The organism is Sphingomonas sp. DBB INV C78 (assembly GCF_042693015.1).
Classification (GTDB): Bacteria; Pseudomonadota; Alphaproteobacteria; order Sphingomonadales; family Sphingomonadaceae; genus Sphingomonas_E.
In genome coordinates this window covers 3,900,001-3,954,661 of record NZ_CP170544.1, presented here as the reverse complement: position 1 = coordinate 3,954,661, position 54,661 = coordinate 3,900,001, and the positions used below count along the sequence as shown (strand labels likewise).

The 54,661-nt window shown below is 65.2% G+C and carries 57 protein-coding genes (2 of these 57 running past the window's edge); 24 read left to right on the top strand and 33 right to left on the bottom strand.

Going from position 1 to position 54,661, the window contains the following annotated elements; all coding sequences use genetic code 11:
• Window positions 1–80 carry the final stretch of an ABC-type transport auxiliary lipoprotein family protein gene (locus ACFB49_RS18710; protein WP_380872822.1) on the top strand. Its footprint begins 508 nt before the window's first position, so only the last 80 of its 588 coding nucleotides appear in the window; its start codon lies off the left edge, out of view; its stop codon occupies window positions 78–80.
• Here ACFB49_RS18710 and ACFB49_RS18705 read toward each other — a convergent pair whose 3' ends face one another.
• The 6 genes from ACFB49_RS18705 to ACFB49_RS18680 all read right to left on the bottom strand — a co-directional run bounded on the left by ACFB49_RS18705 (window position 81) and on the right by ACFB49_RS18680 (window position 6,119).
• Window positions 81–644, bottom strand: coding sequence for a PleD family two-component system response regulator (locus ACFB49_RS18705; RefSeq protein ID WP_380872821.1), 564 nt, complete (start codon window positions 642–644; stop codon window positions 81–83).
• A gap of 80 nt (window positions 645–724) precedes the next feature.
• Window positions 725–3,400, bottom strand: a complete 2,676-nt coding sequence (gene ppc, locus ACFB49_RS18700; RefSeq protein WP_380872820.1) for a phosphoenolpyruvate carboxylase — start codon at window positions 3,398–3,400, stop codon at window positions 725–727.
• Window positions 3,401–3,458: 58 nt separating this feature from the next.
• Entirely contained in the window at window positions 3,459–3,863 is a 405-nt protein-coding gene (locus ACFB49_RS18695) for a hypothetical protein (RefSeq protein ID WP_380872819.1), read from the bottom strand.
• Window positions 3,864–3,919: 56 nt separating this feature from the next.
• Window positions 3,920–4,648 carry a hydroxyacylglutathione hydrolase gene (gene gloB / locus ACFB49_RS18690; protein ID WP_380872818.1) on the bottom strand — a complete coding sequence of 243 codons (729 nt, stop codon included), beginning with the start codon at window positions 4,646–4,648 and terminating at the stop codon, window positions 3,920–3,922.
• A complete protein-coding gene (locus ACFB49_RS18685) occupies window positions 4,645–5,712 on the bottom strand; it encodes an NAD(P)H-dependent flavin oxidoreductase (protein ID WP_380872816.1) in 1,068 nt (355 codons plus the stop codon). Before ACFB49_RS18685 ends, gloB begins: the two co-directional genes overlap by 4 nt.
• On the bottom strand, window positions 5,706–6,119 hold the full coding sequence (locus ACFB49_RS18680) for a VOC family protein (RefSeq protein ID WP_380872815.1): 414 nt from the start codon (window positions 6,117–6,119) through the stop codon (window positions 5,706–5,708). Before ACFB49_RS18680 ends, ACFB49_RS18685 begins: the two co-directional genes overlap by 7 nt.
• 314 nt (window positions 6,120–6,433) lie before the next feature.
• Here ACFB49_RS18680 and ACFB49_RS18675 point away from each other — a divergent pair, with 314 nt between their 5' ends.
• A complete protein-coding gene (locus tag ACFB49_RS18675) occupies window positions 6,434–6,784 on the top strand; it encodes a UrcA family protein (RefSeq protein WP_380872814.1) in 351 nt (116 codons plus the stop codon).
• Window positions 6,785–6,900: 116 nt separating this feature from the next.
• Here ACFB49_RS18675 and ACFB49_RS18670 read toward each other — a convergent pair whose 3' ends face one another.
• Together ACFB49_RS18670 and ACFB49_RS18665 are read right to left on the bottom strand one after the other, a co-directional pair.
• Window positions 6,901–7,653: a LytR/AlgR family response regulator transcription factor gene (locus ACFB49_RS18670; RefSeq protein WP_380872812.1), complete on the bottom strand. Its 753-nt coding sequence runs from the start codon at window positions 7,651–7,653 to the stop codon at window positions 6,901–6,903.
• Complete coding sequence (locus tag ACFB49_RS18665; RefSeq protein ID WP_380872810.1) at window positions 7,643–8,941, bottom strand: sensor histidine kinase; 1,299 nt, start codon at window positions 8,939–8,941, stop codon at window positions 7,643–7,645. Before ACFB49_RS18665 ends, ACFB49_RS18670 begins: the two co-directional genes overlap by 11 nt.
• A gap of 167 nt (window positions 8,942–9,108) precedes the next feature.
• On the opposite strand from ACFB49_RS18665, the gene ACFB49_RS18660 reads away from it, so the two are divergent.
• The 3 genes from ACFB49_RS18660 to ACFB49_RS18650 all read left to right on the top strand — a co-directional run bounded on the left by ACFB49_RS18660 (window position 9,109) and on the right by ACFB49_RS18650 (window position 11,847).
• The gene (locus ACFB49_RS18660; protein ID WP_380872809.1) at window positions 9,109–9,375 is read left to right on the top strand and encodes a hypothetical protein; all 267 of its coding nucleotides are present in this window, start codon (window positions 9,109–9,111) and stop codon (window positions 9,373–9,375) included.
• Window positions 9,376–9,418: 43 nt separating this feature from the next.
• A complete protein-coding gene (locus tag ACFB49_RS18655) occupies window positions 9,419–9,916 on the top strand; it encodes a sterol desaturase family protein (RefSeq protein WP_380872808.1) in 498 nt (165 codons plus the stop codon).
• An 86-nt stretch (window positions 9,917–10,002) separates the two neighbouring features.
• Window positions 10,003–11,847, top strand: coding sequence for a methyl-accepting chemotaxis protein (locus ACFB49_RS18650; protein ID WP_380872806.1), 1,845 nt, complete (start codon window positions 10,003–10,005; stop codon window positions 11,845–11,847).
• Here the strand turns inward: ACFB49_RS18650 and ACFB49_RS18645 are convergent.
• From ACFB49_RS18645 to ACFB49_RS18625, 5 genes are read right to left on the bottom strand one after another with little or no spacing between them, the layout of a single operon-like run.
• The gene (locus ACFB49_RS18645) at window positions 11,844–12,548 is read right to left on the bottom strand and encodes an endonuclease/exonuclease/phosphatase family protein (RefSeq protein ID WP_380872805.1); all 705 of its coding nucleotides are present in this window, start codon (window positions 12,546–12,548) and stop codon (window positions 11,844–11,846) included. The genes ACFB49_RS18650 and ACFB49_RS18645 overlap by 4 nt on opposite strands.
• Window positions 12,545–12,766, bottom strand: a complete 222-nt coding sequence (locus tag ACFB49_RS18640; protein ID WP_380872804.1) for a putative signal transducing protein — start codon at window positions 12,764–12,766, stop codon at window positions 12,545–12,547. Before ACFB49_RS18640 ends, ACFB49_RS18645 begins: the two co-directional genes overlap by 4 nt.
• A 19-nt stretch (window positions 12,767–12,785) precedes the next feature.
• Complete coding sequence (tldD, locus tag ACFB49_RS18635) at window positions 12,786–14,216, bottom strand: metalloprotease TldD (RefSeq protein WP_380872803.1); 1,431 nt, start codon at window positions 14,214–14,216, stop codon at window positions 12,786–12,788.
• Window positions 14,217–14,235: 19 nt separating this feature from the next.
• Complete coding sequence (locus tag ACFB49_RS18630) at window positions 14,236–14,442, bottom strand: zinc-finger domain-containing protein (RefSeq protein WP_380872802.1); 207 nt, start codon at window positions 14,440–14,442, stop codon at window positions 14,236–14,238.
• A gap of 33 nt (window positions 14,443–14,475) precedes the next feature.
• The gene (locus tag ACFB49_RS18625; protein WP_380872801.1) at window positions 14,476–14,610 is read right to left on the bottom strand and encodes a hypothetical protein; all 135 of its coding nucleotides are present in this window, start codon (window positions 14,608–14,610) and stop codon (window positions 14,476–14,478) included.
• A 108-nt stretch (window positions 14,611–14,718) separates the two neighbouring features.
• Here ACFB49_RS18625 and ACFB49_RS18620 point away from each other — a divergent pair, with 108 nt between their 5' ends.
• Both ACFB49_RS18620 and nadB read left to right on the top strand, forming a co-directional pair.
• Window positions 14,719–15,642 carry an ABC transporter ATP-binding protein gene (locus ACFB49_RS18620; RefSeq protein ID WP_380872800.1) on the top strand — a complete coding sequence of 308 codons (924 nt, stop codon included), beginning with the start codon at window positions 14,719–14,721 and terminating at the stop codon, window positions 15,640–15,642.
• Window positions 15,635–17,218: an L-aspartate oxidase gene (nadB, locus tag ACFB49_RS18615; RefSeq protein WP_380872799.1), complete on the top strand. Its 1,584-nt coding sequence runs from the start codon at window positions 15,635–15,637 to the stop codon at window positions 17,216–17,218. Before ACFB49_RS18620 ends, nadB begins: the two co-directional genes overlap by 8 nt.
• A gap of 154 nt (window positions 17,219–17,372) precedes the next feature.
• Here nadB and ACFB49_RS18610 read toward each other — a convergent pair whose 3' ends face one another.
• Entirely contained in the window at window positions 17,373–18,137 is a 765-nt protein-coding gene (locus ACFB49_RS18610) for a MauE/DoxX family redox-associated membrane protein (RefSeq protein ID WP_380872798.1), read from the bottom strand.
• A 75-nt stretch (window positions 18,138–18,212) separates the two neighbouring features.
• Between ACFB49_RS18610 and ACFB49_RS18605 the strand changes: the two genes are divergently transcribed.
• The gene (locus tag ACFB49_RS18605; RefSeq protein WP_380872797.1) at window positions 18,213–18,611 is read left to right on the top strand and encodes a MerR family DNA-binding protein; all 399 of its coding nucleotides are present in this window, start codon (window positions 18,213–18,215) and stop codon (window positions 18,609–18,611) included.
• 12 nt (window positions 18,612–18,623) lie between these two features.
• Here ACFB49_RS18605 and ACFB49_RS18600 read toward each other — a convergent pair whose 3' ends face one another.
• On the bottom strand, window positions 18,624–19,511 hold the full coding sequence (locus ACFB49_RS18600; protein WP_380872796.1) for an alpha/beta fold hydrolase: 888 nt from the start codon (window positions 19,509–19,511) through the stop codon (window positions 18,624–18,626).
• Between the two features lie 79 nt (window positions 19,512–19,590).
• On the opposite strand from ACFB49_RS18600, the gene polA reads away from it, so the two are divergent.
• Entirely contained in the window at window positions 19,591–22,383 is a 2,793-nt protein-coding gene (gene polA / locus ACFB49_RS18595; RefSeq protein ID WP_380880032.1) for a DNA polymerase I, read from the top strand.
• Between the two features lie 123 nt (window positions 22,384–22,506).
• Window positions 22,507–23,013 carry a Dps family protein gene (locus ACFB49_RS18590; protein ID WP_380872795.1) on the top strand — a complete coding sequence of 169 codons (507 nt, stop codon included), beginning with the start codon at window positions 22,507–22,509 and terminating at the stop codon, window positions 23,011–23,013.
• A gap of 67 nt (window positions 23,014–23,080) precedes the next feature.
• Here ACFB49_RS18590 and ACFB49_RS18585 read toward each other — a convergent pair whose 3' ends face one another.
• Window positions 23,081–23,728 (bottom strand): PEPxxWA-CTERM sorting domain-containing protein, encoded by a 648-nt coding sequence (locus ACFB49_RS18585; protein WP_380872793.1) that lies wholly within the window; start codon window positions 23,726–23,728, stop codon window positions 23,081–23,083.
• Window positions 23,729–24,082: 354 nt separating this feature from the next.
• Between ACFB49_RS18585 and ACFB49_RS18580 the strand changes: the two genes are divergently transcribed.
• Complete coding sequence (locus ACFB49_RS18580; RefSeq protein WP_380872791.1) at window positions 24,083–24,256, top strand: DUF1328 domain-containing protein; 174 nt, start codon at window positions 24,083–24,085, stop codon at window positions 24,254–24,256.
• A 19-nt stretch (window positions 24,257–24,275) separates the two neighbouring features.
• Here ACFB49_RS18580 and ACFB49_RS18575 read toward each other — a convergent pair whose 3' ends face one another.
• Window positions 24,276–25,274 (bottom strand): ligase-associated DNA damage response exonuclease, encoded by a 999-nt coding sequence (locus ACFB49_RS18575; protein WP_380872790.1) that lies wholly within the window; start codon window positions 25,272–25,274, stop codon window positions 24,276–24,278.
• A 48-nt stretch (window positions 25,275–25,322) separates the two neighbouring features.
• Window positions 25,323–25,499, bottom strand: coding sequence for a hypothetical protein (locus ACFB49_RS18570; protein WP_380872789.1), 177 nt, complete (start codon window positions 25,497–25,499; stop codon window positions 25,323–25,325).
• A gap of 65 nt (window positions 25,500–25,564) precedes the next feature.
• Here ACFB49_RS18570 and ACFB49_RS18565 point away from each other — a divergent pair, with 65 nt between their 5' ends.
• Together ACFB49_RS18565 and ACFB49_RS18560 are read left to right on the top strand one after the other, a co-directional pair.
• On the top strand, window positions 25,565–27,973 hold the full coding sequence (locus tag ACFB49_RS18565; protein ID WP_380880030.1) for a ligase-associated DNA damage response DEXH box helicase: 2,409 nt from the start codon (window positions 25,565–25,567) through the stop codon (window positions 27,971–27,973).
• Between the two features lie 75 nt (window positions 27,974–28,048).
• Window positions 28,049–28,402, top strand: a complete 354-nt coding sequence (locus tag ACFB49_RS18560) for a hypothetical protein (RefSeq protein ID WP_380872788.1) — start codon at window positions 28,049–28,051, stop codon at window positions 28,400–28,402.
• On the opposite strand, the gene ACFB49_RS18555 is transcribed toward ACFB49_RS18560, so the two are convergent.
• Entirely contained in the window at window positions 28,396–28,821 is a 426-nt protein-coding gene (locus ACFB49_RS18555; RefSeq protein ID WP_380872787.1) for an Rrf2 family transcriptional regulator, read from the bottom strand. The genes ACFB49_RS18560 and ACFB49_RS18555 overlap by 7 nt on opposite strands.
• A gap of 95 nt (window positions 28,822–28,916) precedes the next feature.
• Here ACFB49_RS18555 and ACFB49_RS18550 point away from each other — a divergent pair, with 95 nt between their 5' ends.
• The gene (locus ACFB49_RS18550; RefSeq protein ID WP_380872786.1) at window positions 28,917–29,363 is read left to right on the top strand and encodes a globin domain-containing protein; all 447 of its coding nucleotides are present in this window, start codon (window positions 28,917–28,919) and stop codon (window positions 29,361–29,363) included.
• A 126-nt stretch (window positions 29,364–29,489) separates the two neighbouring features.
• On the opposite strand, the gene ACFB49_RS18545 is transcribed toward ACFB49_RS18550, so the two are convergent.
• Both ACFB49_RS18545 and ACFB49_RS18540 read right to left on the bottom strand, forming a co-directional pair.
• Window positions 29,490–30,335 (bottom strand): SDR family NAD(P)-dependent oxidoreductase, encoded by an 846-nt coding sequence (locus ACFB49_RS18545; RefSeq protein WP_380872785.1) that lies wholly within the window; start codon window positions 30,333–30,335, stop codon window positions 29,490–29,492.
• A gap of 13 nt (window positions 30,336–30,348) precedes the next feature.
• Window positions 30,349–31,107 carry a glucose 1-dehydrogenase gene (locus tag ACFB49_RS18540; RefSeq protein ID WP_380872783.1) on the bottom strand — a complete coding sequence of 253 codons (759 nt, stop codon included), beginning with the start codon at window positions 31,105–31,107 and terminating at the stop codon, window positions 30,349–30,351.
• A gap of 208 nt (window positions 31,108–31,315) precedes the next feature.
• On the opposite strand from ACFB49_RS18540, the gene ACFB49_RS18535 reads away from it, so the two are divergent.
• From ACFB49_RS18535 to ACFB49_RS18525, 3 genes are all read left to right on the top strand, one after another.
• A complete protein-coding gene (locus ACFB49_RS18535; protein WP_380872782.1) occupies window positions 31,316–31,927 on the top strand; it encodes a TetR/AcrR family transcriptional regulator in 612 nt (203 codons plus the stop codon).
• 139 nt (window positions 31,928–32,066) lie between these two features.
• Complete coding sequence (locus tag ACFB49_RS18530; RefSeq protein WP_380872780.1) at window positions 32,067–32,936, top strand: amidohydrolase family protein; 870 nt, start codon at window positions 32,067–32,069, stop codon at window positions 32,934–32,936.
• Window positions 32,937–32,946: 10 nt separating this feature from the next.
• Window positions 32,947–34,050 (top strand): aromatic ring-hydroxylating dioxygenase subunit alpha, encoded by a 1,104-nt coding sequence (locus tag ACFB49_RS18525; protein WP_380872779.1) that lies wholly within the window; start codon window positions 32,947–32,949, stop codon window positions 34,048–34,050.
• 69 nt (window positions 34,051–34,119) lie between these two features.
• On the opposite strand, the gene ACFB49_RS18520 is transcribed toward ACFB49_RS18525, so the two are convergent.
• The 4 genes from ACFB49_RS18520 to ACFB49_RS18505 form a co-directional block, all read right to left on the bottom strand.
• Window positions 34,120–35,751 (bottom strand): class I adenylate-forming enzyme family protein, encoded by a 1,632-nt coding sequence (locus ACFB49_RS18520; protein WP_380872778.1) that lies wholly within the window; start codon window positions 35,749–35,751, stop codon window positions 34,120–34,122.
• Window positions 35,752–35,760: 9 nt separating this feature from the next.
• A complete protein-coding gene (locus ACFB49_RS18515) occupies window positions 35,761–36,927 on the bottom strand; it encodes an acyl-CoA dehydrogenase family protein (RefSeq protein ID WP_380872777.1) in 1,167 nt (388 codons plus the stop codon).
• Window positions 36,917–38,044 (bottom strand): acyl-CoA dehydrogenase family protein, encoded by a 1,128-nt coding sequence (locus ACFB49_RS18510; RefSeq protein WP_380872776.1) that lies wholly within the window; start codon window positions 38,042–38,044, stop codon window positions 36,917–36,919. The genes ACFB49_RS18515 and ACFB49_RS18510 overlap by 11 nt, the downstream gene beginning before the upstream one ends.
• Window positions 38,045–38,116: 72 nt before the next feature.
• Window positions 38,117–38,854 (bottom strand): TetR/AcrR family transcriptional regulator, encoded by a 738-nt coding sequence (locus ACFB49_RS18505; protein ID WP_380872775.1) that lies wholly within the window; start codon window positions 38,852–38,854, stop codon window positions 38,117–38,119.
• Between the two features lie 290 nt (window positions 38,855–39,144).
• On the opposite strand from ACFB49_RS18505, the gene ACFB49_RS18500 reads away from it, so the two are divergent.
• Window positions 39,145–40,932: an acyclic terpene utilization AtuA family protein gene (locus ACFB49_RS18500; RefSeq protein WP_380872774.1), complete on the top strand. Its 1,788-nt coding sequence runs from the start codon at window positions 39,145–39,147 to the stop codon at window positions 40,930–40,932.
• 9 nt (window positions 40,933–40,941) lie between these two features.
• On the opposite strand, the gene ACFB49_RS18495 is transcribed toward ACFB49_RS18500, so the two are convergent.
• Both ACFB49_RS18495 and ACFB49_RS18490 read right to left on the bottom strand, forming a co-directional pair.
• Window positions 40,942–43,017, bottom strand: a complete 2,076-nt coding sequence (locus ACFB49_RS18495) for a putative bifunctional diguanylate cyclase/phosphodiesterase (RefSeq protein ID WP_380872773.1) — start codon at window positions 43,015–43,017, stop codon at window positions 40,942–40,944.
• Window positions 43,018–43,295: 278 nt separating this feature from the next.
• Window positions 43,296–43,577 carry a chorismate mutase gene (locus tag ACFB49_RS18490; RefSeq protein ID WP_380872772.1) on the bottom strand — a complete coding sequence of 94 codons (282 nt, stop codon included), beginning with the start codon at window positions 43,575–43,577 and terminating at the stop codon, window positions 43,296–43,298.
• A 107-nt stretch (window positions 43,578–43,684) separates the two neighbouring features.
• Here ACFB49_RS18490 and ACFB49_RS18485 point away from each other — a divergent pair, with 107 nt between their 5' ends.
• The gene (locus ACFB49_RS18485) at window positions 43,685–44,698 is read left to right on the top strand and encodes a polyprenyl synthetase family protein (protein WP_380872771.1); all 1,014 of its coding nucleotides are present in this window, start codon (window positions 43,685–43,687) and stop codon (window positions 44,696–44,698) included.
• Between the two features lie 123 nt (window positions 44,699–44,821).
• Window positions 44,822–45,067, top strand: coding sequence for a hypothetical protein (locus ACFB49_RS18480; RefSeq protein ID WP_380872770.1), 246 nt, complete (start codon window positions 44,822–44,824; stop codon window positions 45,065–45,067).
• Window positions 45,068–45,102: 35 nt separating this feature from the next.
• Here the strand turns inward: ACFB49_RS18480 and ACFB49_RS18475 are convergent, their stop codons facing one another.
• The 4 genes from ACFB49_RS18475 to ACFB49_RS18460 all read right to left on the bottom strand — a co-directional run bounded on the left by ACFB49_RS18475 (window position 45,103) and on the right by ACFB49_RS18460 (window position 49,325).
• Entirely contained in the window at window positions 45,103–46,938 is a 1,836-nt protein-coding gene (locus ACFB49_RS18475; protein ID WP_380872768.1) for a DUF885 domain-containing protein, read from the bottom strand.
• Between the two features lie 101 nt (window positions 46,939–47,039).
• On the bottom strand, window positions 47,040–47,513 hold the full coding sequence (locus ACFB49_RS18470) for an RcnB family protein (RefSeq protein ID WP_380872767.1): 474 nt from the start codon (window positions 47,511–47,513) through the stop codon (window positions 47,040–47,042).
• Window positions 47,514–47,720: 207 nt separating this feature from the next.
• On the bottom strand, window positions 47,721–48,671 hold the full coding sequence (locus tag ACFB49_RS18465) for an RcnB family protein (RefSeq protein WP_380872765.1): 951 nt from the start codon (window positions 48,669–48,671) through the stop codon (window positions 47,721–47,723).
• A gap of 102 nt (window positions 48,672–48,773) precedes the next feature.
• Window positions 48,774–49,325: a (2Fe-2S)-binding protein gene (locus tag ACFB49_RS18460; protein ID WP_380872763.1), complete on the bottom strand. Its 552-nt coding sequence runs from the start codon at window positions 49,323–49,325 to the stop codon at window positions 48,774–48,776.
• Between the two features lie 31 nt (window positions 49,326–49,356).
• Here ACFB49_RS18460 and ACFB49_RS18455 point away from each other — a divergent pair, with 31 nt between their 5' ends.
• The 4 genes from ACFB49_RS18455 to ACFB49_RS18440 are packed head-to-tail and all read left to right on the top strand — an operon-like array spanning window position 49,357 to window position 54,001.
• Complete coding sequence (locus ACFB49_RS18455) at window positions 49,357–50,169, top strand: enoyl-CoA hydratase-related protein (RefSeq protein ID WP_380872762.1); 813 nt, start codon at window positions 49,357–49,359, stop codon at window positions 50,167–50,169.
• 10 nt (window positions 50,170–50,179) lie between these two features.
• Complete coding sequence (locus ACFB49_RS18450; RefSeq protein ID WP_380872760.1) at window positions 50,180–50,968, top strand: DODA-type extradiol aromatic ring-opening family dioxygenase; 789 nt, start codon at window positions 50,180–50,182, stop codon at window positions 50,966–50,968.
• A gap of 58 nt (window positions 50,969–51,026) precedes the next feature.
• Window positions 51,027–52,421, top strand: a complete 1,395-nt coding sequence (locus ACFB49_RS18445) for a DUF4139 domain-containing protein (RefSeq protein ID WP_380872758.1) — start codon at window positions 51,027–51,029, stop codon at window positions 52,419–52,421.
• 32 nt (window positions 52,422–52,453) lie between these two features.
• Complete coding sequence (locus tag ACFB49_RS18440) at window positions 52,454–54,001, top strand: DUF4139 domain-containing protein (RefSeq protein ID WP_380880028.1); 1,548 nt, start codon at window positions 52,454–52,456, stop codon at window positions 53,999–54,001.
• On the opposite strand, the gene ACFB49_RS18435 is transcribed toward ACFB49_RS18440, so the two are convergent.
• Both ACFB49_RS18435 and ACFB49_RS18430 read right to left on the bottom strand, forming a co-directional pair.
• Complete coding sequence (locus ACFB49_RS18435; protein WP_380872757.1) at window positions 54,002–54,385, bottom strand: acyl-CoA thioesterase; 384 nt, start codon at window positions 54,383–54,385, stop codon at window positions 54,002–54,004.
• Window positions 54,382–54,661 carry the 3' portion of a hypothetical protein gene (locus ACFB49_RS18430; protein WP_380872755.1) on the bottom strand. The gene runs 17 nt beyond the window's last position, so the window shows 280 of its 297 coding nt (coding positions 18–297); its start codon lies beyond the right edge, outside the window; it ends in the stop codon at window positions 54,382–54,384. Before ACFB49_RS18430 ends, ACFB49_RS18435 begins: the two co-directional genes overlap by 4 nt.

Here is a 54,661-nt window from a genome sequence, read left to right as displayed (position 1 = left end):
ATGCGCAGTCGGTGGCCGCGGCCCTCAACCGCGCGGCCAACCAGGTCGCCGGCGAAGTGGCGGACTGGATCGGCGCCTGATCAGGCGTCGCGGCCCTCTTCCATCGTGCGAATGGTTGCGGTGAGCCGCGCGCGCTCGGCCAGCGCCTGATCGAGCAGCGAGCGCAGTTCGCCCAGCTCCATCGCGCGATCGGCGATGCGTGCATCCAGCGTCGCATTGCTGCGGCGCAGATCGGCGATCATGCGGGATCGGGCGAGCAGCCGCTCGATGCGCGCGGCCAGCACGTCGAAATCGAACGGCTTGGCGACATGATCGTCGGCGCCGCCGGCGAGCGCCTCGACCGCGCAGCCGCTGTCGGTCCGCGACGTCATCATCAGCACGGGAATGTCGGCGGTGCGCTGGCTGGTACGGATCTCGCGCAGCGTGGCGAGGCCGGAAAAGCCGCTGAGCTTCGCATCGAGCAGCACCACGTCGAACCGACGCCCTTGCAGCAAATCCAGCGCGGCCGGGCCATCGGCGCATAGCATCGTCCGGAAGCCGAGCCGGCTGAGGCGGCGGCCGATCACGTTCAGGCTGGTGGGGTTGCCGTCGACGACCAGGATATCCCTGCTGCCGCTCGCCCCATTAGCCATAGCGTCGTTCATTGCGCCCTCTTCGTTCTGCGTTTCTCGGCAGAGACTTAGGCGTGCGGGGTCACGAAATGGTTAATTTGCTGACAGCCATGTCAGCCGCTGTTGCGGAGCGCCGTCGCTATGGCGTTGATCGAAAGCTGGATTCCCTCGCGGATGCGGGGATCGTCCTCGCCGGCGCGGTGACGCTTCAATAGCTCGATCTGGAGATGGTTGAGCGGCTCGATATAAGGCAGCCGCAGCCGGATGCTGGTTTCAAGCGCCGGGCTCTTTTCCAGCAGCCGAGTCTGGCGGGTGATTGACAGCAGGCTGTCGCGCGTCATGTGCCAGCCATCGCGGATGCGATCGAAGATAGGGCCCGCGGCGTTCTGGTCCTCGACCAAAGTCACATAATGGCCGGCAATGCCCATGTCCGATTTCGCCAGCACCATCTCCAGATTGGCGAGCGTCGCCTGCAGGAAGGGCCAGCAATCTACCATCTCGCGCAGCAGCGCCTGATCCTTGAAGCTCCGGATGGCATCACCGACGCCATACCAGCCCGGCAGCATCACCCGCGCCTGCGCCCAGGAAAAGACCCAGGGAATGGCGCGCAGATCCTCGATGCGGTCGCTCTTGGTGCGGCTGGCGGGGCGCGATCCGATCTTGAGGTCGGCGATCTCGGCGATCGGGGTGAGCTGGCGGAAGAAGGTGCGAAAGCCGTCCGTGCCGTAGACCAGGTCGCGATAGGCCCTGAACGCGGTGTCGGACAACGCCGCCATCGCCGCGGCGTAGCGCTCATAATCCGCCTCGGGAAGCTGGGGCGGCTCGAGGCTCGCGAGCAATGTCGCCGATGCCATCGCCTCGAGATTGGCGACCGCGCTTTCCCGTGTGCCATATTTGGCGGCGATCACCTCGCCTTGCTCGGTGATGCGGATGCGCCCGCTGACGGTGCCGGGCGGCTGGGCGCGGATCGCCGCGAAGGATGATCCGCCGCCGCGCCCCACCGCGCCACCGCGGCCATGGAAAAGCTGCATGGCCGCGCCGGCCTGCTCGAACACCGGCGCCAACGCGCGGCTGGCCTGATGGAGGCTCCAGACCGAGGTCAGGTAGCCGCCATCCTTGTTGGAATCCGAATAGCCGACCATTACTTCCTGATGGCCGCGCGCCGCGGTGATCGCCGCCGCCTCGGGCAGCGCGAACCATGACGTCATGACGTCGGGCGCATTCTCCAGATCGTCGATCGTCTCGAACAAGGGCACGACCATGATCGCCGCCGTCGGCGGATTGCCGGGCCGGAACAGACCTGCCTCCTTGAGCAGGATGTGGACCTCCAGCAGGTCCGACACGCTTTCGGCCTTGGAAATAAGGTAGGTGGTGATCGATGCCACCCCGTAGCGCCGATGCGCCTCGGCCGCGGCATGGACGATCGCCATCTCGGACGCGGTCTCGTCCGAATAGCTTGCATACGGGCTGGAGAGCGGCCGCTCGCTCGCCAGCTCGCGGCGGAGCAGGGCGACGCGAGCATCCTCGTCCAGCGCTTGATAATCGGCTTCGACGCCAGCCACTTTCAGCAGTTCGGCAACGACGCGCTCATGCACGTCGGCATTCTGGCGCAGGTCCAGCGTCGCCAGATGGAAGCCGAACGTCTCGACCGCGCGGATCAGCCGGCCGAGGCTACCGCCGCCCGAAAGCGCGCCCCCGCCGCCCTTGGCCAGCGCATGAGCGATGTCGACCAGATCGGCGCGCAATGCGGCGGGATCGGCATAAGGTTCGGCCGAGGAGAAAGCGGGACGCGGCGGTTCCCGACCTGAAAGCTGGCGATAGGTGGCGGCCAGCCGCGAATAGATGCCCGTAATCGCGCGGCGATACGGCTCGTCCGCCCGGCTGGCGGAATGATCACCGCCACGTTCGGCCAGCGCCTCCACTTCGTCGGTGACGGCGGTGAGTTCGGTCGAGATCGAAAGCTCGGCCCCGAGCATGTGGAGCATATCGAGATAATTGCCGATCACCGTTTCGGCCGCGCGGCGGAGCGCCAGTCGCAGCGAATCGGCGTTCACATTGGGGTTGCCGTCGCGATCGCCGCCGATCCAGCTTCCGGGCTTCAGGAAGCTGGGCGGGCGGTGGCCGAGCGCGCGTTCCCAACGGGCATGGAGCGCGGGGATGACGGGCAGGAAGATGTCGCGCAGATAAGCGAGTGCCGTCTCAACTTCATCGGCGACATAAAGCCGCTCGCGCCGCAGCGGCCGCGTCTGCCATAGGAGCGCGATCTGCCGGTAGATCGCCTCGTCGATCAGTTCACCTCCGTCGGTTTCGGTGCGGCCGATGTCGCGGAGCTTCATCAGTTCGGAGATATGGTTGCGATGGTCGATGATCGATTTGCGCCGCACCTCGGTCGGATGCGCGGTCAGCACGGGCGCAATCAACGCATGCTGGAGCAGCGCCAGCGCCTGATCCTTGCCGATGCCCTCCCCCTCCAGCCGGGCCAGGGCCTGCGCCACGTCGGCGCCGGGCTCAGCGGCGACGCCCTGCCGATCCTCGGCCAGGTTCGCGAGCATCGAAAACAGCATGAAGCCGCGGACGAAGGCCAAAGTCTCGTCGAGCGTCAGCGCATCGAGGCCGGGGTCGATCGCATCGGCGGCGACGATGCCGCGATGGCGGTCGACCGATGTCGAACGGATATATTCGATCCGGCGAAACAAAGCTTCGCCGCCATAAGCGCGGATGACGTCGCCCAGCAGCCGCCCGAGAAAGCGGATGTCGGGATTTTGCGTGATCGGGGCCGGCGCGTTCATGGCCTCGATGCTGCATCGCAACAACGCCGCCGTCAATGCCGCGCTGTTGCGCCGGGCCTCACTGTTTCTTGCGATATTCCGTGAATTCGCTGAGGGGGCAGGCTCCGAAATCCATGGGAGTCGGCGGGTCGATCACACGGACCAGATCGGAACTACAGAGATTGCCCGTAGGATTCCGCGTCGCGAGCGCGCGATCCGCCTTCAAGGCCCGACATGTCCCGTCTGCGGGCTGGTTCACATACAGCTTTTTGGAGCTGATCTCATAGATGATCGCCGTATTGTCGATGATCCGGCTGCTCCGCACCGAATAGAGCGGAATGCAGGACGTGGTGCCGACGGGCTCATATTTATCGAGCGCCTTCTGCGCCTTGTCGCTCAGCGGAACCGCCAGCGGCTTTTCCGCGGCCGAAGCCGGCCCTGCCAGCAACGCCGATCCCAGGATGATGGGGAGGATGTGCCTCATCTTCATATCCTTCCGAGGGTTTTTCCCCTGAAAGACGGAGTGTAGCAGGTCGCACCTTAACCGCGAAAAACATCCTTGGCGGCGCGGCGCTCGGCAAGTTGTGCGACGCTTGCAGCGCGCATGAAGGGGTTGGTCGCGCGCTCGAGTCCGATCGTGGTCGGCACCGTCGGTTCGCCGCGGGCGCGTGCAGCGTCGACATCGGCCATGCGGCGGGCCAGCGCGTCATTGTCCGGCTCGGCCACCACCGCATAGCGGCCGTTCGACTGGGTATATTCGTGCGCGCAATAGACGGCGGTGTCGTCGGGCAGCGCTTCCAGCTTGCGCATATTGGCGAACATCTGGTCCGCCGTGCCCTCGAACAACCGGCCGCATCCCATGGCGAACAAGGTGTCGCCGACGAACGCCGCCGACTCGGCGGGCAGATAATAAGCGATATGGCCGGACGTGTGGGCCGGCACCTCGATCACCGACGCCGTCGCCTTGCCCAGGCTGACCGAGTCGCCTTCACGCACCTGCCGGTCCAGCGTCGGGATGCGATCGGCTTCCGCCGCCGGGCCGGTGATCAGACAGCCCGTCGCCGCCTTGATCTCGGCATTGCCGCCGGTGTGGTCGGGGTGCCAGTGCGTGTTCCAGATCTGGGTGATCATCCAGCCGCGCGTCTTGGCCTCGGTCAGCACCGGCTCGGCCACCGCCGGGTCGACGGCGACCGTCTCGCCGCTGTCTGGATCATGGGCCAGCCAGACATAATTGTCGCTGAGGACGGGGATACGGGCGATCTCGATCATACCGGCCAGCCTTTGCCCGTCCGGCCGAGCAGCGCAAGTGCGTCCGCCGCCATCTGTTCGGTCAGCGTCCTGGCGGGAAGCGGACGGCTCAGCCGCGATGCCTGGCCCGACCATAAGGGGCCGAAGCCGCCGGGATCGACAGTACGCAGCCGCGCCAGCGCGTTGGCGGCATAAGGGAAGGGCGGCGCTTCTTCGCGTATCGGCCCCAGCGCGGTCATCAGCCGGTTTGGCACGCCGCGGGCAAGGCCGCCGGTGAAAAGGTTGGTGAACATCGTCCGCTCGGCCGCGTCGCTGGTCAGGGCGGCGCGGTGCGGTTCGTGGATCAGGCTTTCGGGGCAATGGAGGTAAGCGGTGCCGATCTGGACGGCGCTGGCGCCCAGCATCAATGCGGCGGCGATGCCGCGGCCATCGGCTATTCCGCCCGCGGCGATGACCGGCACGTCGACGACATCGACGATCTGCGGGATCAGCGCCATCAGACCCATATGATGGGCAGGGTCGCCGCCCAGGAACCGGCCGGCATGCCCGCCCGCTTCCCAGCCCTGCGCGATCACCGCGTCGACGCCCTGATTGGCCAGCCAGCGCGCTTCGCTGACGCTGGTGGCGCTGGCGATGATCAGCGCGCCGCTCGCTCGCGCGCGTTCCAGCAGCGGCTCGTCCGGCAGGCCGAAATGGAAGCTGATGATTTCGGGCTTCAGCTCCGCCACCACGTCTGCCATCTGCCCATCGAATGGCGCGCGGATCGGCGGCGGGGTTACCGGCGGGCCGACCTGGCAGTCGGCGTAGAAGGGCGCCAGTAGCTTCTTCCACACGCTTTCGTCGGGCGGCGGCCCCATGCGGTGGCAGAAGAAGTTGAGGTTGATCGGGCCGGATGCGCGGGAACGGAGTTCCTCATACTGGCTTCGGAGCGCGCCGGGCGTCAGCAGCGAGCAGGGGAGCGCCCCTGCCGCGCCGCCAGCCATCGCCGCTGCCGCCAGTCCGACGCCACCCGCGCCCGCCATCGGCGCCAGCAGAATCGGGTGGGCCGCGCCGATCCGCTCGATAAAGGCGCCGGGGCTTACCATTGCCCCGTATTCGGCATCGACGCCCAGGGTTCCTGCGGCGGCAGGTGCCCGTCTTGCAGTATCTCGATGGAGATATTGTCGGGGGTGCGGACGAACGCCATGTGTCCGTCGCGAGGCGGGCGGTTGATCGTCACGCCGGCGTCCATCAGCCGCTGGCACGTCTCGTAGATATTGTCGACGCGATAGGCGAGGTGGCCGAAATTGCGGCCGCCGTCATAGCCTTGCTCACCCCAATTATGGGTGAGTTCCACCTGCGCATCCTCATCGCCCGGAGCGGCCAGGAAGATGAGCGTATAGCGGCCGGCTTCATTGTCGAAGCGGCGCTGCTCCTTCAGCCCCAGCAGTTCGAAGAAGCGGATGGTGGCGTCCGGATCGGACACGCGGATCATCGTGTGGAGATATTTCATGCCCCCAATCTAGAGGCAGAGCAGGGCGGGTTGAAGCCCCCGATCCGCTGATTCGCACGGACCATCCGCCTCTTCCACTCCGTTGGACGCTGTTCCTGCCGTTCGTCTGCCGATTTTGCACGTTCGTCGTTGATCGTGTCGGTTGGTGGAGCGCAACCGTTCTCCGGTCGAACCAAAGATGCGTGAAACCCCAGCATTACGTAAGGAAAATGCACGGCAACGGGACGCCCCCTTACAAACCGTCGCCGACAGGATCGCAAGCTCATCGGTCTCCGACCAGACCGGAACGACCGCCAGGTTCGAAGGAGAGTACCATGTTCACGCGTTTCACCCGCAATGCCCTTGTCGCCACTGCTTCCGCCGCCCTTCTCGTCGCCGCTCCGGCCTTCGCGCAGAGCGAAACCCGCAGCGAAGCCGTCCGCTACGGTGATCTCGACCTCAAGTCCGACGATGGCGTCGCCAAGCTCGACAGCCGCGTCCGCACCGCCGCCAACTCGGTCTGTGGTGTCGATGGTGCCCGGACGATCCAGGAAGTCGCCCAGGCCCGCAAGTGCGCCAAGATCGCGATGACGAATGCGGCTGGCCCGGTCCAGCTCGCGGTGGCGCAGGCCCGTTCCAACCAGGGCTATGCCAGCAACGAAGTGAAGATCCGCACCGGCCGCTAAGGCCAGCAGATCGCCAACAGATCGCCGGCGCACCAGCGGAAACCAGTCCCTTCCGCCGCGTCAGTGAAGCGCCCCCGGAGTTCCCTTGCTCCGGGGGCGCAGCTTTTTGTCTATGCTTATCGCCCGGTCAGGGCCTTGGCCGCCTGGAGATAGGTGCGGCCAATGCGGATTTCGGTGCCGTCCGCCAGGTCCGCATGCCACACGCCCAACCCGTCATGACGCAGCTTCGAGATATGATCACGCCGCACCATCGTCGATCGGTGCAGCCGGATGAAGCGCTCCGGGTCCAGCCGCCGTTCGAGCTCCGTGATCGTCTGGTGGAGCAGGAAGCTGCGCGCGCCGACATGGAGCCGCATATAATCTCGCTCCGCCTCGATCCGGTCGATGTCGGTGGCGGCGATCCGGATCATTTCCGAACGGTGCGGGACCCAGAATTCGTCCGTCCAGCTCGTCTTGGCGGAGGGTTCGGCTGGCGGCGCCCGCAGCTTTTCATGGACGCGCGCCACCGCCTTGGCCAGGCGATCGCCCGATACCGGCTTCAGCAGATAATCCACCGCCGCCACATCGAAGGCGGCGACGGCGAACTGGTCGAAGGCGGTGCAGAAGATGATTGCCGGACGATGCGCCGCGGTCTCCAGCGCCTTGGCGACACCCATGCCGTCCAGGCCGGGCATGGCGATGTCGCACAGCAGCAGATCGGGCTTGAGCGCCTCGACCAACCGCAGCGCTGCCTCGCCATCGGTCGCGGTGCCGACCAGTTCGATCCCCGGTGTCTGGGCGCAGAGAATCTGCAGCCGCTCGATCGCCAGCGGCTCGTCATCGACGATCAAGGTTCTCAGGCCCTTCTCGGCCCCAGCTTCAGCAACCATGGCGCGAAAGCGGCAGGAACAATGTTACCGCAAAGCCGCCGCCGGGCAGCGCGCCCCAGCGGCAGCGGCTGTCGCCGCCGAAGCGTGCGGCCAGCCGGTCACGCACGTTGCGCAAGCCGACACCCGTGCCAGTGCCGTTGTTCACCTCAGCTTCGGTCATCGCGTCGCCGTCATCCTCCACCGACAAGACCAGCCCGTCCGAATCCTCGCGGGCACGGATGCGGATGGTAACGGGGCGGCGCGCGCGTGAAACCCCATATTTGACGGCGTTCTCGACAAGCGGCTGCAAGATCAGGCCGGGCACGCAGGCGGTGCGCAGCGGATCGGGGACTTCGACCTCCACCTTCAGGCGATCGGGAAAGCGCACCGCCTCGATATCGAGATAGAGCCGCTGCAGCCGGATCTCCTCGTAAAGCGGCACATCCTCGGTGGGATCGCCGGTCAGGCTGGTGCGGAAGAAAGTCGACAGATTCATGATCATCCGCTCGGCCTCCTCCTTCTTGTCGGTCATCACCAGCGAGGAGAGCGAGTTGAGCGTGTTAAACAGGAAATGCGGATTGACCTGATAGCGCAGCGCGCGGAGCTCTGCCGACTGCACCGCCGCCCGGAAACCCGCTGCCTCACGTTCCGCGGCACGCACCGCAGACGCATAGCACAGTGCCAGGAACAAGGCGGACCAGGCGGAAAAGAAGAAGAAGCCGTTGGCCGCCTGATCGGCGATCGCCATGATCGGCGTCTTTTCCTCCTCGTCCTGCTCGCCTTCGTCGCCGACCTGGATGGTCACCTGGCGGGTCGCGACGGGCGGTGCCGGGGGTGCTGGCGGGGCCGGCGGCGCCGCGCCTTCGCGAACGGGCGTCTCCGGCTTCACCGGTGGCACCAGTACCGCGACTGGATCCTTCCCTTCCTCCTTCTGGATGACGATCGTCGCAGACTTCTTCTTCTGCATTTCGTCATGGTAGCGCTCGTCGAACCGCTCGAACGCCAGCCAGTTGATCGTCGAATAAGCGAAGGCCGCGGGTACTGCGAGCAAGGCGGCAACGATGATCGCCTGCTTTAGCGAATGTCCTATCGTGCGGCGCAGGACGAGGTAGACGATATAGGTGATCGCCATGCTCGCCAGCGTGACGCCGGCGCGATAAGCCAGCATTTCAAGCTGGTGCTCATAGCCAAGCCCGGCGGCGCGAAACGTGATGATCGTGAAATAGAACAGCCAGAAACCGGCGATCGAAAGCAGTGCGACGCCGTGGCTGATCTGCGCGCGCGGCGTCTCGTCATGTTCAATATCCATCACCGGGATATAACGCCCTATGGATGAATCGGGAGTCTAGATCAGGCCACGTCCGTCGAACCGCGCCGGCCGTTCATCGAAAGTTCAGGTTGCACGGCCCGGTTTCACCTAAAGGAACAGTCCCCTCCGACCGCGCGTTTCCTTGCCGATAAAGAGAGGATTAAGACATGGACGCCAGCGGCCGTGAAAAACCAAAGACCGAGGACCATCCCACCACCAAGGTCCGCACCGCGCATGATGCCAGCGATGATGCGCGGCTGGCGCTCGATCCAAGCCACGAAGACGCGAAGCTGGATGTCGCGCTGGACGAAAGTTTTCCGACCTCGGATGCGCCGTCGAACACCCAGCCCGGCAAGGGCAAGGATCCCGCGCCGTCGTCGGGATATGACGAGGACGCCGAGCGGGAGCGCGCCAGGATGAAGGCGGGCGAGTAGTCCAGCGCTCGCCTAGCGGCGCGCCCGCGGCTATAGCGCGGGCATGTCGCTCCTTTCCGGCCCCCTGATCTTCCTTGCAGCGCTCGCTGCGATGGAGGGCCTCGCCTATGCGGCGCATCGCTGGATCATGCACGGGCCGGGCTGGTTCCTGCATCGCAGCCATCATCGCCCGCGCGACGGATGGTTCGAGGCGAACGATCTCTACGCGGCGATCTTCGCCGTTCCGTCGATCCTGCTGATCCTGGCTGGCGTCCAACTCGGCTGGGGTGCGGGCTACGCTTGGGCTGGGGCTGGCATCGCCGCTTATGGCGCAATCTATTTCGGCTTCCACGACGTCATCGTCCATCGCCGCATCGCTACCGGCTATGTCCCGCGATCGGCATACATGAAGCGGATCGTCCAGGCGCACCGTTTGCACCATGCGGTGGAGACGAAGCACGGCACCGTCAGCTTCGGCTTTCTCGTCGCGCCGCGGGTGGAAACGCTTAAGGCGGCGCTGGCCAAAAACGACCGCCAAGGGATGCGGGCGCCGCGCAAATAGTGGTTGCGGCCACGTATCAACTCACAAGCTATTAAGCTTTCCGGCCGACTAACCGAACCAGAAAAATCGGGTCGTCGGGGCGTAAAATGAGTAACTTCCTGTCCAATTTGAAAATTTCGGCCAAGGTGCTTGGCGTCATCGCGATTCTGTCGCTGGTGTCCCTGGCGCTGGCAGGGCTGGGCGCCTGGCGGACGAACGGCATCACCGCCGAATATGACGATCTGGCCGATCATCATCTTCCGGCATCGGTCAAGCTCGCGCGCGCCGATCGCAACATTCAGGAAATCGGCTACGCCGCTTACCGCATCATCTCCTATGATGGCGCATCAAGCCAGGCGAAGGATGCCGCATCCGACGTGGAGGAAGGAATCAGGGCCGCAGGCGAATCTCTGGCCGAGGCGGCGAAGCTTCAACCGGAGATCGACCAGCAGCGCGCAGAGGTGCAGAAGAGCATCGACGCTGTTGCGCAGACCGCCGAACGCATCGTTGGGCTTGGCCTGGCCAACCAGAATGACGCGGCCCGGCCCGAGCTTATCCTGCTCGATCAAAAGATCGCAGCCGCCGTCGATATCATCAGGCCCCTGAACCGGAAGCTCATCGCCAAAGCTGACGATCAGACCGATGCGCTCATGGAAACGGCCCAATCGTCCGTCATCGAGCTCGTCCTCATCAGCGTCCTCGGCATTCTCGTCAGCGTCATTGCCGGTCTCTACGTCACCCGCGCCGGCATCACCCGGCCCTTGGCGGCGCTCGGCGATCGCATGAAGGGGCTTGCCGCCGGCGAGAATGACAGCGCCGTCCCCGGCACCGCCCGTGGTGACGAACTCGGCCAGATGGCCGCGACCGTGGAGATATTCCGCGAAATCGCCGTCGCCAAGCTCGCCGCAGACGCCGAAAAGCTTCGCGCCGATGCGGAACAGAAGATGGTGGTGGACAAGGTCGCAGCCAGCCTCGGCCGTTTGGCCGAGGGCGATCTCACCGCCCGCCTCGACGATAATATCCCCGCCGCCTATGACCGGCTGCGCAGCGATTTCAACGCCGCCACGCAGGCTTTGCAGGATGCGATGGGCAAGCTCGCCGAAAGCGCCGGCAGCATCCATACCGGCTCGGGCGAGATCAGCTCCGCGTCCGAGGATCTGTCGCGCCGCACCGAGCAGCAGGCCGCCTCGCTCGAGGAAACGGCCGCCGCGATGGACCAGATCACGTCGACGATCCGCGACACGGCCGATCGCGCCCGCCATGTCAGCAGCTCGGTGGCGGAGGCACATGGCAGCGCCAGCGAAGGCGGTCGCGTCGTCCGCGAAGCCGTCGTCGCGATGGACGCCATCGAAAAGAGCTCGCAGGAAATCGCCCAGATCGTCGATCTGATCGACGGCATCGCCTTCCAGACCAATTTGCTAGCGCTGAATGCGGGTGTTGAGGCGGCGCGCGCGGGGGATGCCGGCAAGGGCTTCGCCGTCGTCGCCAATGAGGTCCGCGCGCTCGCCCAGCGCTCGGCGGACGCCGCCAAGGACATCAAGGCGCTGGTCGGTGCCAGCTCGCGCCAGGTGGCAACGGGTGTTGCTCTGGTCGGCGAGACCGGCACCGCGCTCGACATGATCGTCGGCAAGGTGGCCGAGATCGCTGGTCTGGCGACCGAAATCTCGGCCGCTACCGAGGCGCAATCGGCCAGCCTGCAACAGGTGAACACCGCCATTGCGGAGATGGATCGGACGACGCAGCAAAATGCCGCGATGGTCGAGGAATCGACCGCAGCGGCGCGCAGCCTTGCCGGTGAGGCGGACGAGCTTACCGCGCTCGTCGGCGGTTTCCGCATCGGCGACGCCGCCCGCGCCCAGCCGCGCAAGGCGCGGCCCGCGGGACGCGGCAACCCCGTCCACAAGGTCCAGACCAACCTCGCCGCCGCGATCGACGGCTGGGCGGAGTTCTAGATCGCCAGCTTCGCCCAGATCGGCAGATGATCCGACGCGCGGGATGATTTGGCGGAGCGGTGGACCCCGCAACCGCCAAGCTCGATCCCGCGGCCGATCAGGATACGATCGAGCGCCGCGACCGGGCGGCGGCTGTGGAAGCTGCGGCCGGTATCGCAGATGCGGAAGGCCGGCGCGAATTCGGCGAGGCAACCGCCGACCTTCGCCCATTCGTTGAGGTCGCCCATCATCACCGTCGGCAGCGGCGGGCGCGATGCGAGCTGGGCAAGGATCGCGCGCACCTGCCGCCGGCGCCACAGGCCGGACAGGTCGAGATGCATCCCGACAATCCGGATCGGCGTACCGCGAATGCGCAAGTCGGCCATCACCGCGCCGCGCGGCTCCAGCACCGGCAGGTGGATCGGCGCATGGGCGAGGATATCCACCCCGCGCTTCACCAGCACCGCATTACCGTGCCAGCCGATTCCGCCGGGGCGGATGTCATAATCGACCGGCTTGTAGGCGCTATGCTCGGTAATCATGTCGACCGGGATGGCGGACAGCTTCGATCCGAAGCGCAGGTCCGCCTCCTGAAGCGCCACCACATCGGCGTCGATCTCGTGCAGCACCTCCAGGATGCGGGCGGGGTCGCGCTTGCGGTCGGTGCCGACCGCCTTGTGGATATTGTAGCTGGCGACCGTGATCGGGCTGGGCGTGATCATGCCGCGCCGCCTTCCTCCCATGCCGCGGCGAGGATGGCGCGCGCTTCCGCCTCATCCTCTTCGTCGACCATCACCCAGATCGGGATCGCCATGCCCATCGCCTGCAAGCTCATCTCCAGATCGAACAATACCGACGGGATGCCGTCCGATTCCAGCCGGGACTGGATGATCCCGGCTTCGAAGCTGTTGTAGAAGCGGGCGAGCTCGATCAGGGCCATGGCAGTGGGACGCGCGGGCTCAGGCCGCGGTTCCGCCCACCGTCAGCCCTTCGATCAGCAAGGTCGGCTGGCCGACGCCGGCGGGGACGGACTGGCCACCCTTGCCGCAGATGCCGACGCCCTCGTCCAGCGCCATGTCATTGCCGATCGCGCGCACCTTGGTCAGCGCGGTCGGGCCGTCGCCGATCAGCGTCGCGCCCTTGATCGGCGCGCCGATCTTGCCATTCTCGATGCGATAGGCCTCGGTGCAGGAAAAGACGAACTTACCGCTGGTGATGTCGACCTGGCCGCCGCCGAAGCTGGTGGCGTAGATGCCGTTTTTCACGCTCGCCAATATGTCCGCCGGATCGTCCTTGCCCCCCAGCATGAAGGTGTTGGTCATGCGCGGCATCGGCGCATGGGCGAAGCTTTCGCGCCGGCCGTTGCCGGTGGCGGGCACGCCCATCAGCCGGGCATTCAGGCGATCCTGCATATAGCCGACGAGAATACCGTCCTCGATCAGCGTGTTGCGCTGGGTCGGGGTGCCCTCATCGTCGATGCTGAGCGATCCGCGGCGGTTGGCGATCGATCCGTCATCTACCACGGTGACGCCGCGGGACGCGACCTGGGTGCCGATCCGGCCGGAGAAGGCCGAGCTTCCCTTGCGGTTGAAGTCGCCTTCAAGACCATGGCCGATCGCCTCGTGCAGCAGCACGCCGGGCCAGCCGGGGCCGCAGACGACGGTCATCTCGCCGGCGGGCGCCGGCACCGATTCGAGGTTCACTAGCGCCTGCTTCAGCGCCTCGTCGATCGCCCGGTTCCAGGTCGCGTCGACGAACAGGTCATCATAGAGATAGCGGCCGCCCAGCCCGAAGAAGCCGCTTTCACGCCGGCCATTCTGCTCGACCACGATCGAGACGTTGAGGCGGACGAGCGGGCGTACGTCATGCGCGACGAAGCCGTCGGGGCGGACGATCTCGATCACGCTCCACGAACCCGACAGGCCGACTGTGACCTGCGCGACGCGCGGATCGCGCGCACGGGCGGCGGCGTCGATCTTCTGGCAAAGCTCCACCTTCTTCGCGAAGGGAACGAGGCCCAGAGGATCATCCGCGGTGTAGAGCGAAACATTGGTCCGCCGCGGCGGTGCCGAGCGGGCGCCCTTGGCGGGATCGAGCAGGGTCATCGTCTCGGCCGCGCGGCGGATCGCAGCTTCGCTGATCTCGTTCGCATGGGCGAAGGCTGTCGTTTCGCCGGAAATGCCGCGCAGACCGAAGCCCGCTTGCGTGTTGAAGTCCGCCGTCTTCAGCCGCCCGTCATCGAAGCCGAAGCTCTCCGACGTCGCATATTGCAGGTAAAGCTCGCCATCGTCGCAGCCCTTCAGCGCATCGGCGGTCAGGCGCAGCGCGCCGTCCGGGTCCAGGGCATTGTCGCGATAGAGGAAGCGGCGGGGGTCGAGGATCGTGCTCATGCTCCCCGATATAGGACGATCAGTGGTCGGAACCAGTCGTTTCGTCCGCAGGGCCGCCGATCAGGATGAAACGGCGATCGCAATAGCCGCAATCGGCATAGCCGCTCTCGTCGATTTCGAGCCAGACGCGCGGATGGCCGAGCGCAGCGCCGCCGGGAATCTCGGAGGCACCGTCACAGGCGACGCGGGACGAGGAGACGCGGGTGGATTCGGGCGGCGGCAGCATGGCCTTGCCCCTAGCGCAGGCGGGGTGCGCGGTTCAAGCGGTCTGATGCGCGGCGATCGTCGCGGCGCGGGCCGGATGCATCGGCGTCAGCGTCGCCAGCATGGTGGCAAGGACGGCGGCGAAGGCCAGCGCGCGGCGCGACCGGCGGAGATGGAGATCGTTGAACATGGATTGGAGAATCGCCGATCCGCGTAAACAAGCCTTAAACGGAGACGGTTAACACTCTGGCCATCGCACCCCTTTGCGCCACCGCGCCCGGCCCGCTAAAGCGCTGGCATGACTGACGCCGCGATCCGCATCCTCGACCTCGCGAAAACCTATGCCGGCGGCAAGCAGGCGCTGAAGGGCGTCAGCTTCGATGTGCCGCGGGGGCAGATATTCGGCCTGCTCGGCCCCAATGGCGCCGGCAAGTCGACGCTCATCAACATCCTGTCGGGCATGGTCAACAAGACCAGCGGCACGGCGGAGATCTGGGGCTTCGACATCGGCCACGATCATCGCAACGCCAAGGCCTCGATCGGCATCGTTCCGCAGGAGATCGTGTTCGATCCCTTCTTTACACCGTTCGAGACGCTGGAAATCCAGGCCGGCCTTTATGGTGTGCCCAAGCATCTGCGCCGATCGATGGAACTGCTCCGCGCGGTCCATCTCGAGGACAAGGCCAAAGCCTATGCCCGCTCGCTTTCGGGCGGCATGAAGCGCCGGCTGCTCGTCGCCAAGGCGATGGTCCATTCGCCGCCCGTGCTGGTGCTGGACGAGCCGACCGCCGGTGTCGATGTCGAACTGCGCCAGCAGCTCTGGGCCTATGTGCGCGAACTCAACAGGGGCGGCGTCACTGTCGTCCTGACCACCCATTATCTCGAGGAAGCCGAGGAGTTGTGCGATCGCATCGCGATCATCAATCATGGCCAGCTTATCGCCAATGAACCGACCAAAACGCTGGTCGGCATGGCGCGCGAGAAAGCGGTCGAAGTGACGGTCGATCGCGACCTCAAGGCCCCGCCCTCCTCGCCCTTGTTCGATCGGATCGAACTCAAGGGCGAACGCACCATCGTCATCACCTATTGCAAGGATAAATTGAACGCCGGCGGCGTGCTGGCGGCACTTCAGGCCGAAGGGCTTGGTATTGTCGACGTTTCGACGCGCGAGGCCGATCTGGAAGATGTGTTCCTTAACCTGACGCGCTCCGCCAATGGCTAACGCCTTTGACGTCGTTGTCATCGGCTCGGGCGCGGCCGGGCTGACGGCCGCGCTCAACCTCGCCGAACGCCACCGCGTCGCGGTGATCGCCAAGGGATCGCTGTCCGACGGGTCGACTGCCTGGGCGCAGGGCGGCATCGCCGCCGTGCTCGAACCCGGCGACAGCTTCGATGCCCATATTGAAGATACGATGATCGCGGGCGCGGGCCTCAACAATCGTGCCGCGGTGGAGTTCGTTGTCGGCAACGCACCGCGTGCGATCGAACGGCTGGCGGAGCTCGGCGTACCCTTCAACCCCGGCGAATCCGAACGCTGGCACCTGACACGCGAAGGCGGGCACAGCCATCGCCGCATCGTCCATGTCGACGATGCGACCGGCTGGGCGGTGCAGCAGGCGCTGGAAAAGGCGGCGGCTGCCAATCCCAACATCACCCTCGTCCCCGACATGGTGGCGATCGACCTCGCCACGGGCCGCCATGGCGAGCGCTATTCGGGCGAAGGCCATGTGTGGGGCGTCTATGCGCTCAACCGCAAGACCGGTCGGGTCGAGTTGTTCACCGGCCGCGCGACCATTCTTGCCACCGGCGGGGCGGGCCGCACCTATCTCTATTCGACCGCGCCGCGTGGCGCGACCGGCGACGGCATCGCCATGGCTTGGCGCGCGGGGGCGCGCGTCTCGAACATGGAATTCATGCAGTTCCACCCGACCTGCCTCTACAATCTGGAGGTCAAGAACTTCCTGATTACCGAGGCGGTTCGCGGCGAGGGTGGGCACTTGAAGATCCCGACCAGCGGCCATCGCTTCATGCCCGATTTCGATCCTCGCGCCGAACTTGCCCCGCGCGACGTGGTGGCGCGCGCGATCGATCATGAGATCAAGCGGCTCGGTCTGGATTATGTTCATCTCGACATCAGCCATATGCCGCCCGATTTCGTGCGAGACCATTTCCCCAACATCTACAACAAGCTGCTGGGGCTGGGCATCGACATCACTACCCAGCCGATCCCGGTGGTGCCCGCCCAGCATTATACCTGCGGCGGCGTGGTCGTGGACCTCAAGGGCCGCACCGACCTGCCCGGCCTCTATGCTGCGGGCGAGGTGACGCAGTCGGGCCTCCACGGCGCCAACCGCTTGGCCTCCAACTCGCTGCTCGAATGCCTCGTCTTCGGCGAGGCGGCCGCCGGCCACATCATGCGCCATTGGGATGAGATGCCCGCCCCCCCGCCAATCCGCCCGTGGGACGAAAGCCGTGTTTCGGATTCGGACGAGGAGGTCATCGTCCAGCATAACTGGCGCGAGATCCGCCGCTTCATGTGGGATTATGTCGGCATCGTCCGTACCACCAAGCGGCTCGAACGCGCGCACCATCGCATCAAGCTGCTGCGGCGCGAGGTCGACGAATATTACGGCAATTTCCGCGTGACGCCCGACCTGATCGAGCTGCGCAACCTCGTCGACGTCGCCGAACTGATCGTCCGCTCGGCGCTTCGCCGCAAGGAAAGCCGCGGCTTGCACTATACGCTCGATTATCCCGACACGCTGGCCGAGGCGAAGGACACGGTGCTGGTGCCCTGACTTTATTCTCCTCCCTGCAAGGGAGGGGTTAGGGGTGGGTGGCGGAGCCAGTGGGCTCAATGCCCGCTGGCGTAGCTTTTCGGGGAGGTCGGCGAAGCTCGCTGCCGCTCGCGACCCACCCCCAGCCCCTCCCTTGGCAGGGAGGGGAGATAACTCAGCTCATCCCCACCCCAATCACCATCCACAGCGCCATCGCCACCATCATCACATTCTCGGTCAGCGAGACGAAGCCCAGCGGCACATTGCTGTTGCCGCCGACGCAGGCGCATTTCAGGTCGCGCTTGTCGATATAGACGGCCTTGAACACCGAAACCGCGCCGATGCCGCCGATGAACAAGGCGACCGGGATCGAAAGCCAATGGAGTGCGCCCGTCAGCATCAACAGGCCCGCGCCCAACTCCAGGAACGGATAGGCATAGGCATAAGGCACGTACCGCCGCGCCAGCAGGTCATAACCGAGGAACATCGTCGCAAAGCGATCGACATCCTGTAGCTTCAGCATCGCCAGCAGCATCATGGCGATCGCGATGAAGCGTTCGACGGTCATCACGCCGACGAGCGGCATCGCGGTCAGCCAGTTCACCCCAAGCGCAAGCAAGGCGGCCACCGCGAACACTGCGATCACCGGCGTATAGCTGGTCGCCTTGGGATCTTTGACGCTCAGGCCCAGATAGCGGCGCAGATCGTCATGCCCGCCGATGCGCTCGCCGTGGATGAAGATTTGCGGCGTGGTCGCCACGTCATATTGGGCCTTGAACGCCTCCTGCTCGGCGCGCGTCGTCAGCCAATGATCCTCGACCTCATAGCCGCGATGCTTCAGCAGATAGCGCGCCTTGGTGCCGAACGGGCAGATGTGCTCCGGCATCACCATGCGATAGAGTATGGCGCGTTTGGGGGCGGTGGCAGCGGCGGTCGTCATTCGCATCGTCCGTTGTGAGGCGTTTCGATGCACCCCATATAGGGTCCGTATCATGGTACGGAGTCAAGGGCAGCGATGACGACGATTTCGGGGCTCGCCAAAGCGGGCGGCGTAGGGGTGGAAACGGTGCGCTTCTACCAGCGGCGCGGCCTGCTCGGCACGCCCGATCGGCCGCTGGGCGGCGGCGCGGCGGGGAGTGTGCGGCGTTATGGGGCGGAGGATGTCCGCCGGCTGCGCTTCATCCGCTCCGCGCAGGCGGCGGGCTTCACGCTCGATCAGATCAGCGAACTGCTCCAGCTTGACGCCGGCCAGGATCGTGCCCGCGCCCGGGCGCTCGCGGCCGAACGGCTGGCGGCACTCGACGCCAAGATCGCCGAATTGGAAGCCGCCCGCACCGCGCTCCGCCGTCTCGCGCATGAATGCGGCAAGTCCGACGAAGGGCGGTGCCCGATCATCTCCGCCTTCGATGAGTGACGTCGAAGAGGGTCAGGCCGTCAGGAAGGTCTTGAGCTCAGATATGAAACCGTCCGTATTGTCGAACATGATGAAATGCGCGGCATTGGGCACGCGGATCAGCTTCACACCCTTCAGGTTGGCGTAGGATGCCTTGTAGATTTCATCCACCTGCGCATCGGTCACCTGCACGCCCCGCGGCGTCACATAGAGCACGGTCGCCGGCACGCTGATCTTCGTGAGTTCGGGGCGAAGATCGGTGACGATCAATTCGTGGAAGGTGGCGGTCACGACCTTGCGATCGCTGGCCACGGCCTGTTGCAGCACCTTCGGCCGCAGCGCCTCATTGGCCACCATCGGCCCCATCATCGCTGCCAGCGCCTGCTCATTCTCGGCATCGCTGCGCGCGTCCATCTTCTTCTGGATGTCGTCGGCGACCGGCTTCAGGCTTTCGGCGGTCGATCCAGGCGGGCCGAACATCATGCCCATGAAGGGCAATTGGTCGACCACCATCACCCGGCCGACCAGTTCGGGATGCCGCGCCGCCACCATCAGCGCCACGGTGCCACCCATGGAATGGCCGACGATCGCCGGCTTGGTCAGCTTGGCGTCACGGATGTAGCGGGCAATCTCCTCGGCCACGCCGGCGATCAGCCCGCCGGCCGCGTTGCCCTCGGCCGCGGTGCCGGCAAAGCCTTTCACCTGCACATAATGATAACGATAGCCAGGTAGCTTGGGGGTCGCGGTGCGCCAGGCATCGGGGGAGGAGGTGAGGCCGGGCACCAGGATCACGTCGCGCCCGCTGCCTTCGACGGTCATGGTCAGCCGGTTCGATACGAAGCCGGCGTCCTTCGCCCATGCGGGTGTCGCCGCCACCAGCGCCAGTGCCGCTGCCGCCAAACCGAACTGCCTGCGATCCATGGCTTACTCTCCCGATTTTACCCTATTCCGGTCGCGATGGTTATGGATGGTCGCGCCGCGTTCGGCTATCCCCTTCGCCATGGCATCCAACCACCTCTATCTCGTCGACGGCTCGGGCTATATCTTCCGGGCCTATCACCAGCTTCCGCCGCTCACCAACCGGCACGGCCTGAATGTCGGGGCGGTCTATGGCTATACGGCGATGCTGTGGAAGCTCGCCGATGCGCTCGACAAGGCGGATGGGCCAACCCATTTGGCGGTGGTGTTCGACAAGGGCTCGCACACCTTCCGCAACGATCTCTACGACAAATACAAGGCCCAACGCCCGCCCGCGCCCGAGGATCTGGTTCCCCAGTTCCCGCTGTTCCGCGACGCGACCCGCGCCTTCTCGCTGCCCTGTATCGAGGAAGCGGGGTTCGAGGCCGACGACATCATCGCCACCTACACGATGAAGGCTATCGAGGCCGGCTGGGACGTCACCATCGTCTCGTCAGACAAGGATCTGATGCAGCTCATCCGCCCCGGCGTCGACATGCTCGACACAATGAAGAATGAGCGGCGCGGCGCGGATTATGTCGTCGGCAAATTCGGCGTGCCGCCGGAAAAGCTCGGCGACGTGCTCGCTTTGATGGGCGACAGCGTCGACAATGTTCCCGGTGTGCCGGGCATCGGCCCCAAGACGGCGAGCAAGCTGATCCTCGAACATGGCGATCTCGATGCCGTGCTCGCCGCCGCGCCGGCGATGAAGCCCAGCAAGATGCGCGACAATCTGATCGAGCATGAGGCGATGGCGCGGTTATCGCGCGTGCTGGTCGACCTGCATCGCGAAGTCCCTGTGCCGCATGGGCTGGACGATTTCCGCCTCGACGGCATCCCGCCCGAGCCGCTGCGCGCTTTCCTTGAGGATCAGGGCTTCAAGACCTTGCTGTCGCGGCTCGCCGCGCATGCGCCGGGCAAGGAGAAGGCCGACCCGGTCGCCGCGGCGGTGGCCACGGCCGACATGCCCGTTCTCCCCGATTTCGTGCCACTGCCGCCGATCGACTGCGACAGCTATGAACAGGTGACGACGCTCGAACGGCTCGATGCCTGGATCGCCGAATCCTATGCCAGCGGCATCATCGCCATCGATACCGAGACGGACGCACTCGACAGCATCTCCGCCGGGCTTGCCGGCATCTGCCTCGCCACCGCGCCGGGCAGGGCCTGCTACATCCCCGTCGGCCACAAGAGCGGCGACGGCATGTTCAGCGAGGCTCCGCCGCAGATTCCTCTCGCTCAGGTGGTTGCGCGGATGCAGCCGCTGCTCGCCGATCCCGCGGTGCTCAAGATCGGCCACAACATCAAATATGATCTGAACGTGCTCGCCCGCCACGGCCTCACGGTCTCGCCGATCGACGATACGATGGTGATGAGCTTCGATCTCGATGCCGGCAAGTCGCTCGCCGGGCATGGCATGGACGAGGTTGCCCACGCGGTGCTGGAACACACCTGCATCTCGTTCAAGGATGTCGCCGGCACCGGCAAGAAGGCGATCAGCTTCGCCGAAGTCCCGCTCGATCAGGCGACGCGCTATGCCGGCGAGGATGCCGACGTCACCTGGCGGCTGTGGACGCGCTACAAGCCGCGGCTGACCCGCGAAGGCGTCACCCGCGTCTATGAACTGGTCGATCGCCCGCTGATCCCCGTGATCGCAAAGATGGAGCGGACCGGGATCAAGGTCGATCGCGATCATCTCTCGCGCCTGTCCAGCCGCTTCGCGCAGGAAATCGCCCGGCTGGAGGAGGAGATCCACGCCGAGGCCGGCCAGCCCTTCACCATCGGCTCGCCGCAGCAGCTTGGGGCAATCCTGTTCGAGAAGATGGGGCTGAAGGGCGGCAAGAAGGGCAAGTCCGGCGCTTATTCCACCGACGTCACCGTGCTCGAAAAGATGAAGGTGGATGGCGTGAAGATCGCCGGGTTGGTGCTCGACTGGCGCCAGCTCGCCAAGCTGAAATCCACTTATACCGATGCGCTTCAGGCGCAGATCAACCGCGACACCGGCCGCGTTCACACCAGCTACAGCCTGACGGGCGCGCAGACCGGGCGGCTGTCGTCGACCGATCCGAACCTCCAGAACATCCCGATCCGTACCGACACCGGCAAGCAGATCCGCGATGCCTTCATCGCCGACCCCGGCAATGTCATCCTGGCTGCGGACTATAGCCAGATCGAGCTGCGACTGGCGGCGCACATGGCCGATGTGCCGGCGCTCCGCGACGCCTTCCAGCGCGGCGAGGATATTCACGCTGCCACCGCGCAGGAACTGTTCGGTGAAGTGAACCGCGACACCCGCGGCCGCGCCAAGACGATCAACTTCGCGATCCTCTACGGCATCTCGCGCTGGGGCCTCGCCTCGCGGCTGGAGATCGACCCGGACGAGGCGCAGGCGATGATCTCGCGCTATTACGAACGCTTCCCCGGCATCTCCGTTTATATCAACGAGACGCTGGAGAAAGCGCGCCACAATGGCTTCACCGAAACCTTGTTCGGCCGCAAGACCTGGTTCCCGCAGATCAAGGCCAGCGTCCAGCATATCCGCCAGGGCGCCGAACGCGCGGCGATCAACGCGCCGATCCAGGGGAGTTGCGCCGACATCATCAAGCGCGCCATGGTCCGCATGGGCCCGGCGCTCGAACAGGCGGGGCTTCCCAACGTCCGGATGCTGCTGCAGGTGCATGACGAACTGGTGTTCGAACTGCCCGAAGGCGATGTCGCCGCCGCGACGCCGATCATCCGCGAAGTGATGGCGAAGGCGGTCGAGCCGATGGTGGCGCTGTCGGTGCCGCTCGGTGTTGAAATCGGCACCGGTGCGAGCTGGGGGGCAGCGCATTGATCGCAATCACTTTCGATCACAGCGATCGAAGTTTTATCCGAGCATTTCCTGCCACCAATTCCTATCTTGATCGTTAGAGACGCGAATCGATCATCATCCCGACCGCCCGACAGGAGGATAAGCATGGCGAAGACGCCCAAGGCCAAGCCCAAGCTCGCGACCCCGACCGATCTCCAGAGCAATCAACTCAGCAACGTCGCTGACGCACTGAATGCGATCCTGGCGGATACCTATGCGATCTACCTCAAGACCAAGAATTTCCACTGGCATGTCTCTGGCCCACATTTCCGCGACTATCATCTGCTGCTTGATGATCAGGCGACCGAAATCCTCGGCACGACCGATCAGATCGCGGAGCGCATTCGCAAGACGGGCGGCACCACCCTCCGGTCGATCGGCCACATCGCGCGGCTCCAGTCGATCAAGGACAATGACGCCGATTTCGTAAGCCCCGGCGACATGCTGCGCGAACTGCGCAACGACAATCTGAAGCTGGTCGAAAAGCTGCACGAGGCCAAGGACATCGTCGACGCCGCCAAGGACAATGCCACCAGCGGCATCCTCGATGAATGGACCGATCTCGCCGAAGGCCGCGCCTGGTTCCTCTTCGAAGCCAGCCAGGGCGCCTGACGTCCTCTGGAAACAGGAACGCCGCCGGCACATGGCCGGCGGCGCCCTGACGAAAGCCCGATCTCGATCAGGCGATCGAGGTGTGACGCGCCCGACGCGTGCGCGAAGCCGCACCGATCATCCCGAAACCCGCAATCATCATTGCCCAGGTTGCCGGTTCGGGAACCGGGGCACTGGTGATGGCGACATTGTCGAATTCGAAGGCGTTCTGGCCCGAGGTGAAGACGAGCTTCGCGAGCAGGCCGGAATCCACGCCGGAAATGTCGAACGTCACGAGCCGGTTGGAGGCCGGGTTTGTCTGGCCGCCGTCGGCTGGCGCGATGCCGTCAAGGCCGCCGGTGAAGCTTGCCAGCACATTGCCCGCCGCATCTTGGAATTCGACCGTATTGTAGGTGTCGATCGAGCCCCACAGGAAACTGATCTGAGAGATGCTGGTGAAGCCGCTGAGGTCCAGCGTGCCCGGATTGACGCCGCCGTCCGGGTCGATTCCGACCGAGGCATAGCCGCCGGTGCTGCCAAAGGGCTGCGCGCGATGCGAACCCACCGAGTCGGTGAAGATCGAGCCATCCCATTCCGGCGTGGCGCTATCGAAATCGAAGGTGGGTGTCGGGCCTGCGTAGGGATCGCTTCCGTCGACACTCGTTACCGTAATCGCAGCATGGGCGGGCGCAATGGCAGAGCAGGCGGCCAAGACAAGCAACGCTTTCTTCAACACGGCATATCTCCGTTGGCATGCACATCCGGTGTGCGCAATCTTCCAAGCATATGTCGTGCCACGTCGGTGAGTAGTTCTGAATCCACGAGATTCCGATTTACCTAGAATCGCGAATGTAAAATATACCGACTCATGGTTAACGGAGCAGACTGGGGATAGATCGCGATTCACCTGGCGGTCGGATCGTAAAGATCAGCGTGGCGACGGTGACTTTGTCCCTTTGACAACAGGATGTTCCGCGACCCTCCTCGTACAGGGGGGCATCAATCTATCGCGGGGACCTTATCTTTAATTGCCCGGAACGTCGTGCCCACTTCCTGCGTTTGGATCGCGCGAGTGTAAAGGAGACGATAAATGTTAAGATGGGCCCTTATCTTCCTGGTTGCCGGGCTTGTTCTTGGCGTGCTGGGCTTCGGCGGGATCGGCGGCGCTTTCGTTGGGATCGCGAAGATTCTTTTCGTAGTGGCAATCGCCCTCTTCCTGTTGTTCGTGGTGATGGGCGTCGCCGCGGGCAAAAAGATAGCGTAGTTCGTGGACGGGGACGCCGTCAGTCGTCCTCGTCCTCGCGGCCCGCCAGTTCCAGCGCCCGCGCCCGGATCTGGCGTGTCATGCACCAGTGCACCAGCGCGTCCTCGCGCCCGTGGGTGACCCACACTTCGGCCGGTGCAATTTCTGTCAAAGTTTTCGTCAGCTCATCCCAATCGGCGTGATCGGAAACAACCAGCGGCAATTCCACATTGCGTTGGCGCGCGCGCTGGCGGATGCGCATCCAGCCCGATGCCATCGCCGTGATCGGATCGGGCAGCCGGCGCGACCAGCGATCGTTGAGTGCAGATGGCGGCGCCATGACAATATGCCCCCGCATCTCGGCCGCCTTCACACCCGTCGCCGGCAATAAGGGGCCGAGTTCCACCCCGAATTCCTCGTAGAGATCACACAAGCGCTGCAGGGCGCCGTGGATGAAGATCGGCGTGCCATGACCGCGCGCCCGCAATTCGGCGATCACGCGTTGCGCCTTCCCCAGCGCATAAGCTCCCACCAGCACACAACGATCCGGATTCGCGTGGAGCGCCGCGAGCAGCCGGTCCATTTCCGATCCGGTGTCGGGATGCCGGAACACAGGCAGCGCAAAGGTCGCCTCGGTGACGAAGATGTCGCAGGGCACCGGCTCGAACGGCGCGCAGGTGGGATCGGGCCGGCGTTTATAGTCGCCGGAAACGACGACGCGCTCGCCCTCATGCTCCAGCACGATCTGCGCCGATCCCAGCACATGCCCCGCCGGCATGAAGCGCGCCGTGATGCCGTCCAGCGCGATGGTCTCGCCATAGCCGAGCGCCTGGCCATTTTGCGGACCATAACGCGTCGCCATGATCGCCAGCGTCTCCGCGGTCGCCAGTACCGCGCCATGGCCGCCGCGGGCATGATCGGCATGGCCATGGGTGACGAGCGCGCGCGGCTTCGGCACCGACGGGTCGATCCAGGCATCGGCGCCCGGCAGATAGATACCTTCGGGATGAGGCTCGATCCAGGCGGCGCGGCGCGGCATGATGCCTATATGGTTGACGGGCCGGCTGGTTCCACGGCCCTGCGCCGATCAGTGCAGCTTGGCGATACGGATGCCGTCCTGCTTGGCGCGGTCCTTCACCGATTCCTCGCTGCGGGTGAGCGCCTTGGCGATCGCCTTCAGCGCCATGCCTTTCTCGGCAAGGCGGCGCAGCTTGGCGAGTTCGTCGCCGGTCCAGGGCTGCTTGTGTCGAACGAATTCGCCCATCGTCATTTCCTTTTGCTTTCCTCCTCCTATCGCGGAGCGGGCAAGGCGGATAGTCGTTGTCGGCAATGATGGATTTGCCACCCGCGATCGCCGAATGGTTTGCCGCCCGCGGCTGGCGGCCCCGCCGGCATCAGCTGGAGATGCTCGACGCCGCCCGCGAAGGGCGTGACACCCTGCTCGTCGCCCCCACCGGCGCGGGCAAGACGCTGGCGGGCTTCCTGCCCAGCCTGGTCGATCTGATCGAGCGGCCGACCGACGGGCTCCACACCCTCTATGTCTCGCCGCTGAAGGCGCTGGCCGTCGACGTTCAGCGCAACCTGCTGCGGCCGATCGAGGAGATGGGGCTGCCCATCCGGGTCGAGACGCGGACCGGCGACACGCCATCCGACCGCAAGGCCCGCCAGCGCGCGCGGCCGCCGCAGATGCTGCTGACGACGCCGGAGTCGCTCAGCCTGCTCATCTCCTATCCTGAAAGCGCCGCGCTGTTTGCCGGCTTGCAGACGGTGGTGATCGACGAGGTCCATGCCTTCGCCAATGGCAAGCGCGGCGATCTCCTGTCGCTGTCGCTGTCGCGGCTGCGCAGTCTTGCCCCGGATATGCGCGCCGTCGCGCTGTCCGCCACCGTCGCCGATCCCGACGAATATCGCGGATGGCTGTCGGCGGACGGTGACATCGATGGGGTGGCGCTGGTCCAGGGCGATCCCGGCGCGCCGGCCGACATCGCCATTCTGCTTCCCGAAGGGCGCATCCCCTGGTCGGGGCATTCGGGGCGCTATGCTGTCGCGCAGGTGATGGCCGAGATCGAGACGCACAAGACGACGATCATTTTCTGCAACACCCGCAGCCTTGCCGAACTGATCTTCCAGGATCTCTGGAAGGAGAATGCCCAATCGCTGCCGATCGGCATCCACCACGGATCGCTGAGCCGGGAGGCACGGCGCAAGGTGGAAGAAGCGATGGCAGCGGGCCGACTGCGGGCGCTGGTCGCCACCGCCAGCCTCGATCTCGGGGTCGATTGGGGCGATGTAGATCTCGTCATCCAGATGGGCGCGCCCAAGGGATCGTCGCGGCTGCTGCAGCGGATCGGCCGCGCCAACCACCGCCTCGACGAACCTTCCGAAGCCGTGCTCGTGCCCGGCAACCGCTTCGAATATCTCGAGGCACGCGCCGCACTCGATGCGGTGGAAGAAGGCGCGCTCGATACCGAAATCTTCCGCCCCGGCGCGCTCGACGTGCTGGCCCAGCACATCATGGCGGTCGCCTGCGCCGGGCCCTTCCGCGCCGATGAACTGCTGGCGGAGATCCGCCGTTCCGCGCCTTATGCGGGCCTGTCGGGAGATATATTCGGGCAGGTGCTGCGCTTCATCGAAAATGGCGGCTATGCGCTCAAGGCCTATGACCGTTTCAAGCGCCTGGTCGAAGATGCGGACGGCTATTGGCGGGTCAGCCACCCGAAATTTATCGCCCAGCATCGCCTGAACGCGGGGATCATCGTCGACGCCCCGATGCTCGACGTCCGCTTCCGCAACGGCCGCAAGCTCGGCGCGGTGGAAGAAGGCTTCGCCGCGACGCTCACCCCCGGCGACACCTTCTTCTTTGCAGGCCTGAGCCTGGAGGTCGAGAAGGTCGACGTCACCGATCTGATCGTGCGGGCCACCGCCAAGTCGGCGCGCATCCCTTCTTACATGGGCGCGCGGATGCCGATCTCGACCAATCTGGCCGATCGCGTTCGCGGCTTCCTCGCGAACGATAGCGAATGGCCACGCTTCCCGCCCGACGTGCGCGAATGGCTTGAAGTGCAGTCGCGCCGCTCGCGCCTGCCGCAGCCGGGGCAATTGCTCGTCGAAACCTTCCCGCACGAAGGGCGCCATTACATGGTCGCCTACAGCTTCGAAGGATGGAATGCGCACCAGTCGCTGGGGATGCTGCTCACCCGGCGGATGGAGACGCTGGGCCTGCTGCCGGTCGGCTTCGTCGCCAATGATTATGCGATCGGCACCTTCTCGCTGAATCCCGTCACCGACCCAGCAGCCTTGTTCTCACCCGACATATTGGAGGACGAGTTCGTCCAGTGGGTGCAGCAATCAGCCCTGCTGAAACGCGCCTTTCGCGAAGTCGCGGTAATCGGCGGACTGGTCGAACGCCAGCATCCGGGCAAGCGCAAATCCGGCCGGCAGGTCACTTTCTCGACCGACCTCATCTATGATGTGCTGCGCCGCTACGAGCCCGATCACCTGCTGCTGCGCGCCGCCTGGGACGATGCGCGCGCGCGGATGACCGATGTCGGCCGGCTCGCCGATCTGCTCGATCGCGCGGCCGGCACCATGCTCCATGTCGAGCTCAACCGCGTCTCGCCGCTGGCCGTGCCGGTGCTGGTGATGATCGGGCGCGAGCATGTGCCGCAGGGCTTGGCCGACGATGCGCTGCTGATCGAGGCGGAAGCGCTCGCGGCCGAAGCGATGCGGATGGATTGACGAAATTCGCGACACATCCGAAACAGTTGGCGACGCACTGTATCCGCGTCGGCCAAGTTGAGGGGTATGCGTATCATGACCCTGTTGCTGTCCGGGCTGCTCTTCTTTTCTGCACTGGATGATGCGCAGCTCGCTTATATCCAGTGCCTCGGCGCGGAATCCGACGCAGCGTTGCGGGAACGGGTGCCCGCCGATCTGTTCGCACAGGGGGCATTGCAGATCTGCGAGGATGAGACCGCCGCTTTCCGCGCGGCGGCGATGCCGATGCTCACGGCGCAGGCCGACGGAGGAGGCGAAGCTGCCGAGCAGCGCTTCGCCACTATGGATGCCGCCAACCGCACCCGGCTGATCCAGTCCTATGCCGGCAAGCTGCGCGCCCGTCGCGGCGTCCGTTCAGGTGACAGCGTCGGCGACGAAGTGCCTCAGTAAGGCGGGACGCCGAACAGCGCCGCCATTCCCCCCTTGGGACCGCCGATATCGGCGAGGCTGTAGCGGTCGAGTGTCTCGACAAAGGCCCGCGTCGCCTGGCGCAGCACGCCGGGAAGCCCGCAGACCGGCACGATCACGCAGCCTCCGCAATCGACCAGATCGAACCCTTCCTCCATGTCGCGTACGACCGTGCCCAGGATGATCTCGTTCGCCGGCCGGGCGAGGCGCAGACCGCCATTGCGGCCGCGCACCGTCTCGATATGGCCGATGCGGCCGAGCTCGTTGGCGACCTTCATCAGATGGTTCTGGGAAATATCGTAAGCGCGCGCGATCTCGGCGATCGAACAGAGCCGGTCGGGATGGGCCGCCAGATAGAGCAGCATCCGCAACGCATAATCGGTGTGGCGGGTCAGTTTCACGCGATGATAATATGCATTTTGGTTGCATGTTTCCAGCGACTCTAATAGATGCATTTTTGACGCATGTTTTTGAGTCGCATTCAGGGAGACATCTGATGACCAGCAAGCTTAGCCCCGCCACCATCGCGATCGTCAAGGCGACCGCGCCCGCCTTGCAGCAGCACGGCTTGGCGATCACCACCCGCATGTATGAACGGCTGTTCGTCGACGCCGACGTAAAGGCGATGTTCGATCAGGCGGCGCAGGTTTCCGGCGAGCAGCCGAAGCGGCTGGCCGCGGCGATCCTCGCCTTCGCGCAGAATGTCGACAAGCTGGAAGCGCTGACCGGCGCGGTCGAGCGGATGGCGATGCGCCATGTCGAAACCGGCGTGCGGGCCGAACATTATCCGGTCGTCGCGGCCGCGCTGCTGCCGGCGATCCGCGACGTGCTGGGTGCGGACCTTGCGACCGACGAGGTGCTCGCCGCCTGGGCCGAAGCCTATGGCGTTCTCGCCGACATCCTCATCGGCCGCGAAGCCCAGCTCTACACCGAAGCGGCTTAAGCCAGATAAAAGCGGGGAGATTCACCCCCAAGCCGTTTGTGTCGAGCGAAGTCGAGACACGTCTTCGAGCGAAGTCGAGAAGCCCTCGGCTGCGCTCGGGACGAACGGGCAAATGCAAAGTCCTGTTTAAGCGAGCGGCGCTTCGCCGCGCCTCACCGCATCGATCGCGGCATCGCCGTAGATCGCGCGGGCGAGGCCGGTGAGGTCGGGGTTGCGGCGCAGTTCATGGCCGCCGTCGACCGCGAAGCTCTGCCCCGTCACCCAGCCCGATTCCGGGCCGGCGAGGAAGCGGACGCCGCGGGCGATATCCTCGGGATCGCCCGCGCGGCCCAGCGGCATCTGGTCGATGAAGGGCTGGATGATCGCCGGATCGTCGAACATCGCGCCGGTCGCCTCGCTCTTGGTCATGCCCGGCCGGATCGCGTTGATGCGGACATTGGCGCTGCCAAGCTCGTCGGCGGCGGTGCGCAGGAACTGCTCCAGCCCGCCCTTGGCGGTGCAATAGGCGCCGAGCCAGGGGAAGGGCATGATCGCCGCGGTGGAGGAGATCAGCACAATCGTCCCGCCCTTCTTCATCCGCGGCACGCCATAGCGCACCGCCAGGAAGGCGGTGATGATGTTGTAGTCGAGCTCGGCGCGGAACGAATCCGCATCGTGCATCAACAACGGCTTGAAGCCGCCGCCACCCACGGTGGGGACGAGGATGTCGAGCCGCCCGCTCATCGCCAGCGCCTTGTCCAGCCCCGCCTCGACATCGCCCTGTTGACCGGCATCGCCGGCATGAAGCTCGATCCGCGCGCCGGGCACGTCGGCCACCAGCCTGGCCCGCGTCTTCTCCAGCGCTTCCAGCCGCCGGCCCATCAGCAGCACTTCCGCACCGTCCTGCAGCAGCAGCTTGGTGCTGGCACTGCCGATCCCGCCGCTGCCGCCGGTGACGAACGCGGTCTTCCCCTTCAACACGCCCTCAGCCATCGCCCGTCTCCCCTCACTGCGCCGAAAGGCCACCGTCGATGACGAGGCCGTGGCCGATGACAAAGCCGGATACGGGCGACGCGAGCCACAGGATCGCTTCGGCAATATCCTCCGGCTCCGCGGCACGGCCGGCCGGATGCGCGGCGCCGACCGCCGCCGCCGCTTCAGCCGACGTGCCGACATTATCGACCAGGATGGCGGTCTTGACGCCGCCGGGGCACACCGCGTTGATGCGGATGCCGGCGCGCGCATATTGCAGCGCGGCCGCGCGGGTCATGCCCAGCACCGCATGTTTGCTGGCGGTATAGGCCGGCTTGTTGACGACGCCCGCCACCGACGCGAACGATCCGACATTGACGATCGCGCCGCCCTTTCCTTGCATCGCCGCGATCTCCGCCTTCATGCACAGGAACACGCCACGGGTGTTGATCGCGTGGATGCGATCGAAATCCTCAAGCTTCCACTGGGCTTCGGGTGCCACTTCCGGATCGACGCCGGCATTGTTCACGGCAATGTCGAGCGCGCCATAGGTCTTGACCGCATGATCGACGATCGCCTGCACGTCGGCATCCTGGCTGACATCGCAGCGCACGAAGCTTGCCGTGCCACCCTTGGCGGTGATCAGCGCTACCGTTTCCTCGCCGCCCTTCACCGAAACATCACCGACGACGACCTTCGCCCCCGCTGCGGCGAATGCCTCCGCCGTCGATCGGCCGATGCCGCCGCCGGCCCCGGTTACGAGTGCGACCTTGCCCGAAAAGTCATGTGCCATGCCAACGCTCTCCTATCCTTTATCGAATCAAGGGGTAGCGGCGGGTGCCCCCTGTCACCACCGTCCAGTTGGACGGGGGCATTTGCGATCGGGACATTAAATGCTCGGCAATGGGACAGGCAGGCCCACCCTCGGGGATGCGACGGCGGTTGCAGGGTCGCAAGCAGAGCGCCTAACACATGCGTCCCGCCGAGGCTCCAGCCATGGGATGACCGTGCCGCAAACCCAGATCCTGTCGAAGCGCGAACGCAACCGCCTGAACATCCGCGGCGCCATCCTGAAGGCCGCGCGGATCAGGTTCCAGCAGGACGGCATCCAGGACGCACGGATGGACGAGATCGCCGACGAGGCCGCGGTCTCGCGCGCCACGCTCTACAATTATTTCCCGAGCAAGGCGGACATCATCGACGCGCTGGTGGAGCGGATGGGCGATGATTTCGTCGCGTTGATCCTCCGCCACACGCAGGAAGCAGGATCGACCGCCGATCGGATCGTGGCAACCTTTACGGAAAGCGCCCGCATCCTCGAAGCGGAGGCCGATGTCGCCCGCCTGCTCGTCGAAATTTCCTGGCAAAGCTGGGGCAGCGAGGGCGGCAATAGTGGCCTGGCGCGGCTGATCGACGCCTTCATCGTGCTGCTTGGCGGCAAGGACGGCGCCGATGACATTCGCAAGGACGTCGATATCCGGCTCATGGCCGAGATGCTGATCAGCGTTTACACCGGCGTCATCCGTAGCTGGCAGCAGTCGACAAACTATCCCCTGCAAAAGCAGCTTGCCGCCGCGGCGCGGCTGATGGGCGAGACGTTCGCGCGGAATTGATGTGCCGAATGGACGATAGACGGCCTAAAAAAATATAGACACGTGTCTACGTTTTTGGCAATGACGATCCGAGAGGCTGCTCCGGACCCGCCTCCATGCGAGACTATCGCGGGCCGGGCTCATGGAGAGGATGGTATTGATGCCGTTGCCCAAGGACATCCGCGTCGTCGACACGATGCTTGGCATCCCGACGCGGGCGAATCGCTCCGACTGGTATGACTGGTTCAAGCCGCTGCTGCGCGATGCCGAAAGCCGGCAGGCGTTCGAGATGCCGGCCCAATATATGTTCAAGGGCGTTCCCGAGATCGAGGAATGCGACGATTATATCGCCTGGACCGTCGAGCAGATGGACCGTTTCAACATCGACAAGGCGCTGGTCGGCTTCGGCGAACAGCCGCACGAGATCGAAGCGAAGGAACGCTTCCCCGATCGCTTCTTCTTCGATGCGCCGGTCGATCCCAATGGCGGGATGGACGAAGTGCGCCGGATGAAGCGGCTCCACCGCGATTACGGGATCAGCGCGGTCAGCGTGTTCCCGTCGGGCACTTTTCCGCAGGTGCCGATCAACCACAAATATATGTTCCCGATCTATGCGGCCGCGGTCGAGCTCGACATCCCGATCCTGCTCAATGTCGGCATCCCCGGCCCGCGCATCCCGATGGAAAACCAGAAGGTCGAGCATCTCGACGAAATCTGCTGGTTCTTCCCCGAACTCAAGGTCGTGATGCGCCACGGCGCGGAGCCGTGGGAAGCGCTGGCGGTTAAGCTGATGCTGAAATGGCCGAACCTCTATTATTCGACCAGCGCCTTCGCGCCGAAGCATTATCCGAAGGCGATCATCGACTACGCCAACACCCGCGGCGCCGACAAGATCATCTATGCCGGCTATTTCCCGATGGGCCTGAGCCTCGACCGCATCTTCGGCGAGCTCGAAAATGTGCCGTTCAAGGACGAGGTTTGGCCGAAATTCCTGCGCGACAATGCCCGTCGCGTCTTCAAGCTCGATTGAGGAGGTAGTCATGGGACATGATCACGCCGCAACGGATGCGCGGACCGCGCCCGTCGCCGCCTTCGCCGTCCTCGACCGGATGACGAAGGACGAGCTCAAGGCCTGGCGCCTGGCACCCATCCCCGACAATCCCAGCGCGGCCGAGCGTGGCGCGGAACGCCTGCCTTACCCCTATGGCTGGTTCGTCGCCTGCTATTCGGACGAACTGCCCGCTGGCGAGGCCCGGCCGATGCGGTTCTTCGGTAAGGAATTGGCCGCATGGCGTGGCGAGGACGGCAAGGCGCGCGTGATCGACGCTTATTGCCGCCATCTCGGTGCGCATATGGGCCATGGCGGCAAGGTTCATGGCAACCAGCTTGAATGCCCGTTCCACGCCTGGCGCTATGACGAGACCGGCGTCGTCAACGAAATCCCCTATGGCAAGGTGATCCCGCCCCAGGCCAAGCGCCCGTGCGGCGGCTGGCCGACCGCGGAAGCCAATGGCTTCGTGTGGATCTGGTATCATCCCGAAGGCAAGGCGCCGATGTGGGAGGTCGAGACCTTCTCCGAAATCGGCGATGCCGACTGGACGGCCTATGATCGCTATGAATGGCTGGTCCACGCACCGCTGCAATTCATGGCCGAGAATGCGGCCGATACCGCGCATTTCAAATATGTCCACGGCACCGCGACCTACCCGGATGCCACCCTCAGCTTCGACGGCCATCTGCGCAACGGCCTGGTGCTGGCCAAGTTGGGGACGCCGCAGGGCGAGATTGACGGCAAGATCGCCAATGGCAATTTCGGCCCCGGCCAGGGCTGGACGCGGTTCAGCGGCATTTCCGAAACGCTGCTGATGTCGGGCGTCACCCCGGTCGACAAGGATCTGGTGCGCGTCCGTTTCGCCTTCACCCAGCCCAAGGCGCAGGCCGAAGGCCCGATGGCGGGTCTCGCCCGCGCGCTGATCCGCGACATCTTGAAGCAGTTCGATCAGGACAAGGTGATCTGGGATCGCCAGCGCTTCGTCGAACGCGCGCTGATCTGCGACGGGGACGGCCCGATCGGCGATTTCCGGCGCTGGTATTACCAATTCTACGCCGAATGGGCGGACGGCAAGCCGCCCGTGGCGGCCTGATCCCTCGAAACAAAAAGAAGGGGCGGCGCCGATCGGTGCCGCCCCTTCCCTTTTTTCAGTCCTGAGCCCTTATCCCGCCGCGCGCAGCGCCTTGCGGTCGATCTTGCTCATATGGTTGCGCGGCAGTGCGTCCATCACCCGTATTTCCGTCGGCACCTTGTGCTGGGCGAGCTTGGCCGCCAGCGCCGCGCGGAGGTCGGCGGGCTCGATCGACTGGCCCGGCCTCGCCACCACCGCCAGCACCACCCGTTCGCCCATCCGCTCGTCGGGCAGGCCATAAGCGGCGGCATCGATCACCTGCGGTTCGGCCAGCGCCGCGAACTCCACTTCCGAACAGGCGATATTCTCGCCGCCGGAAATGATGATGTCCTTCTTGCGATCGACGACGAAAAGATAGTTCTCCGCATCGAGATAGCCGACATCGCCGGTCGCGACCCAGCCGTCCCTGAACACGCGTTCGCTTTCCTCGGGCCGGTTCCAGTAGCCGCGGGCGACCATCGGCGCGCGGATCACGATCTCGCCCACCTCGCCTGGCGGCAACTCGTGGCCCTCATCGTCGAGGATGCGGACCTGGGCCACGGGGACGACGCTACCTGACGTGCCCGGCCGCGACAGGATATCCGTGGTCGATGCCGCGCAGACCGTGCCCGCGGTTTCCGTCTGGCCGAAACCGCAGCCGAAGCCCGCGCGGGGAAACATCGCGCGGATATCGGCGAACAGGGTCGGCGGCAGCGCCTGCCCGCCGATGCCCAGCGCCATCAGCGAGGAGAGGTCGCGCTTGCCATCATGCGCACGCAACAGATCCCACAGCATGGCGGGCGCCCCGGAAATGGCTGTCACCCGCTCACGCTCGATCAGGTCGAGCGCCTCGGCGCCGTTCCATTTGGTCATTATGACGACCTTGCCGCCGACCAGCAGATTGTTGAGGAAGTCGGACGCGCAGCCGGAAATATGGAACAATGGAAAGGCGTTGAGCACGGTCGGCTGGATCGCGGACAGTGCCTTCACCACCTCCGGGTCCATCCCCGCCATCGCCTTGGCGCCGACAAAGGCGCGCGAGAAGATGGTGGTGGCGATCCCCTGCGTCAGGCTGCGATGGGTGAGCCGCGCGCCCTTGGGCAGGCCCGACGTGCCCGTCGTGAACATGATGACGGCGTCGCTATCGGGATCGACTATGGCGAGATCGAGCGCCGCACCGGTTTCCGGCAGCGCACCGGCATCCACGTCGAACAAAGCCACTGAATCGAGCCCGGCCTCGCGCAATGCCGCGGCGCGCTGCGCGTCGGCGACCACCAGCCGGCATTCGGTGTCGGCGATCGCGGCCGCCATTTCCGGGCCGGTGCCGCGGCTGTTGACCAGCACTGCCACCCCGCCCAGCGCGGTGATCGCGACGAAGGCTGCCATCCAGTCCGGCCGGTTGCGCATGGTGATCGCGACATGCGCGCCCGCCGGATCGTCCAACCGGTCGCGCAGCATCGCCGCCATCGCTTCGACACGGCCGAAGAAGGCGTCATAGTTCAGCCGTTCCTCGCCATAGACGACGAAATCGCGTGGGCCATGGGCGCGCGCGGCGGCGTAGAGTTCCGGCAATGTCCGCGGCCCGTTGCGGAAGCCCCGCATCGGCACGCCGCGGACGACGACATCCTCTATCTCATGCGGCGCGCCTGGCCCGGTGAGCGCGGCCATCAACGGGTCGGTCATGCTCTCTCCTCATTTCGCCGGCTTGTTTTCGCGGGGCAGTCCCAGGCCCCGTTCGGCGATGATATTGCGCTGGATCTGGCTGGTGCCCGCCCAGATCGAATCGGAACGCGATTCCAGATACATCTTTTGCAGGCGATAGGCGTCGGTTCCGGCTTCCGCGATCTCGCCCGCGGGGCCGAGCACGTCCATCGCCAGTTCACCCAGCCGCTGATGCCAGCTGGTGTAAAACAATTTGTAGGTCAGGCCGGCGAGGCTGAGGCCTTGGCCGCCCAGCATCCGCAAAGCCGTGTAGCGCATCACCTTGAGTTCAGCCTGCGACCGCGCGATCCGCTTGGCGATCCCCGCATCCCGCGCTGCCCCGTTCGCCTTGGCGACGCGGATCACGCGATCCAGTTCCGCACGGAAGCCCATCTGCTGGCCGAGCGTGGAAACGCCGCGCTCGAAGGTCAGCGTGCCCATCGCCACGCGCCAGCCGTCTCCGGGCGCACCCAGAATATTGTCCGCCGCGGTCTCCGCGCCATCAAGGAACACTTCGTTGAAGCTGCTGCCGCCCGTCATCTGGCGGATCGGCCGGATGTCGACGCCCTTGCCGTCCAGCGGGATCAGCAGCATCGAAAGCCCCTTGGAGCCGACGCTGCCGGGCTCGGTGCGGACCAGCGCCATGCCCCACTGCGAATATTGCGCGAAGGAACTCCAGATCTTCTGGCCCTCCATCACCCAGACATCACCTTCCAGCCGCGCCCGGGTCTGGACATTGGCGAGGTCCGATCCGGCATTGGGCTCGGAAAAGAGCTGCGCCCACACCGTCTCCACCCGCGCCGTCGGCCCGAGGAAGCGTTCGCGCTGCTCGTCGTTGCCGAACGCCATGATCGTCGGCGCGACAAGCTCCAGCCCGACATGGCTCAGCCGTCCCGGCGCGCCCGCACGGGCATATTCCTCATGGAAGATCACTTGCTCGATCAGGCCGATCTCGCGTCCGCCAAAGGCCTTGGGCCAGGCGAGTGTGTTCCAGCCGGATCGGCCGAGATGCTTTTCCCATTCGAAGCGTTCGGCGATCCCCTCGCTCGTGCCCTCAAGCCCGCGGACATGCGCGAACGGGCCGGCAAGCTCTGCCTCGAACCATTCGCGGACTTCGCCGCGAAACGCTTCCTGCTCTGGCGTGAAATCAAGCCGCACAAGCGATCTCCTCGTTCAGGCCGATCGCATCGGCAATGATCTTCGCCATCGTGTCGGGATCGCCGAACAGGCTGCCCGATGCCCGCGCGCGGCGGAAATAGAGATGCGCGTCATGCTCCCAGGTGAAGCCGATGCCGCCATGGAAATGGATCATGTCGGCCGCGCATTTCGACAGCGCGTCGCTCGCCATCAGCCGCGCGATTGCGGCCGCCTCGGCAAACTCCTCCGGCCGCTGGTCGGCGGCGGCGGCGGCGTACCAGACGGCCGATGCCGCGGCTTCCACCTGCAAGGCGAGATCCGCCATCGCATGCTTCACTGCCTGGAACTGGCCTATCGGCTGGCCGAACTGCACGCGCTGCTTGGCATAATCGACGGTCAGGTCGAGCGCGGCGGCAGCCGCGCCCGTCTGCTCTGCCGCGAGCGTGGCATTGGCAAAAGCCAGCACTTCGTTGAAGGCATCGCCGGGCAGCAGGTCGTCCGCCGGGATCGCCACATCGTCGAAGCTCAACTGGGCGATAGCGCGGGTGATGTCGATCCACGACAAGCGTTCGGCGGTAAGGCCGGCGGCATCGCGCGGAACCGCGACGAAGCGGATAGCATCGTCCAGCCACGCCGCGACCAGGATCAGATCGGCGACATGGCCATCCAGGACGAAGCCCGCCGCACCGTTCAATCGATAGCCGTCACCATCGCGCTTCAGCTGCGCGGCGACATCGTCCGGCGTGTAGCGCCCCAAAGCGCCCGTCAGCGCTACCGTTGCCGTCCGTTCGCCCGTGGCGATGGTCGGCAGCCAGCGATCCTGTTGCGCCGCAGTCCCAGCGAGCAGGATCGCGCGTGTGGCCGCCGACGTCGCCAGCAGCGGCGACGGCAGCAAGGCCCGGCCGCACGCCATGGCGACGATCGACAATTCGACCTGCCCTAGGCCAAGCCCATCCTGCGCTTCCGGCACAAGAATCGCGCTCCAGCCCATTTCGGCCATCTGTTTCCAGACTGTCGGGTCATATCCGGTAGCACTGGAACCTGCGGCACGCACCGCGGCGGACGATCCCGCTTCCTCGACCAGGCGCGCCGCAGCATCCTGCAACATCACCTGCTCGTCGCTGAACGTGAAGCTCATGCCGGATCCTTGATCTGGAAGATCCGCTCGGCGCTGTCGCCGGCACGGTTGGGGAACGGCATCTCTTCTCTCCTAGGGATTTTGTTGCGCCAACCCCTGCAGGAAGGGCAGGGTAGCGAGAATGTCGCGATGCTTGATCAGCGCGGGATCGGGGTCGCGGCCGGCGAACATGCGATAGACGTTGAGCGCCAGCCATTCGGCCAACGCCGCTTCCGCCAGATCCAGCGGCTTCAGCGATTTGGTGCGCCAGCTGGCATAAGCGACCATCGGCATCTCTCCCGCGCCCATCGCCGCATAGCCGAGCATGAGCACGCGGGCGCGCTCGGTCGTGCGCGGCTCTTGGCGATCCGGCCAGCGATCGGTGACGAGGAATTCCAGATAGCGCTGATAATCGGCGTGCGCCTCGGCCAGAAATTCCGGGCTGTCTTCGGACAGCGGCACCCACGCGCGCATCAACCCCGGATTGCGCAGATAATTGCCGGTCTGGATCGCGTGATGGACGCGGAGCTTCTCGAACAGGCGGTCGGGCGCGGCGGGGTCCATCTGCGCCTCGATGTCGAGGAACGGGCGGATCATCTCGCTCGAAAGCTCGACGGCGATCGCCCGCAGGTCGACGAAATAACGGTAGAACAGGCCCGATGCGACGTCGGCCTCATCAGTGATGTCGGTAACGCGCGCCTTGCGGTAGCCGACCCGGTTGAAGACGATGCGCGCCGCTTCCTTGATCCGCTCGCGCGCTGCCTCGCCACGCGATGTGCGCGGGATTTTCGTCGTCCGCGTCGCGCTGGTCCTGTTCTGTCGTGCCGACATGGCCCTGTTCCCCAATGGTCCGCCGTCAGGCCTTGTCATGCGTCGTCGGCACAGGGCTGTCGACCATCGGGAAGGGCTGGGGGCGGAACATGGCGACGCGGGCATCCATCATATCTTCATGGTGATGGTGACGTTACATTCACTTTTGTGTCCCGAAAACCCTCACACTTCGCTCAAGATGACGCAAAAGAGTCGCTTCGTTTCGATTTTGCAGCATGATCCGCCGGATCGATTGCGCAAAGCGATGTCCGCAACCAGAGAATGCGACGGATAAGCAGGAGGAGAGAGCCTTGACCGACAAGATCGTCCGCATCGGTGGGGCATCCGCCTTCGCGATGGATAGCGCGCTGTCGGTGCCCCAGCTCCTTGCCGTTCCGGGGCTCGATTATCTGATCTTCGATTATCTCGCCGAAGGATCGATGGGGATGATGGGCCGGGCCGCGCAGGCCAGCCCCGAAGCCGGCTTCGGCACGGACTTCCTCGACGTCCATGTCGGCCCCTATCTGGCGGAGATCCTGGCGAAGAAGGTTCGCGTCATCGCCAATGCCGGCGGCGTCAATCCGCACGCGCTGGCCGCGGCGCTGGCCGCAAAGGCCAAGGCTGCGGGCTTCGCGCCGAAGATCGGCGTCGTTGCCGGCGACGATCTACGCGAACGGCTCGACGAGATCCGCGGCCGCGCGCCCGCCGACATGTTCTCGGGCGCGCCCTTCCCGGACAAGGTGCTCAGCGCCAACGCCTATCTCGGCGGCTTCCCGATCGCGCGATTGCTCGATGAAGGCGCCGACATCGTCATCACCGGCCGCGTCGTCGATAGCGCGGTGGTGCTGGGCGCCTTGATCCACGAATATGGCTGGGGACCGGACGATCTCGATCTGCTTGCCGCCGGCACCACCGCCGGCCATCTGCTCGAATGCGGCGCGCAGGTGACGGGCGGCACCTTCACCGATTGGCAGGACGTGCCCGACTGGGCGAATATCGGTTTCCCGGTCGGCGAATGCCATGCCGACGGCAGCATCACTATCACCAAGCCCGAAGGCACAGGCGGCCTCGTCAGCGTCGGCACCGTCGCCGAACAGATGCTCTACGAGGTCAGCGATCCGCAGGCTTATTATGTCCCCGACGTCACCTGCGATTTCTCGACCGTGAAGCTCGAACAGGTCGGCCCCAACCGCGTCCGCGTGTCCGGCGCGACCGGCCATGCCCCCACCGACAGCTACAAGGTGTGCGTCACCTATGACACCGGCTGGCGCGGCGTCGTCCATCAGCCGGTGATCGGTATCAACGCGGCCGCCAAGGCGCAGCGCCAGGCGGAATCCTTGTTCGAACGCGGCCGCCGCATGCTGCGCGATCGCAACCTCCCCGATTTCCGGGCGACCCATTATGTCCCGATCGGCGTCGAGGCCGAATATGGCGCCCGCGCCCGGACGGTCCCTTCGCGCGAGGTGATCGCCAAGATGGTCGTCGAGCATGACGACAAGCTGCCGGTCGATCTGTTCCTGCGTGAACAATATATGGCGATCTCCGCCATGTCGCAGGGGACGACGCTGAACCTCGCGGCTTTTGCCATGCCGACGACAGGCCTGTTCTCCTTCCTGATCGACAAGGCGCAGGTCGCCCCGAAGATCAGCCTCGACGGCCGCGAGCTGCCGGCGGAAGGATCGAAGCGCGGCGGTTTCGCCTTATCATCGCTCGCGCGCCCCGGCGGCCCAGAGGCATCGGCCGATGGCAGCGAAACCGTGCCGCTGATTTCCCTCGCCTGGGGCCGCAGCGGCGACAAGGGCGAACTGTTCAACGTCGCCGTGATCGCGCGTGAGGCCCGCTACCTTCCCTATATCCGCGCCGCCCTCACCGAAGCCTCGGTCGCCGACTGGTTCGTCCATCTCTTCGAGGGGAAGGAACCACGCGTCGACCGCTACGATCTCCCCGGCTGCGCGGCGATCAATTTCGTGCTGCACGGCGCGCTGCCCGGCGGCATCAACGCCTCGCCCCGGCTCGATCCGGTCGGCAAGACGATGGCGCAGCAGCTCATGGAATTCCCCGTCCCCGTCGACCCCGCAATCGCGGCGCAACTGCGCTAGGGCTGACGGTCAGGCGGCGTCGCTGGCCCGGGGCTGTTCCTGTGGCTCGGGAATGTCCACCGCCGGCCTATCGTCCGTCCCCCCGTTCAGCAGCAGCGGCACCGGCCGGCCGAGCAGGAAGCCCTGCGCCTCGTCGCAGCCTTCGCGTTGCAGGATGGCGAGCTGCGCGTCGGTTTCGATGCCTTCGGCGAGCACCGGGATCGACAGGCTCTTGCCCAGCGCCAGCACGGCGCGGATGATCGCGGTCGCCTGCGGATTATTCTCGAGCTCGGCGACGAACAGCCGGTCGAGCTTGATCTTGTCGAACGAGAAAGCGCGCAGCGTCTCGAGCGAGGAATAGCCGGTGCCGAAATCGTCCAGCGCGACGCCGACGCCCAAGGCCTTGATCTGGCGCAACACATGCAGCGCGCGCTCGCGATCGGCCATGATCGCGCTTTCGGTGAGTTCGATTTCCAGGCGACGCGGCGGCAGGCCGGTTTCCAGCATGATCTGATGGAATAGCTGCGGCAGTTCCGGATGGGCGAGCTGCACCGGCGAGACATTCACCGCGACCTTGGACTCATGGTCCCAGCCCATCGCATCCATGCACGCGCGGCGCAGCACCCATTCGCCGAGCTGCAGGATCAGCGCATTCTCCTCGGCGATCGGGATGAACACCGACGGCGGAATCGGCCCGCGCTTGGGATGATCCCAGCGCACCAGCGCCTCATAGCCCGTCACCTCGCCGGTCGAGACCGACGCCTGCAACTGATAATGGACATGAAGCCCGCCCGACTGGATCGCGAGGCGTAGGTCACTTGCAAGATCGCGGCGATCGCGGATCGCCTCGTCCAGCTCCGGATTATAGAAACAAGGCCCCGACGCCCGCTCGCTCTTGCCGCGATACATGGCAAGATCGGCATTGTTGGTCAGCGTCTCGGCATCGACGGCGTCGCGCGGGTAGAGGGCTATTCCGATGCTCGCGCCGACGCGGGCTTCGAAGGTGCCGATCGGCAGCGGCGCCTTCAGTGCCCGGTCGAGCCGCTCGACCCGCGCCAGCAGTTCGGCGCGGTCGGTGTAACTGCAGATCGCCATGAACTCGTCACCGCCCAGGCGCGCAACCGCATCCTCGTCGGAAAGCTCCTCCCGCATCCGGGCGGCAAGCAGCGTCAGTACGTCGTCGCCGGCCTTGTGGCCGTGAACGTCGTTGATTTCTTTGAAGCGGTCGAGATCGATGGCGACCAATGCGAAGCGGCCCCCGGTGGCGCGTGCGGTCGCCAGCTGGCGGCGCAGCGTCTGCTGGAAGCTCAGCCGGTTGGGCAGGCCGGTCAGCGCGTCGTTCATCGCCATGTGGTGAAGCCGCTGCATCGCGTCCGATCGCGTATGACGGTCGATCAGGGCCGCCAGCACGCCCGCGCCGATTACCACGAAGCCCACCATCGCCGTCGCCATGGCGAGCGCGTTCATCTCGCTGGGGTCGAGCGGCGTCGCGCTCAGCGCCAGCGGCGTAACGCGGAACGCGGTCATGCCGGTGAAGTGCAGGCCGGCAATGGCGGTGACGATCAGCGCTATGCCGGTGCCCAGCCGGAAGCGGCTGGTCCTTTCGGCGCAGAGCGCGGTGAAGGCGCCGCCTGCCAGCAGCGACGCACACAGCAGCGATGCGATGACGAACGGCCAGCGCCAATGGATGATGCCGTCGACCCGATAGGCCGCCATGCCGACATAGTGCATGACGGATATGGCGCCGCCGAAGACCATGCCGCCCGCCGCCGGCAGCATCCGATGGCTGCGCATCGCCGCCAGGAAGATGCCGGCATTGGTGCCCAGCACGGCGACGATCAGCGAGGCGATCGTCAGCACAGGATCGAGATCGACCGGCACCTTGGACTTGAAGGCCAGCATCGCCACGAAATGGGTACACCAGATCGTCGCGCCGGCTGCCACCGATGTCAGGAAAGACCAGCCGAAGCGCTGGATGCCCAGCGTGTTGCGAACCCGCTCGAACATCTGGACGATGGCGAAGGCGCCGGTACAGCAGATGATGACGGCAAGCCCCACCAGCCAGGGATCATGCTCGATGGCGATGCAAAGGGCGACGTCTATCATCGGGTTTCCACGCGGATGGAGCTACGGGTACGCGCGGGCCATAGGTTGCCCGCTACTTGCAGGCATGTAAGGTCAATGGGTTACTACCCCGTAAACCGCTGATTGGAATGACGTTTCGGAGGCGAACTGTCCTACACACGGGTGCGCAGCTATATCGTGCTGATGCGTATCACCAGTTCTCGCCTCGCCGGTCGCGGCTTGCCGTCATGCGTCTGGAGCGACCTCGACCGCGCCGATGGCAATCCTCAACTTCCTCAACTTCGCCCGGCCCGCGTCGCTCAGTCGTTGCGGGCCTTCACATGATGGCGGATCACCTCATTGATGATGAAGCGCAGGAATTTCTCGGAAAAATCGGGGTCCAGGTTCGCCGATCGGGCGAGCTCGCGCAGCCGCTCGATCTGCGCCGATTCGCGGCCCGGATCGGCCGGCGGCAGGCCGGCTTCGGCCTTGTAGCGGCCCACCGCCTGCGTCACCTTGAACCGTTCCGCCAGTATGAAGACGAGCGCGGCATCGATATTGTCGATGCTTTCGCGATACCGCTTCAACACGTCGTCGGTCATCTGCTTCCCTTCAGGCTGGCATTTCCGGCCCTTTTGTGGAGGTTCTTGGCCGCGCGCAAGCCCGCGCGCTTGCCTTTGCGGCCTGCGCGGGCCATGGCGCCCCTGTCATGACCGCAACCGTCACCCCGCTGCACCGCTCGGCCGCGCCCTCGCTTGAGCCGATGATGGCGCTCGTCGCCGCCGACATGAACCAGGTCAATTCGGTGATCCTCGAGCGCATGCAGAGCGATGTGCCGTTGATCCCGGAGCTTGCCGGCCACCTGATCGCCGGCGGCGGCAAGCGGATGCGGCCGATGCTGACGCTGGCCTGCGCCCGGCTGCTCGAATATGGCGGCGCGCGGCACCATAAGCTCGCCGCCTCTGTGGAGTTCATTCATACCGCGACCTTGCTGCATGACGATGTCGTCGATGGCTCCGGCCTGCGCCGCGGCAAGCGCACCGCCAATGTGATCTGGGGCAACCCCGCCAGCGTGCTCGTCGGTGATTTCCTGTTCAGCCGCTCGTTCGAACTGATGGTGGAGGATGGCAGCCTGCGCGTGCTGCGCATCCTCTCCAACGCGTCGGCCGTCATTGCGGAGGGCGAGGTGAACCAGCTCACCGCCCAGCGCCGCATCGATACGACCGAGGAGCGCTATCTCGACATCATCGGCGCCAAGACGGCTGCCTTGTTCGCTGCCGCGTGCCGCATCGCCGCGGTTGTGGCCGAACGCGATGAGAGCGTGGAACTCGCGCTCGACGCCTATGGCCGCAATCTCGGTATCGCCTTCCAGCTCGTCGACGACGCGATCGACTATCTCTCCGATGGCGCGACCATGGGGAAGGACACGGGCGACGATTTCCGCGACGGCAAGGTGACCCTGCCGGTCATTCTCGCTCATGCTCGCGGTTCGGACGAGGACAAGCGCTTCTGGCGCGATGCGATCCTCGGTCACAAGATCACCGACGAGGATCTGGCCTATGCCACCGGACTGCTGCGGCAGACGGGTGCGTTGGACGATACGCTCGCCCGCGCCCGCCATTACGGCCAGCGCGCCATCGACGCGCTAGGCGGCATCGGCGGGGGCAAGGCGAAGGCGGCGCTGATCGAGGCGGTCGAGTTCGCGGTCGCCCGCGCTTATTGAGGTTGCCGTAGCGGCAAACGCACTCGTCGTTCGTCGTCGCCGCTATGTCGTTCGTAGAAAAGCGGCCTTCGTGTTGCCCGCTTGCGCCTAGGTGCAGGCCCCGAAGGTCGCGGGAAAGTTGCGTTGTTACAGAATGTTATCGACTTACGGGATCGCCCCGACCGCTGGCGGAAGGTCCGCGCGGTGCTGGCTCCTGCCGTGGACCATGCGATCTCCGACGTTCCGGCCTATGCCGTCGCCTGCGACACTCAGGCGCTTCCCGAAACGCGCGACGCGGTGAGTGTTGCCGAAGCTTTTCGCTGGGCCGGCGGCCAGGTCTGGCCCGTCGATCTCTACCTCTACGACGAGGACGGTGCGCCGGCGATCTGATCCCCTCCCCCCTCTCGGGAGAAGGGGAGAGCAGGTCAGCCCTTCGCCTTGGTGACGGCTATCCAGTCGTCGATCTTCTTTTCGAGCACCGTCATCGGCAGCGCGCCCGTCATCAGGATCTGGGCGTGGAATTCACGCGGATCGAACTTCGCGCCCAATTCCTTCTGCGCCTTGGCCTTCAGCCGCGACATGGTGAGCTGGCCGACCTTGTAGGCCAGCGCCTGTCCAGGCCAAGCGATATAGCGCTCGACCTCGGCGGTGGCGTCGGTCTCGCCCATTTTTGAATTGTCGAGCATATATTTGATTCCCTGCTCGCGGGTCCAACCCTTGGAATGGATGCCGCTATCGACCACCAGCCGCATCGCGCGCAGCATTTCGTCGTCCAGCCCGCCGAGCCGCTGATAGGGATCGGTTTCCATGCCGAGTTCCTTCCACAGCGTCTCGGCATAGAGGCCCCAGCCCTCGGCATAAGCGGTGTTGCCGCCATAGCGCATGAAGGCGGGCAGGCGGTCATTCTCCTGCGCCAGGCTGATCTGGAAATGGTGCCCCGGAGCACCCTCGTGCAGGTAGAGCGTCTCCATGCCGGGCGTCGTCCGCGACGGCAGGTCGTAGGTGTTGAAATAGAAGATGCCCGGCCGATTCTTCGACGGGTCCTTGGGATCGTACATCCCGCTCTCATAGGAACCGCCGGCCTGCGTCTTTTCGCGCCACGCCTCATAATAGCGGATTTCCAGCGGCGTCTTGGGGATGGTGGAGAATTGCTCGCCGATCCGCGCGTCAACCTTTTTGCCGATCGCATAATAACCGTCGACCAATTCCTGTTTGGTCTTCGGCTTGAACTTCGGATCGGTACGCAGATAGTCGAAGAATTCCGCGAGCGTGCCCTTGAAGCCGACCTGCGTCTTGATCGCTTCCATCTCGTGCTTGATCCGCGCCACTTCGGACAGGCCCAGATTATGCACATAATCCGGGGTCAGCGGCAGCGTCGTCAGCTGTTCGATCGCCGCGCGATAGACGGTCTCGCCGCCCTTCATGCTGCTGATACCGACATTGTCGCGCGCGACGGGCAGATATTCGTTCTTCAGGAAATCGCGCAGCCGGATATGCGCGGGGATCAGTTCGTCGCGAATGGCGGCGGCGTAGGCCGTCTTCAGTCGCGCCTGGTCGGCGGCCGGGATGCCGGCGGGAAACTTGTTCACCGGCCCGTAGAAGGTCGATCCTTCGACGCCCTGATTGATGAGATTGTCGAGCTGGCCGATCATGTTGTTGACCGTCATCTTTGACTGGACGACGCCGGATTTCATGCCCTGGCGGAAGCGTTCGATCGACCGGTCGAGCAGCACCACATATTCCTTATGGCGCTTCAGATTGTTCTCATAGTCGGCAAGCGTCTTGAAGGGCGCTGCGCCTTCGCCGGAAGCGAAGCCGGGGTAGAAGGTGTGGAAGCCGGTGAAATGGTCGAGGGGGCGTACCGCCGTCAGTGCCAGCATTTCCGGCGTCAGATTCTTCAGCGACAGCTTGGTCTGCCATTCGAACACGTCATAAGCGATCTGGTCGGTGGCATCGAGCTTGCCGCGGTCGATGCCGTGGAGCCGCTTCAGATCATCCTCGCTGGCCGCGCGCTCGGCGTTGAAATAGGCGTCGGTCGTGTAATCGCCGAGATGGTCGGCATAACGCAGGTCACCGCGAAAGATCGCGTTGATCGGATTGCGTTTGAGGTTGGCCTCGTCGCTTTCGTCGAACAGGCGGTGCAACTGGTCGTGCGCGGATTGGGTGGCGGCCGGCGTAGCGGCCTGGGCCGTGGCTGCGGTTGGCGCGGCGGCAACGAGCGCGAGGGCGACGGAGGCGAGAAGAATATGACGAGACGGCATGAAGGACTCCATCAGCGGAGGAATGCCGTGCGTTCTAGGAGGGCAACACACTTGCCGCAAGCGACCGGGAAGACGCTGCTTCCCGGTCGCTTTCTCGCGTCTTACCAGAAGAAGGCGCGATGGGCCTCGATCACCCGGCCCGTGCGCGCATTCACCAGCAGCACGTCATTGCCGTAACGCACCCAGCGGGCATAAGCGGCGGGGGCCGGCAGGCGATAGCGATACGGGTCACTGATCACATAGCGCGAGCCATAATAAGCCGGGGCAAGCCGCGCGCCGACGGACATCGGCCGATACGCATAGCCGCGCGGACCGCGATAAGCCGGGCGCTTGTAGACCTCGCGATGATCACGACGATAATCGCGCCAGTCCTCGCGATATTCCTGGCGGGCTTGCTTCACGTCCTTGCGCTGATCGCGGACGTCGTCGCGGCTGCCATAGCGCTGGGCCTGGCGCACGTCGCGCTGCTCCTGCCGGATGTCCTGGCGGTCGCGGCGCAATTCGTTGGTCTGCGCGGAGGCGGCCACGGGGAAGGCGGTGGCGGCGATCAGGGCCGTGAGGATCAGTTTACGCATCATTCTTCCTTTCGTCGGCCGGCATGACGGCCGGCTCACGAACGGGTTCGCATGATTCGCTTGAACGCATGACGAATGTGATCGTCAGCCGCCCGACAGCATCAAGGCCATGAAAGGGCGCGATTTTTCAAAGGTGTAACATGATGTCAAAACTAAGGGCTCAAGGCGCATTTCCGCCCCGAGCCCTCCGTTTCCTCCCGCTGGCCGTCAGCGCCAGAAGAAGGAATAGATGATGTCCTGGATCAGACCCGAACCGATGTCGACCAGCAGCGCGTCGTCATAATAGCGGACCCACTGATAGGGGCCGTAGACGGGCGGCAAGCGATAATGCCAGGGATCGTCGATCCAATAGTCGCGAACATAATAATAAGCCGGCAGCTGATATCCGTAATTCCACCGCCGATATTGATGGCCATAAGGCGCATAATAACGCGGCGCCCGATAGATCTGGCGGTTGGAATAACGGTAGCGCTGCCAGTCATAGCGATTGTCGTGACGCCAATCGCGATCCCAGCGATTACGGCCGCCCTGGTTCCACCGATCGTCGTTCCAGCGCTGATTGTCCCAGCGCCCGTTGTTCCAGTGATTATCGCCCCAGCGGTTGTCACCCTGGCGGTTGCCGTTCCATCGGCCATCACTGGGTCGGCGGTCGTTCCAATGATTGTTGACGCCGCTATTGCCTGACCAGCTTTCGCCGCGCCCACGGCCGTTGCCGTCCCGGTCATTCCAGCGACTGTCGGAATTACGGCGATCCGTGCCCATCCGTTGCTGCCCGGTCTGCGCGCGGGCTCGTTCCAGATCGCGACGACCCCGTTCGGCGTCCACCCGCTGACGATCGCCGCTGCGCCAGCTGTTTCCATTGGACGCATTGCCATTCGGTCGGTTCGGGATCGTCGGGCGCGCGCCCGCCTGCGCGGGTCGCTGCGCATTGGCATTGCCACCTTGCGCCACTGACGGCTGGCGTGCCTGACCGCGCTGCGCGGCATTGTTTGGCGTCGGCCGATCCGGAGACCCAACCCGGTGCTGGCCGCCATCATAACCGCGTTGGGCATTCGTTTGCCCGCGACCGCCATTCTGCCAGGCTTGCGCCTGAGCTGCGACCGGCATGGCCGCGACGCCTGCCATCAACAGCAAGGCAGTCCAGTTTCTGCCCGTCATCCTCAACACTCCTCGCTCTGGCGGCGGTATCGCCACCTTGAGCCAAGGCGTAGGGCAAGTCCACTGAGCGGTGGCTGAACCCCTTTGTCAGCCGCGCGAAAGCTAGGGCTGCTTGGGTTTCGGCGGCGCCAGTGCGGGAATGGCGCGGGCGGCATCCTCGGGTTCGATACCCGGCGGCGGCGCCGCAGCGATCGTCTCCCCGCCCGCGGCGACGCGCGCGGCATGGCGGATCGCCCGGCGGATGCGCGGATAGGTGCCGCACCGGCAGATATTGGTGATCGTCTCGTCGATCTCGGCATCGGTGGGGTTGGGATTCTTGTCGAGCATCGCCGCCACCGCCATGATCATGCCCGACTGGCAATAGCCGCATTGCGGCACGCCTTCGGCCACCCAGGCCTGCTGCACCGAATGGCTGCGGTCACGCGACAACGCTTCGATGGTGGTGACGAAGCTGCCTTCGATCGCGCCGATCGGCACCTGGCAGGATCGCATGGCATTGCCGTCGATATGGACGGTGCAGGCGCCGCAAAGCCCGGCCCCACAGCCATATTTGGTGCCGGTCAAATTGGATGCATCGCGCAGCGCCCACAGCAAGGGGGTTTCCGGGTCCATGCGATAATGGACGGGCTGGCCGTTGACCGTGAAACGCGTCATGACCGCGACGGATAGACGCAGGAGACGGGCGATGGGAAGCGAAAGGATTGTCGTCGGGCGCGATGGCGCGGTGGCGCATGTCGAACTGGCCCGCCCTGACAAGCTCAACGCGATGGACGGCGATTTCTTCGCGGCCTTGGGCGAGACGTTCCGGTCGCTGGGGTCGGATGCCGGCGTCCGCGCGATCCTGCTGTCGGGGCAGGGGCGGCACTTCACTGCCGGGCTCGATCTTGGCTGGGCGGCCGCGCAGTTCGCGCCGGCGAAAGATCCCGGCCGCTGGTCGGAAAAGCAGCATCGCGACATCCTGGCGCTGCAAGCCGCGGTGAACGCGGTCGAGGAGGCGCGCGCGCCCGTCGTCGCGGCGATCCATGGCGGCTGCATCGGCGGTGGGGTCGATCTGGTCTGCGCCTGCGACCTGCGCGTGGCGAGCGCGGACGCCTGGTTCCAGGTCGCCGAGATCGATGTCGCGATCACCGCCGATCTCGGCACGTTGCAGCGGTTGCCCCACCTTATCCCCGGCGGCATCGCCCGCGAACTGGCGCTGACGGGTCGCAAGATGCCGGCGGAGGAGGCGGCACGCTGGGGTTTCGTCAACAGCGTCGAGGCCGATCGCGATGCCGCCATCGCCGCGGGGTTGGAACTGGCCGCCACCATCGCCGCCAAGTCGCCGATGGCGGCCGCCGGCACCAAGGCTTCGCTCAACCACAGCCGTGGCCGCACCATCGCCGATGGCATGGCCCATGTCGCGATGTGGAATGCGGCAACCCTTGCCAATGGCGATATGCACGCCATCTCAACGGCAAAGGCAACCGGCGCCCCGCCGGCCTTCGCCGATCTGGATTGAGCGAGCAAGAATGCGCCAGCCGACCTTCTTCGTCCCCCATGGCGGCGGACCCTGCTTCTTCATGGATGATCCCGCCGGCATGTGGACCCGGATGGAGAATTTCCTGAGCGGTTTCATCGCCGATCTGCCCGAACGGCCCAAGGCGCTGCTGGTCGTCTCGGGACATTGGGAGGAGGAAAGCTTCGCCGTGCAGGATGGCGCCAAGCCGGGCCTGCTCTACGACTATTACGGCTTTCCCGAACATACCTATCAGTTGCGCTGGGACGCATCCGGCGCGCCGGGTGTCGCGCATCGCGCCGCCGCTCTCCTGGGTGACGCAGGCTTCGCCACGTCGACGGACGCCGAACGCGGCTGGGATCATGGCGTATTCGTGCCGATGAAGGTGGCGCTGCCGGGCGCGGACATTCCGACGGCCCAATTGTCGCTGCGCCGCGATATGGATCCCGCTGCCCACATCGCCGCGGGCCGCGCGCTTGCGCCATTGCGGGATGAAGGCGTGCTGATCATCGGTTCGGGGATGAGCTTCCACAACATGCGCGTCCGCAACGGCGACGCGACCGCCCCCGCCGACATCTTCGATGCCGCACTCACCCAGGCGGTGGTCGATCCCGATCCAACCCGGCGGGCCGATCGGCTGACGGCATGGGAAAGCATGCCCCACGCCCGCTTCGCGCACCCGCGCGAGGAGCATCTGATTCCGTTGATGGTGGCGGCCGGTGCAGCCGGCGACGATCCGGGCGAGCATATCTTCGGCGATCATGTGCTCGGCTGGAAGGTTTCGGGCTACCGCTTCGGTTAGGGCTTCCCAAGCAGGCGGACCCACGGCACTATCCCTCTGAAATTCAGGGGGGATACCGATGCGCGTGTTGCCGGCGGTGCTGCCGTTGCTGTTCTCGTCCATGCCCGCGTTCGCGCAGAGCGCGCAGGGCGATGTCGCGGTCACCATCTATAATGACGACATCGCGCTGGTGCAGGATGTGCGGCAGATCGACATCCCGGCGGGGCGCAGCCGCCAGGAATTTCCAGACGTGTCGGCGCGGATCCGTCCCGAGACGGTGAGCTTCGCTGCGGCGGATACCGGCATTGTCGAACAGAATTTCGATTATGACCTGCTTTCGCCGGGCAAGCTGATGGAGAAAGCGGTGGGGCGCGTCGTCACTATCGTCCGCACCAATCCGGCCACCGGCGCCGAAACGCGCGAGCAGGCGAAGGTGCTGGCGGTCAATGGCGGCGTCGTGCTGCAGATCGGGCCCCGCATCGAGGTGCTGCGCGATGACGGTCTGCCGGTGCGCGTGATCTTCGACAAGGTGCCCGACAATCTCCGCGCGCGGCCCACTTTGTCGATCAGCGTGGAAAGCAGCCGCGCGGGTGCGCGCCCGGCGCGGCTCAGCTATCTGACGCCAGGCCTTGGCTGGAACGCGGATTATGTGGCCCGCTTTGACGAGGCAGCCGGCAAGATCGACGTGCAGGGCTGGGTAACGCTCAACAACTCGACCGGCACCAGCTTCAACAATGCCGATGTGGTGATGGTCGCCGGCAATCCCAATCAGAGTGGCAATCCGAATGTTCGCCAGCGCTATCCGCGCCAGCAGGACAATCGCAGCCTTGTTCGGGCGGGAACCGAAAGCGGGACGCGCGAACGGCTCGGCGATTTCTATCTCTATCCGCTGAAGGAGCGCACGACGATCGCCAATGCCCAGACCAAGCAGGTCAGCTTCCTGGATGTTCAGGGTGCGCCGGCGCGCAAGGGCTATGAATATCGCGTCGATTGGCTGCAGACGATGGAAGTCCCGCAGAGCGCGGCGACGGTGCTCAAGTTTACCAGTAGCAAGGATGGCGGGCTGGGCGATCAGCTGCCTGCCGGCACGGTCCGCGTCTATATGAAGGATGCGAAGGGCGACCCCCAGTTCATCGGCGAGAACAGGATTCCCCATACCCCCATGGGCTCGGAGCTGGCGATCCGCACCGGCGAGGCATTCGACGTCAAGGTGAAGGTGGTCGTCACTGAACGGACGCGATTGAGCGACCGCCATTGGCGGACAGCCATGCGCTACACGCTCACCAACGCGCGGCCTGACAGCGTCACCGTCGATCTCGTCCAGCAAGGCCTGGACTGGTTCTGGGATGACACGCGCATCAAGCAGGAAAGCCAGAAGAGCGAGCGCCTGTCTTCCAATGCGACGCAATGGAAGGTGGCAGTGCCGGCCAATGGCGAGACCGAACTGACGGCCATCTACGAAACGCGCTTCTGACGCGCGTGCGCGCGGGGCTTGCCTTGCTGCTGATGTCGCTCGCCGCGCCGGCGGGCGCGGCTGCGGTGTCTTCGGCCGGTCCGGATACCGTGTCCGTGACCGTCTATCGCAATCCCGATCGCTCGGTTGATGAGGCGATGAACCTCGATTGGCTCGAAGGTTTCGCGCTGATCACCGAAACCCGCACGATCAGCCTGCCCCCCGGCGATGCCGAAATCCGGTTCGAAGGTGTGGCCGGCGGTATCCTGCCCCAATCCGCGATCGTGAGCGGGCTCCCCGGCGGCGTCAGCGAAAAGAACCGCGATGCACGCCTGCTGGCGCCGGGCGCACTGCTCGACGCGCATCTTGGCCGGCGCATCCATCTTCGCCGCACCAGTCGTGCGACCGGCGCGGTGCGGGAAATGGACGCCGTGGTGCGCACAGGGCCGGATGACGGCGTGGTTCTGGAAACGGCCGATGGGATCGAGGCGCTCCGCTGCTCGGGTCTGAGCGAAGCGTTGAGCTATGATTCGCTGCCGGCGGGTCTGTCCGATAAACCGACGCTCGCGGTACGCACGCATAATGATCGCGGCGGCACCGTCACCGTCACGCTTTCCTACTTGGCCGATCAGTTCGACTGGCAGGCCAATTATGTGGCGCAGATCGCGCAGGACGGCCGCACGCTCGATCTGTTCGGGTGGCTGACGCTTGCCAACGGCAACGGTGAAAGCTTTGTCGGCGCGCGGACGCAAGCGGTGGCCGGCACGCTCAATCGTGCCGAGACGGCTGACGACGATCCTATGCTCCGCCAGCCATGGCTGGCGATCAGTTGCTGGCCGATGGGCAATACCAGCTCCGGTTTGCAAGCGCCGCCACCGCCCGCACCGCCACCTCCCCCCGCTCTCTATGATATGGGGGAAGATATCGTCGTCACCGCGCAGCGCAGGGCGGAAGTGGCGATGTCAGCGCCGGTTGCCGCGATGATGGCGGGTCAGGAGGAATTGGGCGACCTCAAACTCTATCGCATCCCCGAACGCGTCACGGTCGCGGCCAATGCGATGAAGCAGGTCGCCTTTCTGGACCGGCGCAAGATCGCCTTCGATCGGGTTTACACTGTCATCGTTGACATGGGCGACGAGAATGAGACGCAGGCGGCCGAAATCCGGCTGCGCACGAAGAATGTCGCGGGCAGGGGGCTGGGCCTGCCTCTGCCGTCGGGCCAGGTGGCGATGTTCGAGCCTTCTGCGGCCCGGCCCATGCTGATCGGCGAAGCCCCGCTCGATGACATAGCGGTCGGTCAGGATGTCGAGCTTCGGGTTGGCGACTCGCCCCAGGTGCAATTCGCCCAGCGCATGTTGGACGAAGGCGAGGACGGCGAGGATCGCCGCCGCCAACGCCGTTATGAAATCGAGCTGACCAACGCCAATCCGCACCCGGTGACGGTCGAAGTCTCGCTGCGACGCTACTCCACCGAGCTCCATCTTGTCGGCCCCAGCGCCAGGTTGGAGCAGAAGAACGGGCGACCATTGTGGATCGCCAAAGTGCCCGCGAACGGGACGGCCAGACTACGCTACAAGGTCCGGCGCGAAGAGGAGGAGTGATCAGGCCGGCAAGAGCCGCGGACGATGATTCTCGTCGAGCGCGACGAAAGTGAACAGCCCCTCGGTCACCTTCACTTCGGTCGCGCCGCGATCCCGCGTTGCGATCACCTCGATGCGGATGCCGAGCGAGGTGCGGCCGCGCCGCTCGACCTCGGCATAGACCGAGATCACGTCGCGCAGCAGGATCGGCGCGATGAAGGCCATGGAATCGATCGCCACCGTCGCCGTGGCGCCCTGGGCTTCGCGATGCGCGACGATGCCGCCGGCGATGTCCATCTGGCTCAGCACCCAGCCGCCGAAGATATGGCCGTTGGAATTGATGTCGCCGGGGCTCGGCATCACGCGCAGGATCGGGTCGCGCCGCGCCGCACTCTGCCCGGTCATTGCCGATCGCTCTTACCGCCGGCATCCTCGTCATGGCCGGAGCCCGAGCTCATGAACACCAGCAGCATCAGCGCCGCGCCGAGCAGGACGGAGAAGCCGACGCCCGCCACCGTCGCGATGATCATGTGGACTGTCACCAGTCCGCCGTCGACATGCAGATAATAGAGCGCCCCTGCGACCGCGGCGATCGCGGCGAGGATCATCCACCGCATCAGCCGCCAGTATCGCTTCCAGGCGATGGCGGCGCGGGCGGGATCGGAAAGCACGGGTTTATGG

Coding starts and splice junctions, on each gene's coding strand:
- ACFB49_RS18705 (WP_380872821.1), bottom strand. CDS start 644: ATGAACGACGCTATGGCTAATGGGGCGAGCGGCAGCAGGGATATCCTG.
- ppc (WP_380872820.1), bottom strand. CDS start 3,400: ATGAACGCGCCGGCCCCGATCACGCAAAATCCCGACATCCGCTTTCTC.
- ACFB49_RS18695 (WP_380872819.1), bottom strand. CDS start 3,863: ATGAGGCACATCCTCCCCATCATCCTGGGATCGGCGTTGCTGGCAGGG.
- gloB (WP_380872818.1), bottom strand. CDS start 4,648: ATGATCGAGATCGCCCGTATCCCCGTCCTCAGCGACAATTATGTCTGG.
- ACFB49_RS18685 (WP_380872816.1), bottom strand. CDS start 5,712: ATGGTAAGCCCCGGCGCCTTTATCGAGCGGATCGGCGCGGCCCACCCG.
- ACFB49_RS18680 (WP_380872815.1), bottom strand. CDS start 6,119: ATGAAATATCTCCACACGATGATCCGCGTGTCCGATCCGGACGCCACC.
- ACFB49_RS18675 (WP_380872814.1), top strand. CDS start 6,434: ATGTTCACGCGTTTCACCCGCAATGCCCTTGTCGCCACTGCTTCCGCC.
- ACFB49_RS18670 (WP_380872812.1), bottom strand. CDS start 7,653: ATGGTTGCTGAAGCTGGGGCCGAGAAGGGCCTGAGAACCTTGATCGTC.
- ACFB49_RS18665 (WP_380872810.1), bottom strand. CDS start 8,941: ATGGATATTGAACATGACGAGACGCCGCGCGCGCAGATCAGCCACGGC.
- ACFB49_RS18660 (WP_380872809.1), top strand. CDS start 9,109: ATGGACGCCAGCGGCCGTGAAAAACCAAAGACCGAGGACCATCCCACC.
- ACFB49_RS18655 (WP_380872808.1), top strand. CDS start 9,419: ATGTCGCTCCTTTCCGGCCCCCTGATCTTCCTTGCAGCGCTCGCTGCG.
- ACFB49_RS18650 (WP_380872806.1), top strand. CDS start 10,003: ATGAGTAACTTCCTGTCCAATTTGAAAATTTCGGCCAAGGTGCTTGGC.
- ACFB49_RS18645 (WP_380872805.1), bottom strand. CDS start 12,548: ATGATCACGCCCAGCCCGATCACGGTCGCCAGCTACAATATCCACAAG.
- ACFB49_RS18640 (WP_380872804.1), bottom strand. CDS start 12,766: ATGGCCCTGATCGAGCTCGCCCGCTTCTACAACAGCTTCGAAGCCGGG.
- tldD (WP_380872803.1), bottom strand. CDS start 14,216: ATGAGCACGATCCTCGACCCCCGCCGCTTCCTCTATCGCGACAATGCC.
- ACFB49_RS18630 (WP_380872802.1), bottom strand. CDS start 14,442: ATGCTGCCGCCGCCCGAATCCACCCGCGTCTCCTCGTCCCGCGTCGCC.
- ACFB49_RS18625 (WP_380872801.1), bottom strand. CDS start 14,610: ATGTTCAACGATCTCCATCTCCGCCGGTCGCGCCGCGCGCTGGCCTTC.
- ACFB49_RS18620 (WP_380872800.1), top strand. CDS start 14,719: ATGACTGACGCCGCGATCCGCATCCTCGACCTCGCGAAAACCTATGCC.
- nadB (WP_380872799.1), top strand. CDS start 15,635: ATGGCTAACGCCTTTGACGTCGTTGTCATCGGCTCGGGCGCGGCCGGG.
- ACFB49_RS18610 (WP_380872798.1), bottom strand. CDS start 18,137: ATGACGACCGCCGCTGCCACCGCCCCCAAACGCGCCATACTCTATCGC.
- ACFB49_RS18605 (WP_380872797.1), top strand. CDS start 18,213: ATGACGACGATTTCGGGGCTCGCCAAAGCGGGCGGCGTAGGGGTGGAA.
- ACFB49_RS18600 (WP_380872796.1), bottom strand. CDS start 19,511: ATGGATCGCAGGCAGTTCGGTTTGGCGGCAGCGGCACTGGCGCTGGTG.
- polA (WP_380880032.1), top strand. CDS start 19,591: ATGGCATCCAACCACCTCTATCTCGTCGACGGCTCGGGCTATATCTTC.
- ACFB49_RS18590 (WP_380872795.1), top strand. CDS start 22,507: ATGGCGAAGACGCCCAAGGCCAAGCCCAAGCTCGCGACCCCGACCGAT.
- ACFB49_RS18580 (WP_380872791.1), top strand. CDS start 24,083: ATGTTAAGATGGGCCCTTATCTTCCTGGTTGCCGGGCTTGTTCTTGGC.
- ACFB49_RS18575 (WP_380872790.1), bottom strand. CDS start 25,274: ATGCCGCGCCGCGCCGCCTGGATCGAGCCTCATCCCGAAGGTATCTAT.
- ACFB49_RS18570 (WP_380872789.1), bottom strand. CDS start 25,499: ATGGGCGAATTCGTTCGACACAAGCAGCCCTGGACCGGCGACGAACTC.
- ACFB49_RS18565 (WP_380880030.1), top strand. CDS start 25,565: ATGATGGATTTGCCACCCGCGATCGCCGAATGGTTTGCCGCCCGCGGC.
- ACFB49_RS18560 (WP_380872788.1), top strand. CDS start 28,049: ATGACCCTGTTGCTGTCCGGGCTGCTCTTCTTTTCTGCACTGGATGAT.
- ACFB49_RS18550 (WP_380872786.1), top strand. CDS start 28,917: ATGACCAGCAAGCTTAGCCCCGCCACCATCGCGATCGTCAAGGCGACC.
- ACFB49_RS18545 (WP_380872785.1), bottom strand. CDS start 30,335: ATGGCTGAGGGCGTGTTGAAGGGGAAGACCGCGTTCGTCACCGGCGGC.
- ACFB49_RS18540 (WP_380872783.1), bottom strand. CDS start 31,107: ATGGCACATGACTTTTCGGGCAAGGTCGCACTCGTAACCGGGGCCGGC.
- ACFB49_RS18535 (WP_380872782.1), top strand. CDS start 31,316: ATGACCGTGCCGCAAACCCAGATCCTGTCGAAGCGCGAACGCAACCGC.
- ACFB49_RS18530 (WP_380872780.1), top strand. CDS start 32,067: ATGCCGTTGCCCAAGGACATCCGCGTCGTCGACACGATGCTTGGCATC.
- ACFB49_RS18525 (WP_380872779.1), top strand. CDS start 32,947: ATGGGACATGATCACGCCGCAACGGATGCGCGGACCGCGCCCGTCGCC.
- ACFB49_RS18520 (WP_380872778.1), bottom strand. CDS start 35,751: ATGACCGACCCGTTGATGGCCGCGCTCACCGGGCCAGGCGCGCCGCAT.
- ACFB49_RS18510 (WP_380872776.1), bottom strand. CDS start 38,044: ATGAGCTTCACGTTCAGCGACGAGCAGGTGATGTTGCAGGATGCTGCG.
- ACFB49_RS18505 (WP_380872775.1), bottom strand. CDS start 38,854: ATGTCGGCACGACAGAACAGGACCAGCGCGACGCGGACGACGAAAATC.
- ACFB49_RS18495 (WP_380872773.1), bottom strand. CDS start 43,017: ATGATAGACGTCGCCCTTTGCATCGCCATCGAGCATGATCCCTGGCTG.
- ACFB49_RS18490 (WP_380872772.1), bottom strand. CDS start 43,577: ATGACCGACGACGTGTTGAAGCGGTATCGCGAAAGCATCGACAATATC.
- ACFB49_RS18485 (WP_380872771.1), top strand. CDS start 43,685: ATGACCGCAACCGTCACCCCGCTGCACCGCTCGGCCGCGCCCTCGCTT.
- ACFB49_RS18475 (WP_380872768.1), bottom strand. CDS start 46,938: ATGCCGTCTCGTCATATTCTTCTCGCCTCCGTCGCCCTCGCGCTCGTT.
- ACFB49_RS18470 (WP_380872767.1), bottom strand. CDS start 47,513: ATGCGTAAACTGATCCTCACGGCCCTGATCGCCGCCACCGCCTTCCCC.
- ACFB49_RS18465 (WP_380872765.1), bottom strand. CDS start 48,671: ATGACGGGCAGAAACTGGACTGCCTTGCTGTTGATGGCAGGCGTCGCG.
- ACFB49_RS18460 (WP_380872763.1), bottom strand. CDS start 49,325: ATGACGCGTTTCACGGTCAACGGCCAGCCCGTCCATTATCGCATGGAC.
- ACFB49_RS18455 (WP_380872762.1), top strand. CDS start 49,357: ATGGGAAGCGAAAGGATTGTCGTCGGGCGCGATGGCGCGGTGGCGCAT.
- ACFB49_RS18450 (WP_380872760.1), top strand. CDS start 50,180: ATGCGCCAGCCGACCTTCTTCGTCCCCCATGGCGGCGGACCCTGCTTC.
- ACFB49_RS18445 (WP_380872758.1), top strand. CDS start 51,027: ATGCGCGTGTTGCCGGCGGTGCTGCCGTTGCTGTTCTCGTCCATGCCC.
- ACFB49_RS18440 (WP_380880028.1), top strand. CDS start 52,454: ATGTCGCTCGCCGCGCCGGCGGGCGCGGCTGCGGTGTCTTCGGCCGGT.
- ACFB49_RS18435 (WP_380872757.1), bottom strand. CDS start 54,385: ATGACCGGGCAGAGTGCGGCGCGGCGCGACCCGATCCTGCGCGTGATG.